Raw genomic sequence first — 57,671 nt, forward strand, 5'->3', positions numbered from 1 at the left:
GTATTATGAATACTGACTAGTTCTTCCCAAGTTTTAGGCGGTGTTGGTAACAGATCTTTATTGTAAATAAGAGAAGGGGCCTCAATAGCAAGAGGATAGCCAACCAATTTTCCATTAACGGTAACGGCATCCCAACTGAAATCGACCAACTTTTCTTTAAATTGCTTACTTGGTTTGATTTCGTGAAGCAAGCCTGCTTCTGCATAGCCACCGAATCTATCGTGTGCCCAAAAAATAATATCAGGACCACTGCCAGTTGCAGCGTGCTGTTGGAATTTCGCTTCAAGCGATTCTGGATGCTGAACAATGATTTTAATTCCAGTATCTTGTTCAAATTGTTGGCCTATTTGCGCTAAGCCATCATAACTTTTATCACCGTTAATCCAAATGGTGATTTCACCTTCTTGCATCGCCATCAGTGGTGCCGCCATTAAAGTGGCCAGTGTACAGATAGACAGATTCTTAATTGAATTTTTCATCACTATTTCCTGTTTTACCTAGGCCCGAAGCGAATATGGTACGCATGAGTCCTTGAGTGTAAGTTCTGTTGAAAATATAACGGCTTTTGCTTGCAATAAGAAATAGATGAAAGTGAGTTTGATATAGATTCTATCAATATCATTGCTCTAATATTGATAGAATGTAACTACGGTAGATAACACGGTGAGTTTTTCTACTTTCAAAAGTGTGAACCAAAACAAAAACTATTGTTGTAATGCCCGCTTTGTGTGCCGGAAGCCTATGTTATCAAGGCTTTAGTCCACACTGATCTTCAATAATTTGTTTAGTAGGGTGTTAGCCTTCATAAGGAAGAGGTATACTTCGTTAGTATTTCAATAAAACTGGTAATTTTTGGGTCAGCTATGCCTTGTTTAATATAAATTCCTACATTACCTTTTTTCTTTTTGTTGATGGTTAATGTTGCAATATTTCTTCTGGCCATCCAATGGCACATTTTATCGCTATATGGCATTACAGCGTTAGCCATCTCTAATATATCTATGCTAGCAAATAAAGAATCGACATCATAGATGGCTCTTTTACTCTCTCTTTGTTCCGTATATTGTTTAGCCAGTGATGCATGTTCAGCCAACATTGTACGATGTCGAGAATGATCCGGCGTGACGCGGATGAGAGGGTATTGGGCTTGTTCAATCAGAAGTTCATCATCACTTTTTTTTGTATTCAATATCGGATGGCTTGAACATACAAAAAATGCTTCTTGGTCTCGGAACAAAGGTTGGAAATGGACTTTACACCTTTCGTGTAGATCTTGAATTTCATGGCCAATAAAGAGGTCAATATCTCCCTGCACCAAGTGATGGATCAAAGAAAGGTTATTGCCAAATTCCAAATGTATTGAACAATTAGGGGTGTTTTTTTGATATAGGCATACCGTATCGCGAACAAATAATTCCCACCACGCTTCCCCAGTGCCAAGCTTTAATTTTCCTTGATGTCTCTGTTGCATATCGGTGAACTGATGTAACAGTTGTTGCTGCTTTTCTTGTTGCTCCTGCACATACTCCCTAAATAGTTTGCCATAAGCGCTGAGCTCTACACCTTTTGAGCGGCGAATAAATAGCTCAACTCCAAGTTCATGTTCAAGCTTTTTAATTGCTGTGGTGAGAGATGGTTGACTGATATGCAGTTTCTCTGCGGCTTGCTTAATATTATTTTCAATCGCAACCATCAAAAAATATCGAAGGGATTTATCCATGCTGTTTTATCTTGTCTTCTGCTTATTGCTATCATGTTTGGCATAAATCACATTTTAGGTGATGTTTTTTTAATCTCTTTGCATGCAGAGAGGCCTAACTATAGTGATTTTTCTTATGATATAGGTATTGGCTATATCATATGGGGAATGTTCTATTGTTACTTTGCGTCAGCTCTCATTATGATGAGCAATAAATTAATTTACAAAAAGGCAATATCATGGAACCCAAATGGTGGCATAGCGCTGTGGTATACCAAATATACCCGCGCAGTTTTTACGATTCTAATCACGATGGTATCGGCGATTTAAATGGCATTATTAGTAAGCTTGATTACCTTGCAGAGTTAGGCATTAACGTTATTTGGCTATCTCCTGTTTATCAATCTCCAATGGATGATAACGGTTATGATATTTCTGACTACCAAGCAATAGCTCAAGAGTTTGGTTCCATGGAAGATATGCAGCGTTTACTGAGCGAAGCACAAAAACGCAATATTAAGATAGTGATGGATCTTGTCGTTAATCACACATCGGATGAACACCAATGGTTTTTACAAGCTAAGCAATCACGAGACAATCCGTATCGAGATTACTACATTTGGCGGGATGCAAAACCGGATGGCAGTGTACCGGATGATACAGGGTCAATTTTTGGTGGCAGTGCTTGGCACTGGGATGAGCAAACGCAGCAATATTACTTCCACCTTTTTTCTAAACGTCAGCCAGATCTGAATTGGGAAAACCCTAAAGTGCAGCAAGAAGTGCACAGCATGATGAACTGGTGGATTGAACAGGGCATTGGTGGTTTTCGATTAGATGTTATTGATTTAATTGGCAAAGAAATTGATAAGGGCATTACTGGTAATGGCCCGCGCTTGCATCCGTTATTACAGCAAATGAATGCCGCCACCTTTGGTAATCAAGATCTGCTGACCGTGGGAGAAACTTGGGGAGCCACACCAGACATTGCAAAACTGTACAGTGCGCCGAGTCGTCGTGAGTTATCGATGGTTTTCCAATTTGAACACATCACTTTGACGTGGGAGCAGGGTGACAAATGGAGCCCTATTCCGTTAGATCTTAAGCAGTTTAAACAGGTATTAACCAAGTGGCAGATTGAGCTTGCCGATCAGGGTTGGAATTCATTATTTTGGAATAATCATGACCTACCACGCGCTGTATCTAAGTATGGTGATGACAAACGCTACCGAGTTGAATCTGCGAAAATGTTGGCAACGAGCTTACACTTTCTGAAAGGCACGCCTTATATTTATCAAGGCGAAGAGATTGGTATGACGAATGTGGCCTTCGATTCGCTCGCTCAATACCGAGATATCGAGACGTTAAATTTTTATCGTGTGAAGACAGAATCGGGCGTTTCTCATCAGCATATGCTGGATGCTATTCATCAAAACAGCCGCGATAATGCTCGAACGCCAATGCAATGGTCAGCGGATAAACACGGCGGATTTACTCAAGGTTCTCCATGGATAGAGGCGAATCCTAACTACCTAAAAGTCAATGTTGAACAAGCGCTCGCTGATAAACAATCGATTTACCATCACTATAAAAAGTTAATTGCACTGCGTAAAAAACACCTGTCCATCGTCTATGGATCGTTCACGCCTTTATTTGAAGAACATGACCAAGTGTTTGGCTATGTGCGTGAGTACCAAGGTGAGCAAATTGTCGTGGTCAGTAATTTTTCATCGGCCACGGTTTGTTTAACAATACCCGAAAAGTTTCAATTGAGAGCGGTGGAGTGTTTGAGCTCTAATTATCAAGAGATTGAAAAATTAGAAGAAAACCTAGTACTCGAGCCTTATCAATCCATCGCGGTTTTGATGAGAGAGTAAAGTGAGTGGCTCATTTTTGATCTGGAATGAACGCAGCGATTTGGCTGCGTTTTTTCATTCATTGACCCAAATCGGAATCTATTCCTCAATTAGTGTGATTGTGCGTAACACTCTTGAAAAGAGTACGGTACTATCTTAGTGCTAAGGCTATGTGGCTTAATTAATCCACGAGCATTAGATATCACGAGCATTAGATATAGAGTGGCCTCTCTGTTTTGGATGAACGAATTTGACTGTTTCGTATGCTTTAAATGGTTCGAGACAGAATGAATGTGGTCAGACTTTTTCAAAGATTGAGAAAAATGGTCGATAATGAAGTTAATCAGCTAAATAAGATTTGAATCAATGAGCACTATTGGGATTGCCATAGGCGCAACCGGGTTATCACTTATCCTCATCTTCGTGTGGATGTTTTCGCTCTCTTTGCGCAAAAAACGCTTAGAGGAAGAGAGAAAAGAGAGAGAAATCGCTTATCGCAAAGCGATAGAAAAATCACGAGAACAAGAAAGACAAGATCGCTTGTTTAAGGCTGAAACAGGCCATGTGCCGACGATTTTGTATTTAGCGAAAGAAGCCGAACGAACCAACCTCAAAGAGGCGATGTACTGGTATGACAAAGCGGCAAATTATGACAATGTTACGGGAATGTATGGTGTTGTTCGGATTTGCCAAAAGTTTCGAGATGATCTGATTTTGCGGGAAAAAGAGAAGTTTTGGCAGACTTGTATTGCAGGAATTGAAGGTAACTTAACCGCAAAGTATGAAACTGGCATGGCCTATATTCATGGCCGTGGCGTGGAAGCGAATACTGCGAAAGGAGTCTCGTTAGTACAAGAGGCTGCGGAAGCGAATTTGCTCGACGCTGTGATTTTCATGGGGGATTGGTGTGTTTCACACGACAATATCGCGCCATCACCAGCGGATTCAACATTTTGGTATTCCAAAGCCGCGAAGCTAAATAGCCCGATAGGACAGATGAAACTAGGCTTGAATTACCTTAAGGGTGTTGGTGTCGCAATGGACCACAGTAAAGCTTGTTATTGGTTAGAGCGAGCTTCTGAAAAAGGTCATGTAGAGGCGATGTATCACGCAGGAGAAGCTTGGATAGATAAAGGTTCAAATGGCAATGCTATTGCTTATATTTGGTTATTTTTATCGGCTCATTTTGGTTTTGAACCGGCAAAGGTGCTAAGAGATCAAGTGGGCTCACGTATCGGTGTCGATTCTGTTGTGGGGTTGCAATCGTTGGCCAAACCACTCATGAAGAAAATCGGCGCGGGTACTGTAAGTAAACACTCAATTATTAAGGCGCTGAACAAGCTCTACAAACGTGGGATCCCTATCCCAGAGAAAGGGGAGTTACCTGATGAAGACGATCTCTCATTGAGCGTAGTGGCGGATGCCTCCGAAGAGCGTTTGTCATCCAGTCCATCTGATGATCATGAGGTTCTAACGCGATTAGATTTCTCCAATACTTCAATGGACAGGTAATGCTGATAGATAAAGTGGCTAAGCACTGTAAATAAAAAATCTCTGAAATAAAAATCCCCAGCGAATCGGCTGGGGATTTTTGTTGGTATCGGTTTTAGTGTATCGATTGATTATGCTGATTTATTGTGCTCAGCTTGGCAAACCGCAGCGGTGAAGACAACATCTGTGGAGCTGTTGAGCGCGGTTTCGGCTGAATCTTGAATCACGCCTATGATAAAGCCAACGGCAACAACCTGCATTGCTACGTCATTTGAAATGCCAAATAGCCCACATGCGAGCGGGATCAGCAGCAGTGAACCACCGGCCACACCGGATGCGCCACATGCAGAAACAGCAGCAACGATGCTCAGTAGCAAAGCTGTCATCAGGTCAATTTCAATACCTACTGTGTTTACTGCCGCTAGGGTGAGAACCGTGATAGTAATGGCGGCACCAGCCATATTAATGGTCGCGCCGAGTGGGATCGAGACTGAATAAGTATCTTCATCCAGTTTTAGTTTCTCACACAATGCCATGTTTACTGGGATATTGGCGGCGCTTGAACGTGTGAAAAATGCGGTGACACCACTTTCACGCAAGCACTGGAACACCAATGGATACGGGTTTTGGCGAGTTTTCGCGTACACAATGATTGGGTTGACAACTAATGCGATGATCAACATGGCACTGAGCAATACGAATAAAAGATTGGCATAACCAGCCAAAGATTCAAAGCCAGTCGTGGCAAACGTGGATGCAACCAAGCCGAAAATACCAAACGGTGCTAGGCGAATAATAAAACGCACAATTTGTGAAACGCCGTGGCTTAAATCTTCAAATACGGCTTTAGTTGTTGCTGAGGCATGGTGTAAAGCTAAGCCCAACCCAACAGCCCATGCCAGAATGCCAATATAGTTTGCACTCATTAGAGCATTGACTGGGTTATCAACCAGCTTAAACAACAGGGTATTAAGCACTTCAGCGATGCCTTGAGGAGGCGTTGCACCTTCTGCCCCCGCAACCAATGTTAAGGTTGTAGGGAAGATAAAGCTCAATACAACGGCAGTAAGAGCGGCGGTGAAGGTTCCAAAAAGGTAAAGCACCACGATTGGGCGCATATAAGTGTGTTGGTTTTTCTTTTGGTTTGCGATGGACGCGGCGACCAAAATAAACACGAGGATCGGCGCTACGGCTTTAAGTGCGCCAACGAAAAGGTCGCCAAGTAGGCCGACGCTTTTCGCATCATCGGGTGAAAGGGTTGCTAATATCCCACCGAGAACGATACCGGCGAGTATTTGCAGAACCAAATTGCCACGCGCAAAACGGGCGAAAATATTGTTGCTTTGCATAGTTATCCCTGCAATAAATCGAATTACATCCTGCATGACCTAAATACTACGAAGCCATAGCATCGGTTATGGTAGACAAATAGAGTTATAGTGACATCAGTGAACTCCACTGAAGGGGGTAATGATATCTACGCGGGATATTGTGTCTAGAATTAATTGATAATCAGCACAAATAATTAATCAATGTGTGGAAATGCAATCGATTTTGAGTGAAATGTAAATAATATGTAGCATTTGTGGTGGTGGAATGATAAGCCTCTCGTCGGGATGTCTCGCTCTCGCCATTAGACTGGTCAATGAGCGTTTAGTGCGATGATAAAAGAGGGTAAGCCAACATCGCTCACCCTCTTCTTTTTAATGGTGTGCCATACCACTCATCACTTTTTTTACTGGTGCAGTAATGGTTTGCTGCTCACCATTGGCAAAGGTCAGTTGTACGTCAATCTTTTCACCTTCAACCAATGGTTTCTTCAAATCAAAAAGCATGATGTGCAAGCCGCCCGGTTTGAGTTCGACGTGCCCTTTGGCCGGAATTTTAAATTCAGTGACTTGACGCATTTTCATCACATCTCCTTCGGTGATTACATCATGCAACTCAACTTTCCCTGCCACATCGGTGTTGGCCGATACAATGAAACGGTCCGTTTCACCTTTATTCATGATTTGAGAAAATACTGCGCTGGTGGTGGCGGTTGGTGCGGTAGCACGTGCGTAAGGGTGATGTACCATTATATCTGTGTTCGCAAAAGCTAGTGGGCTAAGGGCAAGGCTTGCTAAAAAAAGAGCATTGAGCTTCATGTTATTTTCCTTGTGATGACGTCATTATTGTTTTGATGGCTTCAACAATGGGAGCCGGTGAAAGCGTGTGTGGGACTTTAGTGATTAATGTTCCATCTGGTTGTAAAAAGTAGAAGTAGGAGCTGTGATCTAATGTGTATTTCAGTTCAGATCCCTTTAATTCGGTTTTGCGGAAAATGACGCCATACTGATGCGCTAGTGGTGTTGTAATGTCTAAAGGAGCAGAAAGTCCCTCGATCATAGGGTGGAAATATTGGGCGTATTGATGAGAAGCATCAGCAGCGTCACGCTCTGGATCGAGAGAGATAAATAAAGGGCGCAGCTTTGCTTTGGTTACATCATCCAGTTGATTGAGTGCACCTGCTAACATAGCCAGAGATGTTGGGCAGACATCTGGGCAGCGTGTAAAGCCGAAGTAAACAACACGTATGCGTTCATCTTTAGTATCGAAAATAGAGATGGGTTGATTTGCTTTGCCAAATAAAATTACTTCAGAAGATGAGCTATTACCGCTCTCTAAATCCATACTTTGCTGCGTATCAAAATAGGTTTTTATACCAAAGCCTAATACAAACGCAACCACCAATGCCAGAGACCAATTTTTACTCATCTTTCCATCCTTATTGCCGGAAATACTTGGGTACGACCATCAGAGAGTTCGCCAATCCATGTCATTTTTTCAGTCGTGCAAACTGGGAGTACAATCTGTGCTGTGTAGAGCCCGTCTTCCTGCGGCGTCAGTACATATTTAGCGGTGCCCATCTCCATCTCTAGCCCATTGAGTGTGAGTGTGAGTTTACTTGCATTGGCTTGTGGCCATTCAACGGTCAGAGTGTTAGCCACCAAAGGTTGAGATTTATCGTGTGCCAATGTCATGACAACATCTCCTTGTCGACAAGGGGCACTCGACAACTGGCAATATCGATTAATATCTGGAGAAGAGTGTGCTGAAGAGAGCCAATTGAAAATATCGCTGCTAAAGTAACCCGCTAGCAGGGCTAGAACAAAGACGCCGATTTTGATTGCGTTGTGCATGGGGACAATCCAAGCGGTTATAAAACGCGAATGTTATCACAGCTATCTTTTTTCAGTGGTGACGAATGGATAAAATGTGCAACAAATCAATATAGTAAAGGTGAGTTTCCCCACCTTTTCTCATTCATGCTATGCGGTGTGATTTACACATCGTGATGTTTTGCATATTGCTCCAAGCCAAGCACGAGGGCAACAGCGCAAAGCATCAATAAAATGGCTACCAGCAGTTGCGAAGGCTGTGAAGTGATGGACTCAAATTCCAATGGAGAAAGGTTTCGCTGTAGTAAAGGAACGAGCTCGCCGTGAGAATTGGTTCGCCAAGTGAGCGTTTCTTTCCAAGGCCAGATTTTGGGTAAGGTGCCGATCATTAATCCCGTAAGAAAAATTAAGGTCAAATCTCTAAATTGTTTGAGTAACCAAGACAATACGTGAGAAAAACTCAGTAAACCACCGATACATCCGAGTAAAAAGAGTGCCAAAATATCGGCTTGCATCTCTTTCACCGCGCCCAGTACCGGTGCGTACATACCAATCAGCAACAGGATAAAACTTCCAGAAATTCCCGGTAGAATCATGGCGCAGATGGCAATAGCACCGGCTAGAACTGTGTTCAGCGCTGTTGGTTCCATCTGCATTGGGTTAAGTACCGTAATACTGTAAGCAAACGCAATTCCCAGCAAAGCGAAGAGCAACCGAGAAAGTTTGAACTGCTCAATTTGTTTCACAATATGGAACACCGAAACCAGAATTAAACCGAAGAAGAATGACCAAATGGGAATAGGATGCGTGGCTAACAGCCAAGAAATGAGTTTAGCCAAAGAGAGGATACTGGTGAATATTCCCCCAAACAGTGCGAGCAAGAAGAAGCCATTAATATGTTGAAATGCAGCGGCTAACCCATCTCGTTTGACTATGCGCAATAAACTCGGGTTAATCCTACGAATGCTTTCAAGCAAAGTGTCATAGATACCAGTGATGAATGCAATGGTTCCACCCGAAACACCCGGCACAACATCGGCGGCGCCCATGGCCATCCCTTTTAAAAACGTACTGAAATAGTTCATTGAATCTGCATGATTAAGTGTATGTGCCGGAAGTATATAATGAAATAACTAAGAAATGCTTGTACAAAAGATGAGTGAGTGGTGCTGGCTTAAGGTGAAAAAGCGCAGAAAGTTAGTTTGTTTTATAGCAACTGGGTGAGTATTGTTTTGCATTCGTTTCGCATAATGCAATTTGCGTAATGCGAAAAAGTACTACATTTTGATGAATTAATGCGATGCATAGCTAAAAAGCAGACCTTTTTTAGTTGGCACACTTCATGCATAATACTATTCGACCCTTCTTAAAGCCGAGGGTCACCTAGCCAACTGACGTTGTTAGTGAATGAATTTGTTCACACTATATATAAGCCAATCGCATCATTGCGGTTGGCTCTTTTTTTGTCTGTTAGGTATGATACGCCTCCTCGCTCGTCTAATGAGAGTTTGCAAATGACAATCAAAAGCCGTGAGCGAAGATGTTTTTCGAGCAAAACCAGTTAGGCCATACGTTCGTAAAACCCATCAAATAAACATCGTATATCATTGAAAATAAACAATATCCATAAGGATGATCCGTATCGATCAATCGTATTTTTTTCGAGTTTATCAAGCATTTCTTTGATGATCTCCAAACTCATTAAGGAAGATGAGTGAAGCAGTAATAAGAGGTTATATGCACCATTTAATTTCAATTGGGCCCCTTGAGTCTTTCTTAATCGCTATTAGCGTGCTTTTTTTAGGTCACTTTATTAACGCAAAACTGCCTATCTTGGAAAAATTCAACATTCCTGAGCCTATCGTCGGTGGCTTAATTGTCGCTTTCGCGATCACTCTTCTACATTTTTACGGCTTAGATTTAGAGTTCTCATTGCCGTTGCAGAATATTTTTATGCTGATGTTTTTCAGCACCGTAGGCCTTGCGGCCAATTACACTCAACTGGTTAAGGGTGGAGCAAAAGTCTTTCTTTTCCTCGCTGTTGCCTCGTTTTATATCATCATCCAAAATGGCGTCGGTGTATCGTTAGCGACGGCTCTTGGTCTTGACCCACTGATGGGGTTGATCGCCGGTTCTATTACCCTCTCGGGTGGACACGGTACGGGAGCGGCGTGGGCTCAAACATTCAACGACAATTATGGGCTTAGCAATACGCTAGAAATTGCCATGGCCTCAGCGACCTTTGGTTTGATCATTGGTGGGATTATCGGTAGCCCAGTTGCCCAAAAACTCATTAATAAAAACGGGTTTGAATCTGAGTATGGACGAGGAACCAAAACGCACGATAAGTTCCCAGAGCTGGTTACGTACAATGAATATGAAGAAGATAAAGTCACCGCTAAGAAAGTGATCGAGGGTTTGTTCATCCTTCTTATTTGTGTCACTGGTGCTAAATATTTAGAACAGTGGGTAAGTGCATTTGAAATCAAATGGTTGATGATCCCCGATTTTGTCTATGCGCTTTTCATCGGTGTGTTCATTACCAATATACTGGAATTGACGAAAGTTCATAAAATTGATGCTGAAACCGTTGACATCTTAGGCACCGTTTCTCTATCGCTATTTCTTGCAATGGCACTCATGAGTTTAAAGTTATGGAATATTTTTGACTTGGCTGTCCCATTTCTGGTGATTTTAGCGGTGCAATCGGTCGTGTTGGGTATTTTTGCTTATTTTGTGACATTTAAAGTCATGGGATCAAATTATGACGCTGCTGTGATCGCTGGTGGGCACTGCGGTTTTGGTCTTGGAGCAACCCCAACCGCTGTGATGAATATGGGCTCATTGGTGACACGATATGGGCCATCACCACAAGCGTTTATGGTAGTGCCTATCGTAGGTGCATTCTTTGTGGATATCGTGAATTTGGTTATCTTGCAGGGATATATTTCTTTTCTAGGTTAAAAACAATGCAGTTAAAAGCAATGTAAAAAGTAAAAACGCCCTGACTTAACTTGTTTAACAGGGCGTTTTTATTACTTCAACGTCAATTTGGTGCCATCAAACTTCAGTTGACCTAATAAACTTTTCGCATTTTTGACACCTTCTTCATCAAACTGCACTCCGTAACGAGCATAGTGCAGTGAGCGTTGCAAGTTACAAACTTTACCCATCAAAGGCGCAAAGAATTGGCTGCTGCGAGGATCAGTAAATAATTCGAGACTAATCTTATCACCCACTTGGAAAGTGCGCCCAAGAGGAGGTGTGACAAAACGACAGCCACTTTTGGAGAGATCTCTTACCTCACAATCCGACTTATGCGTTCCTACCGTTGCTTTTCCTGCTAGATTCACATCGTAACGAGCTTCTTTGCGCAGTTGGGTCACTTGCATGCTGTTGGGAATAGATAACATGGCGAGCGGTATAGGCTCTTGCAATACATGTAACAATTGGCTACGAAAATGGATTAAAGCTCCTTCGCCACGTGGTGAAATAGCTCTGATATTCATCCAAAAACCTTCTTGGAAGAAAAAAGAGAGATCATCTGCGGAAATTTTAGGAATTTCTACAAGGAGATGGGAATGAGAGTAGGTACCGATAAATGACGTTTTACACTGGAATTTCGTACCAACGGGAGTGGTTATACTTAAGGTTAGTTCGCTACTGTGTTCAACCATAGATAACGCATCAGTACTATTAAGTGTCGATAGGGTTTTATTACGTTCGGTTGAACGGTTTGGGTTCTGTTCATCTTTCAGCACTGCCGACTGCGATTCCATCTTAATTTTCTCCGTGATGCAGTAGCTGCATTTTATTCTAATTTTTGTAATAGTTTAAATTCTAGGGGTAGATGTTGGAAGATTCAATTCTGAGAATATCAATTTATTTGATTTATATATCAATTAGGACGTTACCATGATTCATGAAGTGCAACATGATATACAAAATTGTCAATATAAAGTACATCTTGAGGGAAATCTATTCGCAACTGTGACATACCAACAACAGGATGAAGTGTTGTTTATTACTTCGACTCGCGTACCGGATGAACTTCAGGGTAAAGGATACGGGAAAATAATGATGGAGAGTGTATTACCGCAAATTGAAGCGCAAGGTTACACCATCAAACCTGTCTGTAGTTATGTTGTGCATTATTTAAATCGACACAGTGAATGGCAGCATTTATTGCATCGAGAGTCGTAGCATACAAACCCATTAGCTCGGTGCTGTGTTTACTTTTAATGTGACCGCGACCAGTGCATGGTCAGTACTAAAGTTATCGAGCTCATAGCTCGGGTTGATCAGATGTTGATCAAGCACAGTATAGTGGCTGATATAGCTTTTCATTGGCTGGGTAAAAGGCGCGAAGTCTGCGGAAAGGAGAATATAGTCGAGTACAGATCCCGTGGCTCTGGCGTAATGAGTGGCTTTACGAGGCTGCTCAACACTCTTGGTATGCAGATCCCAAGCATCGTAAAGCGCATAGCCAGCCAGCGGTTGCTGTGTATCTGGTCTGCGGTATAAGGCCTGTGATAGTAGTCCTTGAAACTCCTCGTGATGTAACGGTTTATTAAAATCGCCCATTAGCACACAAGGCCGCCCAGTTTGTTTTTGAGTATTGACGATATATTGGTGAGTCAGGTTTGCTTCAAAGCCTCGCTGAACAGTAGAGAGCCAGCGTCCTAGCGTTTCTTGTTGCCATTCATCGATCAGATGATGAGGTGCCGCAGGCGATTCTGCCGGACGTTGAGATTTAAAATGCACAATATAGACATCGATATCCCCGAGCATTGGCAGGCAAACCGTAGCGTGTAACGGTGTACGATTAAAGCAAAAAGGGGCAGCTTGGTTTGGTAGCGTGCCATGTACGGCGCTCACTTGGCGCAGAGAATAGCGAGAGGCAATCACCACAACCGGATGGCTGTAGATGTATCCATCTTTGACGATAGGTTCATCTACACAGGCCACATACGGGTAGCCTAAATCCATCATCTGGTTGCGCAGTTCATCAAAACTGAAAACTTCTTGAAAGCCAATGATATCGGCATCCAGCTGTTTGATCTTCTGGCTAAACCATTGCTTTTTTTTCTGCCACTCTGCTTGCGTGTAAATATTGTCGAACTGATAATATGCGTTCGGCGGAGCTAAATAATTGAATAAATTAATCGTTGCGAACGTAATCGTCATGTTAAATCCCAATATTTGTGTCTCGGTCGATCTTATACCCGAACGGTGTAATTTAGCAGTGCTAATCCCTAACCTTGTTTCCTGTTGTGATGAGCTCTCGCCTTTTAAGGCGACTTGAGTATATGATGCGCTGAAACATAGATAAGGATCTCTCATGTACCCTAAAGCCTCTCAAGGTTGGCGCACGCCACAAAATTTCCTATTGATTATCTCCATTATTGTGCCGATTGCATTTTCTAGTTGGATGGCACTGTTGAATAATTTCGTGATTGAAAAAGCGAATTTCGATGGTTCAGACATTGGCTTATTACAAAGTGTACGAGAAATCCCCGGATTTTTAGCCTTCACCGCCGTATTCGTTTTACTGTTCATTCGAGAGCAGCGATTTATCCTGATCTCATTAGGTATGTTGACGTTAGGAACCGCGATGACGGGTTTTTTCCCTTCTTTAACCGGGTTACTGCTCACGACATTATTGATGTCGACTGGGTTTCACTACTTTGAAACGCTTAAACAATCCTTGTCTTTGCAGTGGTTAAATAAAGATGAAGCGCCAGAAATGCTTGGCAAACTCATTTCGGTTGGAGCACTTGCATCACTGATCACCTACGGTGCTTTGTGGGTAATGTTAGAAGTGTTTCAGCTCGATTTTAAATGGGTCTATGTCATTTCTGGCGGTGCTGGTTTTGTGCTGGTGTTGATCATTGCCTTTGCCTTTCCTGAATTTAAAGCGGAAGTGCCACAAAATAAAAAGCTCGTGCTACGCAAACGTTATTGGCTGTATTACGCCTTGACCTTCATGAGTGGTGCGCGTAGGCAAATTTTCACTGTTTTCGCTGGTTTCCTTATGGTAGAGAAATTTGGCTATTCAGCGGCCGATATTACCTTACTGTTTTTGATCAACTATTTGTTCAACTTTTTGTTTGCTAAACGTATTGGTAAGTTCATTGGTGTAGTCGGCGAGCGTAAAGCGCTACTGTTTGAATACACGGGGTTGATTGTTGTTTTTGTTGGGTACGGTCTTGTGCAAAACGCACATTGGGCGGCGGCACTTTATGTGGTTGACCACCTCTTTTTTGCCTTGGCCTTGGCGATTAAAACTTATTTTCAGAAAATTGCAGATCCTGCGGACATGGCGTCTACAGCGGGAGTTTCTTTTACCATTAACCATATTGCGGCCGTGTTCATCCCCGCCACGTTTGGTTTAATTTGGCTTATCTCTCCGGCGAGCGTCTTTTACATTGGAGCGGTAATGGCACTTGTTTCGCTGCTTTTATCACTCAATATTCCAATTAAACCCGAAGCGGGTAATGAAGTTAGAATTCTGCGTTGGAGCGACAGGTAGCAAAAGGGTCGTTTACGACCCTTCGGAAAGTTACTCAGTGCACACTTGGTTGCGGCCATTCGCTTTCGCGCGATATAAGGCTTTGTCGGCGCGGTAGAATGTGCGTTGTGTATTTTCACCATCTCGATGCAAGGTTATACCGATACTGACGGTTAAGCCGCGCTCACCTAGAATATCGTGCCAACCAAATTGGAATATGCGTTCTCGATAGTTTTCGGCATGCATTTCAGCTTGGTCGAGCGAGCAATCTTCTAAAATCACCAGAAACTCTTCTCCACCAAAACGGACACAGGAGGAGCCTCGGAATTTAAAGTAGTTTTTCAACTCACGTGAAACATTGACTATCGCTTTGTCACCAACCAAGTGACTAAGTTCATCATTAATCGATTTAAAATGGTCAATATCAATGACTAGAAATGCAAATAGCTTCTCATGAAGCAGTAGGTCTTTCAGCTTTACATCTAACCAGCGGCGGTTGTGTAAGGTGGTGAGTGGGTCAGTGAAGACATCCTGTTGAAGTTGGGCCACGGCATTCTTTTGATGTTCGGTGGTTTCTTTGAGCTCGCGATTTTCAATCTCAGATAAGATCAATTTCAATTGCAATTCAAAGCGCGATAAGCGACGCAGTTGATTAGCCCCCAGCTCACTAATCGGGATGTTTTTCATCAGATCAGTTTCAATTCGAAAGCCCTTTTTTTCATAAATCAGGGCGGCTTGATAAAGGCCTTGGCGCTCGCACACGGCACTGAATGCTCGATACAGCTGCTTGGCCATCGTGGGTGACGTGTATCGTTGCAGGCGTTTGTCTGTACTGGCCAGCATCATATTGGCAATATGACTTTTGCCTATTTTAGCAAGGCAGTTGGCCGTTTCAATTCGAATCATATTCGATAGCCAGGTGGAATTCATATTCCCAGCACTGTACTGAACACTAGAGAGCGTAATGAGCGCTTTATCGACTTGATCCTGATGAAGATAAAGTTGAGCTTGATAGAGTGAAATTTGCCCGGTAAGAATTTTATCGCTGACCAAAATACTCAGCTCTTCACACTCTTTAATTAGGTCGGTGGCGGCGGAGATTCGGTGCAGTTGAATGTAACACGATAGCATGTAAAGTTTATAACGCAGGCGTAATGAGCGGCTGGTGATTGCGTGATCAATACTATCAATTTTTTGATAGTAACGAAGGGCTCGGCTGTGCTCGCCATAAGCATCACACAGGTTACCCATGCCAATGACGGCTAGTACATATTCGTCAATGTAACCTGTGTCGACGGCAATATTAGAAGCGGACACATATTCGTTGAGCGCCGCGGCAAATTCACCGCTTTCCATTAGGCGATCGCTTAAACTGTTTTTCACAGACAAAATAATTTCGGCGTCCTTAGGCAATTCAAGTAATGCTAAGGCGTGACGAAGCTCCTCTATGCTAGCGGACGACTGATGCAGTTCTGAACGATACTCTGCACTGATGATGTAGCTAAGTGCTTTTTCTTTTGATGTTGAGGCTATATGTTGTCGGACGTGATTCCAGAAAATGATGGCCTCTTCTCCGGAAACGGAGGTGGCATCCAAACCCGTATCTTTAATCTTACTGAGCAGTACTTCCATGCGACCATTCCTGAGGTTGACTGTCTTCCAGTTGTTCTAATGTGAATGGGAAACTCAAAATGTCTTGGAACATCACTTGAGGTAGCGACCCCGTTAATCCTTTTCTTTCCCAGGGGTATATTTCAATCATCTTAGCCAATACATGGAAGACGTGCAGCGCTGCATCGCCTTTATCGGCAAGAAGCAGCGCTAAGCGTTCGCTACTTAAACGAGAAACGAGATCTTTTTGGTTACAGAGCGAGTGGGCAATCTCGGTACATACATCGAGGTACTTTGAGTCGTTATGTTGGATGACAATGACGGCGTGATTAGAATGCTTCAACTCGGTCTTGAACAGCATGAGTTGTTCCCACCAATAAGTCTCTGAAACCACATTGGAGAGATGTTTCTCTGGGTCGTATTCGTGTTGACCACGAATACGGTTAATGAGTTTACGTGCTCGTTGCTCAAGTTGTCGCTTAGAGGCTCTTGCTTTATCAAGGCCAATGCGCGCCGTTTGTTCTCGAAGCATCTCAACCGTAAATTGGCGATATTTCTTAAATGAGGCTAAAGAAGCTTTAAAATCACCACGCTGCTCTGCGACTAGGGATTGTTGGTAGCAAATTTGTGAAAGTAGCTCACCTTTATCAAATGAAGCAGCAGAGGCTTCAGCAAGAAGCAACAGCTCAGTTGCTTTCTTGGAGTCTTTTCTCAGCAGTTCCAAACGAGCTCGACTAATGAATGAGTGGGCCTTCATCCACACAAGATTATGCTCCACGGCAAGTTCGAGTGCTTTGGTGGTTGCCGCTTCCGCATCTTCGATTCGTTCAAGCCCGAGCAGTGCTAAGCCGCGAAAATCCCAAACCTCGGCTTGCCAAGTTTTATCGGGATGATCCTGTAGCGCTTCTTCTGCACCATCGAGCACCGTGAGCATATCGATGTATTGGTTAAGTAGATAGAGATCCCATGCCCACAGAATACGGGCTTTGCCTTCTAACCAATGGATACGGGCATTATTAGCGACTTTAACGGCTAGCTCGTGTGTTGAACATGAAAGTTGATATTCGTTAGTAATACGCCAAACATTACCCAGACCAATGAGGCACTCTATCTGGATATCAACTTCATCAACCAGAGCTGATTGTTCTAAGGCATTTATCCAATATTGTTGGGCGGTATAATATTTTGCCTGACCCCAAAGTTGCAGCGCGTGAATATGCAGAATTTCGGGAAGGCAGTCATCAGTATCGAGGGTATTTTGAGTGGATAAGGCTTCTTTAATGTATTTTAAACCCACGCGGTAGTCCATTAGACACCAAGCGCAGCGAGATAAAATGATCAAACATTGAATCGCCCCTTCTGGGAAAAAGATCTGCTGTGCTCTCAATAAACACTGCTCCGCGACGATCGACACCTTCTCCGGCTCAGTTTCAATACGGGCTCTAAGCTGTTCTATTTCAATTTCAAGAAGGTATTGGCTTTTATCCAAACGGGCTGTTCCTCAAAAGTAAGAAGCCTAAGTCACCGATTCATTATATGAAGCCAACGTTAAAGCGCACTATTTACTTTCCCAAAAGTGGGTGCATTGGTTATTCATTACCACAATAATCTGCGCTACTTCACAATCCACAGTCTAAATATAACCTAAAAATCTAAGAGAGTAGTTCTTTCAATGTCAGTGGATGTTTAGTTAATTCCAAATTTTGGGCGGCGGTGAATCCATGTTTATCTTGGTAGCACAGATTGTGCCAAGCACGAAAAATATCCAGCATTGGTTGTAGGCCGCCAGGGCGAAGTTTACGCCTCGGTTCGTTGATAAAGCTTGCGAACAACAGTTGGAAGCGTTTTTGATAGAACTCTGTTTGCTTAATCGATGCTTTATCGAGCCAAGCTTCGGGTGTTGGATTGTCTCCTGCCAAATAGCAAACACCTTTGGCAGCCTGCGCCTGATTGGCAATAGCCCAGCGATCTCGCCACCATCCCATGTGAACAATGTCCGTTTTATTCACGGAATGTCCATTTTGCCATTGCGGATCTTCCTCAACGTACATCAAGTCAACATTCTTACGCTTGATTCGCGGCAAGCAGACGCTCAATGCGGCAGAACGTAAAACCGGATCTTGAGGCAGATAGATAGAAACTCGCTTATCTTCAAGGCACAAATCCAGCACGTGGAGGAAGTGAGCATAAGAGGTGTAAGGAGGGCGAATCAAGGCGCCTTTAGAAGGGTAATGAAAAGTGGTGAGGTTACCCATGGGGTCTTCAACATTACCGCGGGCTAAAATCGTTTGGTATTTCTGATCAATACGCTCGCGCAATAGCGGAGATGCGTCAGGAGTGGGTAGATTCGCTTCGGATGAATGTTCACGAGAAACAAAACGCGCGGGCGAGTGATAGGGGTTGTGATCAAGCTCGCCTGCAGGCTCTTCATTGGCGGAATAGTTTACGTGCTGACAGAGTATATAACCTGTTTTGGCTTCACCTGTTGCAAACCACAATACGCCGTTGTCGCTATGGGGCTGGAGCGGGATGTAATTGCAAGCCAGTTCATATTGGTTTGCATGATTCACCCAACGCGCATCAATCATGGCCAGTTTTCGCCGACAGCGACTGGCAATGTGCTCGACATGATCATAAAACGTTTTTGGGTTGATGGATAATTTACGGCAAATCTCTCGCACCGAATAACTCATGAAGAGTAGGCCGAGTAAGGTTTCTTGAAAAGCGAGTTTTTTGTTGGCTCCTGACCACTTATCAACAAAGGTACTCTGGCAAGCTTTGCAACGGTATCGCTGGCGATCGCCGCTGTAGCCAAAAGCGTGATAGAGGTGTTTGTGTGTATGAACAGATAAACCGAAATTTTGGCAATCATCACTGCGACAAGCGGGCAACCCGTCGCTGTGAAGCTGTCTTAAACGGTGTAATTCGTTTAACACTTCTCGGTTGTTAAGTAAGGGGGGGAAAGCTCCACATTCACGACAAACCATCGTTGGACGCTTCGGGTTTACGCGCTGCAGAACGTACCGTTCGGCTTCACTCAGTCCAAAGTTGTCACACGCCAATGTTTTACAAAAGTTGAGTTGTAAACCATCTGCGTCCTTGGGTAGTTGGTCGTTGGACACAATCGCCCCCTCGGGGTAATTTAAGGCTGCCAATTTGGGTGAGCAGCTGAGGTTTAAAAATTAGATACTAATCGCTGTTTCAAGCGCGACTTTCATCATGTCGTTAAAAGAGGTTTGGCGATCTTCAGAGCTTAATTTCTCACCGCGAATGATGTGGTCTGACACCGTAAGAATCGTCAATGCTTTTGCGCCTAGATCCGCTGCAACGCCATAAATACCGGCCGCTTCCATATCCACACCTAAGATGCCAAGCTTATTCATTTTTTCGAATAAATCACCTTCAGGTGTGTAGAACAGATCAGCGGAAAACACGTTGCCTACTTTCACGGGCACGTTTTGTGCGCGTGCTTGATTGACGGCCGTTTCAAGCAATCCGTAATCCGCAATCGCGGCAAAATCGTGGTTGTTAAAACGGATGCGGTTAACTTTGGAATCGGTTGAAGCACCCATACCAATAACGATATCCATTAGATTGACATCGTCACGAACTGCGCCACAGCTACCAATACGGATGATATTTTTTACACCGTATTCTGAAATCAACTCGTGAACATAAATCGAGCATGATGGAATGCCCATACCGTGGCCCATAACGGATACTTTTTTACCTTTATAAGTACCGGTATAACCGAACATACTGCGAACATCACAAACCTGTTTAGCATCATCTAAAAAAGTTTCAGCAATGTATTTTGCACGTAATGGATCGCCTGGCATTAGAACGGTTTCAGCGAAATCACCAACTTGCGCATTAATGTGTGGGGTTGCCATCGTTGTTACTCCAAAGTTTTCGAGTCAGCGATTTATCCGCAATAAGTGGATTAAATTACTAATTCTGTTGAATCTGATGTGTTTTGTTGAGGCAATACTAGCTAGACCTGACACTGTTCCTTGAGAGATTTGTCACAGAATGGAGGTTAATACCCTTTTCGTGGCTCATTGATAACTAAAAATGTTGAAAGTGGTAAGGCAATCGATTTGGGTAAACGTTTACCTTTTATGTGTACATAAATATATTTTGTATAAGGTGGTTGGAGTGTGCTATACATTATACAACAAATATTTTTGTATATGAGGCGGCGATGAGTAATCCAGAAATTCGTATCGGGATCAGTGCATGTGTGCTGGGAGAGCAAGTCCGTTTTGATTCTGGCCACAAAGCGAGTGACTTTGTGACCAAAGAGTTAACGAATTATTTCTCTTTCATACCCGTTTGCCCAGAGGTTGCGATTGGCTTAACCGTGCCAAGGCCTACCATTCGCCTGATCTCTCACGAAGAGCGTTTAGCGCTGGTTGAAACTAAAGATGAAACCAAAGATTACACGCAAGCCATGTTCGATTTCTCAGAACGAAAAGTTGATGAGCTCGAATTGATGAAATTGTGTGGTTATATCGTTTGTGCGAAATCCCCGACATGTGGCATGGAAAGAGTCAAAGTCTATAAGCATCAACGAGCAGACAAAGAGGGTGTTGGGCTTTATACCGCCACTTTGATGCGTAAAATGCCGTGGTTGCCTGTAGAGGAAGATGGCCGTTTGCATGATCCTGTGCTTCGCGAAAACTTCATTACGCGTGTCTACTGTTTACATGACTTTTATCAATCGATAGGTGACAACCCGACACCGGGCAAAGTAGTGGCCTTTCATTCACGTTACAAATTGACGCTAATGGCGCATCACCCGCAAGCGTATCGAGAACTCGGCCGTTTGGTGGCTGAAGTCAAGCAGCATCCGCCACAGTATTTTATTGAGCACTATCGCCAAGGGCTAATGGATGCGCTTAAACACAGAGCGAGCCGTAAAAATAACACCAATGTTTTGATGCACATTCAGGGTTATTTCAAACGAGCCTTAAACAAAGAGCAGAAAGTGGAGTTAGCGCAATTGATTGATGACTATCGAACTGGCGAGCTTCCTTTACTTGCGCCTATTACGTTGCTCAAACATTACATAAAAATGTATCCCGATGCTTATCTGCAGCAACAGCACTATTTATCGCCTTATCCACAAACGCTAAGGTTACGTTATGGACTATGAGAACCCACTGACTGAAAACATGATGACTGAAAAATTATACGCTATTCGAGACGTTGCCGAGATGACTGGAGTAAAGCCCGTTACCTTGCGTGCATGGCAGCGCCGCTATCACCTCGTTCAGCCACAGCGCACGGAAAAAGGGCATCGCCTTTATTCACAAGAGGATATTGCGACGATTCGCACTATTCAAGGTTGGCTGGCGAAAGGGGTTTCGATTGGCAAAGTGAGTGCATTGCTCAGTGGCAGTGAAAGCATCATTGATACTTTGGCAAATCATGGTTCAGAGCTTTTAGAGCAAGAACAATTGCTGCAAGCTTTAGTGGATCTCAATAAAGGCAAAGCGGAATCAACCATTGCTACAGTATTGAAAGAGTATCCGTTAGAGATTGTTGAGCAGCAGTTTGTCTTTCCTGTCATCGACACGTTAGAGCGGGTTAAAGGACCGTTGCGCAGTTTGCAAAAAGGGCTTTTTCAGGCACTGATGATAAGCAAGTTGAGCTCGATCATTGAAGCGGAAAACAAAGCGGCAACTAAAGGAAAATGTCTTTGCGTTAATCTTGATCCAACATCGAGCATACTGGCTTGGCTATGGTTCGTGGGAAAGGTGGAAGCTGGTTATAACCTCACTATCTTAGATGGTGTCGAAGATCTTACCGCTCTTGTTGATCATGATGCTTTAGCAAACTACCAACAGGTTGCGCTGTTTGCCAACCGAGCACTAACCGAGCAGCAAGTTCAAGCGTTACGGAAATTGCGTATCTCACTGGGAGATAAGCTTTCGTTGTCAGATGTGGTTGCTCGTCTGCACCATTCGTTAGATTAATCAGTAAGGATGTACAGTGAAATTACTCTGGCTGCGCCGAGATTTACGATCCGTTGATAATACGGCATTACATGCCGCCATTGATGGTGAAGAACCTGTTGTTGCCGTATTCATTGCAACGCCAGCACAGTGGCAAAAACACCATCTTGCTCCGATGCAGGCGGATCTTATTTATCGGCGTTTATTTGAGCTGCAACGTGAACTGCAAGCACTCAATATTGCTCTGCTGTATGAGGAAGTCGATGATTACGCTGATGCTGCGCAGCAGATTGCCACCATGGCTAAGCAGCTTAATGCCAGCGCAGTGTTGGTTAATCGCGAGTATGAAATCAATGAGTTGCAGCGTGATGAGATGGCGAGCCAGTTTTGCCTAGAGCGCCAGATCGAGTGGCGAGCATACGACGATAAGTGCATTATTGCCCCCGGTTTGGTCAAAAACAAGCAAGGTGATTATTTCAAAGTCTTTACGCCTTTTAAACGAGCGTGGTTATCACAAGCGGCTATTCCTCAAATTTTACCAACGCCTATTTCTGCACATTATAAACGCATAAAGGATCTTGAGCCGTTGCTGTGGAGCGAACACCGCTCGTTCAGCTATCCACGCATCAGCAGTGATCATTGGGTGGTCGAGTTCGATGCAATTCGCGCTAAATTACGTCAGTTTTGCCGTGATAAGGTACAGAATTACCACCAGCAGCGTGATTTTCCCGCGTTGGATTCGACCAGCGCACTGTCACCTTATCTCGCAATAGGGGCGCTTTCTGCGCGTCAATGTATGGCGCGTCTATACGCTGAATCGCAACATATTGGGTTGTCTGAAGGGGCGCAAACTTGGCTGAGCGAAATTATTTGGCGTGAATTCTATCAGCATCTGATCGGGTTCCGTCCTGATCTCTGTAAAGGAAAAGATTTTGCACCTTGGGGGAAACATGTCTCTTGGTGGGAGAACTCAACGGCCTTTGAACGTTGGCAGCAGGGTCAAACCGGGTTCCCTATTGTCGATGCGGCGATGCGCCAACTGAACAAAACGGGGTGGATGCATAACCGATTAAGGATGGTTGTGGCCAGTTTTCTAACCAAAGATCTGCATATCGATTGGCGACTCGGCGAACAATATTTTATGCAAACATTAGTGGATGGCGATTATGCATCGAACAATGGCGGTTGGCAGTGGTGCGCCTCAACAGGGTGTGATGGGCAACCTTATTTTCGAATTTTTAATCCTACCAGCCAAGGGGAACGTTTTGATCCGAAAGGTGATTTTATTCGTCAGTGGGTACCTGAATTGGCTTCGTTGCCAGATAAGTACATCCACATGCCTTGGAAATTCCCTGCCGTCAATTCCTTGTCATATCCCGCGCCAATGGTTGATCATAAAGTAGAAAGAGAGATAACCTTACAGCTCTATAAAGACGCCAAGGATACTTGATCACCATGCTACGCAAGCTACTCTCTTTGTGTTGTTGCTGGGGTGCGCTCAGTGTGAACGCGTTTGCCGCGACTTATGATTTTCCTGCCGAAGGCAGTAGCATGGTTGGCCGAACTCAATATCACGTGATTGAGCAGGGCGAAACCTTAGCGCAAATTGCAAAACAGTACGATGTTGGGTTTTTATCTTTGATGGCGGCTAACAAAGGAATTGACCCATTTTTGCCGCAGCAAGAGTTTGTGCTAACCATTCCGTCACAAATTATTTTACCGCGCGTGGCTTACGAAGGCATCGTCATCAACTTAGCGGAACTGCGGCTCTATTATTTTGAGCCTGAAAAACGCAAAGTGCATATTTTCCCCGTCGGTATTGGCCGTATTGGTCGTGACACGCCCGAAATGGAAACCACTATCAGCCAAAAACGGCCGAACCCAACTTGGACACCTCCTCAATCGATCCGCACTGAATATAAAGCGAAAGGTATTGAACTGCCTGCGGTGGTGCCCGCTGGGCCAGATAACCCGCTTGGTGAATACGCGCTTCGTCTCGCTTATGGTGCGGGTGATTATTTGATCCACGGTACCAACAAAGATTTTGGTATTGGTATGAGAGTCAGCTCTGGTTGTATTCGTATGGATCCCAAGGATATTGAATGGCTGTTTAAGCAGGTCCAGCGTGGCGAGAAAGTGAAAGTGATTGATGAGCCGATAAAATTAGCCTTAGAGCCAGATCGAAGCGTATTTCTTGAAGCTCATGAACCTTTGACGCGCAGTAACGGCAGTAAAAAAGAGTTACAGGTACCGCAAGAACTTCGCTGGTGGTTGGATGAATTTAACAAATCAGATGCGAAAGCGAGAGCGGTGATCTTGGCGCAAAATGGTGTGCCTGTCGAAGTTGTGGCTGCAGATTTTTCAACCTCATTGGAGTAATTAAAGAAGTTGATGAGTTCATTAATGGTGAACCATGTAATAGCAGCAATAAAAAAGGCTTGAATTAACAAGCCTTTTAAGCAATTTCAGCTATGGAATATAACGAAATTATTTCGTGTATGACTGAGCAATATTATCGATACGCTCGTTTGCACGAGCCGCTTCTTCTTGCGCAGCGGCAGCGGCATCAGCCGCTTGGCTTACTTTAGACGAAAGTGTCGATTGCTCGCTCTTAAGTGCAGAAATTTGATCACTGAGTTGGCTAACTTGGTTGCTTAGCTGATCCATTTTCGTCATTGCTGCGTCATCAGGGCCTGATGCGCAACCAGCAAGTAGAAGTACAGAAGAGGCTGCAGCTGCAATTAACATCTTATTCATTATTGAACTCCTTGTTTGTAAGATTATTATCAATGACGCCCTATTATACTTTTCCTACTTGAAGCTACAGCGGTGCTGTTTACCTGCAACGTCAAGTTGTTTGGGTATACGCTTGTTTGGAAATCATCATATAGTGACGAACTCAATTGTAGACACTATTCTAGCGTTCACCCAGTAGCCGAACGTCAAAATAATCCAAGAATTTCAATTTATGCTCATTTACTCCGCTATGTCTCATCGTTAAGAGACGTATTTTCTATCTTCTTATGCCTTGAAAAAGTGTGCGTGCTGATTATTTTTATGTGATCTCTATCTATCTAAGCGCCTTTCGGGCTATCATATTGCGTTTTCATTTTGACCTCTTGCCCTATTTATTGTGGCAACTTTACAAATTTTTGGAGAATCCTTTGCAGTTTAAAGATTTAGGCTTAGACAATCGCTTATTGAAGACCCTCAAACACTATGACTTCAAACAAGCGACAGAGATCCAACAACAAGCGGTTCCCGTGGCGATTGCAGGTAAAGATTTGTTGGCATCCTCTAAGACTGGTTCGGGTAAAACATTAGCGTTTGTTTTGCCAATGCTGCATAAGTCTCTCAAAACTAAAGCGTTATCAGCAAAAGACCCTAGAGCTCTGATTCTCGCTCCGACACGTGAGCTGGCCAAACAAGTGTACGGTGAGCTGCGTACTATGCTCAGTGGGTTGAGCTACGAAGCAACGCTGATTGTGGGCGGTGAAAACTTTAACGACCAAGTAAAAGCACTGCGCCGTTTCCCCCGTTTTATTGTAGCGACTCCCGGTCGTTTAGCGGATCACTTAGAGCACCGCTCGTTGCGTCTTGATGGTTTAGATACGCTGATCCTTGATGAAGCTGACCGCATGCTGGACCTAGGTTTTGCTCCGGAACTACGCCGTATTCATCATGCAGCGAACCACCGTCGTCGCCAAACACTGATGTTTTCCGCAACGCTTGATCACGGCCAAGTGAATGACTTTGGTACCGAGTTGCTTAAAGATCCAAAACGCATTTCGATTGGTGTTGTCAACGAAGAGCATAAAGACATCACCCAAAAATTCTACCTCTGCGATCATCTCGATCACAAAGAAGCCTTACTCGAACGCGTGCTGCAAGAAGCCGAATATCGACAAGTGATCATTTTTACCGCGACCCGTTCTGATACTGAGCGTTTAACGCTTAAACTCAACGAGCAGAAACTGAAAGCCGTTGCGTTGAGTGGTAATTTAAATCAAAACCAACGCAACACCATCATGAGCCAGTTTGAGCGCGCTGTATTTAAAATTTTGGTCACGACGGATGTGGCTTCACGCGGCCTTGATATCGCGAACGTGACGCACGTGATTAACTTTGATATGCCCAAACATACGGAAGAGTATGTGCACCGTGTTGGTCGTACAGGCCGTGCGGGTAATAAAGGTGATGCAATCTCGCTGGTTGGCCCAAAAGATTGGGACAGCTTCAAGCGCGTGGAAGCCTTTTTGCAGCAAGATATCGAGTTCTCTCAATTTGATGATCTGAAAGGTAAATTTACCGGACTAAAACCACGCGTTCCGGCCTTTAAGAAAAACGCAGCCGCTAAGACTAAAAGTACTAAGCCCAAGGCGCACACCGCCAATAAAAAGCCCGTTAAACGCGATAAAACCTTTTATCAGAATGTGGCAGTGGGTGATGCGGTATTTGTGCCGAAAAAGAGAGTTGCACCTAAAGTTGACGATGAGTAACAGCGAGCGTCTTGTCAGCGTGACCTTTCGGTCAATCGAATCTGCTGACGGACTCAATGCCAGTATTTGCTGAGACAACCTCACCCTAATTATAAAAACACCGCCAAATTGGCGGTGTTTTTATATACACGCAAACGTTCACCCATATAAATTTCATAATTTCTCTATTTTATATAAAAATGATAATTGATCTCATTATCGTTTAATGGCAAGCTGCGCCTCATTATAATAATTGGCTATGTTTTCACTGATCATAATGAAATTACTCAATATCATTGCTTTTATTGTTGGTTTGTCTTGTTTTCATTCATCTTATGGTGAGTCACTGCAGTGGCTGGAAGATGGCTCGCGTAGCCAGCCTAAGGTTCGAGCACACCTTGAAGATCACAATAAAAAAACACAACAGTGGCTCAATCAAGCCACACCACTTTCTAATGCACTAGTCAAAACATGGTCAGAGAATAAGAGCGTAAAAGCACCGATACCTTGGCTCATCCAGTACCAAAATTACTATCATGATCAAGTAATTAAGGGTGAACGTTTTGTTGTTAAAAAGACCGCAGAAGACAGCCCAATTGAGCGATTGGTCAATATCAGTGTAAGACAGCAGCAATCAGATTATTACCAGTTAGCCAATTGGGCGGTGGCAAAAGGGGACCGCTTTATTGCATTAAGCGAAGATTTGACTGGGGAAGAGCACTACACGCTGACGCTGCTGGATCGTGTATCGAAGCAGGAAATCGTGCTTAGCCAATCTGCAACGACTCAAGCGATTTGGTCTGAAAATGGCCAATACCTCTATTTTTTGGCGGCAGAAGAAAGCCGTTCTTCTAGCTTATTGCAGCGCTATGATGTGCTGAGCAAGCAGACAAAAACCCTATGGGAGTGGGCTGATCCGCAGTGGATCGTGTCTCTCTATTTGGCGGCGGATCCGCATTTTGCCCTCGTGCAAGTCAACAACGAAAACAGCAGTGAACAACGTATTTTAGAGACTAACAGCTCTCACTTAAGCCTTCCGCTTCGTGCCGCACAGCCGGGTATTGAATACTACGCAGACGTTGCTAATGGTTGGCTCTACATCAATAGTAACCTCAACGGCAAGTTTGCACTCTACCGTCGATTACTGAGCATGAATGAAAACCCTTGGCAGCTTTTTTATGCTCCAGATGATCATTCCACGCTGGATAATTTTTATTTATATCAAGCTGGCGTTGTGGTTAAAACCAACCAAGCACAGCATTCTCAACTGGCCATTATGGATCAGCATGGAAAGTTGAGAGCATCACAGCCTTTGGCAACAGAAAGTGAGGTCGCTTGGGTCTCTCGTAACGGTGATTGGCAAAGCAATAAACTGCGGGTGCGTTCAATGTCGATGGTTTCTGCAGGAGTTTGGCGTGAGTTTGATGTGGCAAGCTTACAATGGAAGCGACTGGGTCAAGACCACTATCCTGCTTATTTACCGGAACAGTATGAGTCACAACAGATTGTGGTGGATGTTGATGGCGTGGCTATTCCTGTCACTTTGGCGTACCGAAAAGACACCTTGAGCGCACAGTCCAGCGTCTTTCTTTATGGCTACGGCGCGTATGGCGTCGCGATGCGTCCGTACTTTATGCCACAAGTGATCAGTTTATTGGATCAAGGCGTAATTTATGCGATTGCTCATGTGCGCGGTGGTGGCTATCACGGAGAATCATGGCACCGCGCTGGGTCTGGCATTCTGAAAAAAATAGGCATCTCGGATTTCCTGAACGTCGCCTCTTCATTGCAGCATTTTAATAACGGCCAACGCGCTATTTATGCGATTGGCGGCAGCGCTGGTGGAACCTTAGTTGCGGCCGCGGTTAATCAAAACCCAGCACTTTTTGCTGGAGTGGTGCTGCAAGTGCCTTTTGTGGATGTGCTTAGAAGCATGTCCACAGAAGACTCCTCTTCACTCTCGGTGCAGCAGCGAGAAGAGTGGGGAGATCCTAGCCAGCCATTGCAACGCTCAGCAATTGAAGCTTATGACCCACTACTCAATATTCAAGCCAAACCTTATCCGCCAACCCTCGTCCGTGTCGGGTGGTTTGATAACCGTGTCCCTTATTGGGAAGGCGCGAAATACATAGAAAAAATGTCGCTGATGAGCACGGGTAGCGGGCCTTACTTGTTATGGACGGACTTCAATAGCGGGCACAGTAGCGATTCACGTAAGGCACTACAGCAACAGGCCGTGGAATACGCCTTTCTTCTTACCATAGATAAAAACAAAAAAGCGGAGCAGTAAATGAAGCTTTCTCCAATCACCGCAGCGGTGCTTAGCGTGCTTGCGGTAGGGTCAGTGCATGCCGAATTCAGCCTAACCAAGCTTGAAGAAGTGGTGGTGAGTGCCAATAAAGTAGAACAGCCGCTGTCAAAAGTCGCCGGCTCAATATCAGCGATTGACGGTGAAACCATTGAAAAACAAGGCGCGACAGAACTGTATGATGTATTGAGTCATGAACCCGGAATCAGTGTTACGGGTGGCGCTGGTCGGCCACAAAACATCACGATTCGAGGGATGACGGGCAACCGCATTGCGATCATTCAAGATGGCGTCGCCGCATCGGACGGCTATGGTGCCAATGACATTAACGATAAGGTAGGCCGCAATACTTTCGCCTTAGACAACATAAAAAGCATTGAGGTTGTGAAAGGGGCAGGGTCTACCATTCATGGTTCGGGCGCGATCGGCGGCGTTGTGGTTGTCACCACAAAATCGCCGGCGGATTATTTGCAAGGACGTGATTTCTATATTGATGCCTCTGGCTCCTACACAGGGATCAGCAATCAATATAAGAGCAGTAGCACGCTAGCGGTGCGCAATGGAAATGGTGAAAGCTTGGTGACCATTTCATATTGGCAAGGTGAAGAGACACGCAACTTTAACCAAGATCTCTATAACCGAGATATTGAAGGATTCAGTGCATCGTTAGCTCACGATCACATGGTCAATGATTCGCTGTTACTCAGTGCAAAATTTAACGCCTATAAAGATGAAAACATCCGCAAAGAAGGCATTGCTTCCATTCAACGCGATGACAAATGGGAAAGCAAAGAATTTTTTGAACAGGAACAGCACCAAACCTTATCGGCATCATTGGGGGTGCAATTAGATACCCTTTCTTTCTGGGCAGACCATGTGGACGCCAAGCTTTACTGGCGTGATAGTCAAAGTGATACTCAAACCAATCGCTTATTGACCAAAGAACATGCCTTTTTCGACACCCTTGAATTTCGTCGTGAGAGACGCGATGAAAGTTTTTCTGATCAGTTGATAGGGCTATCGGTTGATTTAGAAAAAGCAGCACGAGTCCACAACATCGAACACCAATTTATTTACGGTGCAGTGCTTAATACCAATCGTTATGAACGCCCTCGTCACGTGGATACCAAGGATTCCAATGGGGAAACCTACGAAAATATTATTCCGTTTGCACCGGCGAAGGCCTATGGTTTGGGCGTCTATTTGCAAGATAGATTCAGCCTTAACCAGTGGACATTTAGCGCTGGTTTACGTTTTGATTTGAATAACCTTACTCCTCAGTCAGAGCAACCTATTGCTGGTTTTGCTGTTAGTGAAATTCAAACCAGTGAATGGTCACCGAGCGCATCCGTAGCTTACCAGTGGACGCCATCATTCAACAGTTACCTCAGTTACAACCACGGCTACCGCGCTCCGACCTATGACAAAGCCTACGGTGCGGCAGACCACAGCTTTGTTCCACTGACGCCGTTTTTTATCGCGCCGAACATGAATTTACAGGCTGAAACCAGTGATAGTTTTGAGTTGGGTTCAAAATACGATAATGGCCAATCTCAAGCTTATGTCGCGGTTTTTTACTCTCTCTTTGACAATTTCATGGACACTAAAGACGTGGGATTTGATAGCGATAGAGGCGCTTGGATCAAGCAGTACCAAAATATTAATGGCGTCGAAACGTATGGCGTGGAGTTCACCTTCGCTCATCAACTGAATCAACAATGGTCAACCACGTTCAAAGCGGGTTATGTGGATGGCAAAGATGATCAAGATGAATACGTTCGTACCATCACGCCGTGGGAAGGAAATGGACAACTAAATTACCAGCAGCAAGATTGGGATGCCTACGCACGTTGGAACTGGGCGAGTTCGATGGACCGAGCACCAGCATGCTCTGATGATATAGGCCGTAAAGCGCAATGCGCGCAAACGTCGGCATGGTCTACGGTCGATCTTGGCGTGAGTTATCAAGTGATGCGTGACCTTGATGTGAGTCTCAACATCATGAACCTATTCGACCGTGAATACGTTCGTTATCAAGACGTCGCGGGTGTAAGTCAAAGTCAAACTCTCTATTCCACTGAGCCCGGGCGTTACTTTACCGCTACGGCTAAATACGTGTTTTAGGAGCTAGAGATGAAAAAAATTATCGTTCTGAGCACCTTGCTATGCTTGAGCCATTCCGCCTTTGCGGGGGAGTGGGACTATCCACTGGCGAAAACGACCATTGCAACGAAAGAGTCGGCTGAGCTGTATTTGAGCTCGCTTTATCCTGATGTTGGGACACTGAAGTTTCGTTATCAAACCGAGAGTTTACTGGGAAATCATTACAACTTTGATGTATGGCAGAACGGCCAATACCAACCGCAAAAAGCGTTAGTGCTCTCGACCGATCAGTCTGGCGTAGTGACGCGCGTGTTCAAAAGTTTGCACAATACAGTCGAGCGAGATGGCGTTGCATTGGTAGCGGCAGAGCTCGAATCGCCCCGCCGATTGATGGCGAATGAACCGCCTTCGCTCTCATCAGGAGATGTGCAGAGCATCAATGTGCAACTTTTTGACCCCGATTTAAGAACCATGGATCAACTGCCTGCACCAGATTCGGCGTGGAATGACCTTGCTGATTACCCAAACCAGCCGCACTACCAAAGTGTGAATGTCGAGATGTTGCAAAGTGCAGGTAAATATTACTTAGCCAATGAACGAGTACGACAAGTTGATGCCACCGCCATACAGCAACAAGATGATGCCAAGCAGTGGGTTGATAGCGGTGTTGGCTTACTTAGCGCTGAAGACGTGGCGCAATGGAATTCAGATGCTGAAATTATCTCCATGGAGATGCTTGATGATCGCTTTGTACAGCTGATGGCTTTTTACCATCTTGATCAATCGATTGATTATACCAAACAGCTCGGTTTTTCCCTGTTTAGTGAACCCGTGAGGTTTGATGCGAGAGGTTTATCTAGCAACAACTCTTCTTATTATGTTGGCCCGAAAGCGGTGTTGTTTGGTGTTGGGGGCTCGCCCGATGCATTAGATGCCGACGTGGTTACCCATGAACTTGGGCATGGAATTCATTATCAAATCGTTCCCGATTGGGCTTATGGACATTCGGGCGCGATTGGTGAAGGCTTTGGTGACTATTGGGCGGGTTCGCACAGTTTTCGCCGCCAATATGCACAAGGAAAAGCGTTCGAAATTGACACCGTGTTTAATTGGGATGGCTATTTTGGTGCTCGTATTTCGACACGCAGTTTGTGGAATCAGCGGGCAAAATATTTTGCATCCGCAGAGTATCGAGCGCATGAAAGTGTAGCAGGTGAGTTGGGTGATGAATTGTGGTCTACCCCTTTATTTCAAGCGCTGAAACAGGCCGTGAATGAGTACGGTCAAGAAGCGTTTGCTGAATTTGACCGTATTGTTCTTGAATCAATGTACGGCTTAGGTCGTGGTCTAAAAATGCATGATTTGAGTGAAAGCATGCTGTATACCGCCAAACAGCTGTACCCGCATCGCGCTTATGATGCGATGCTATTACAGCAATTTAAGCAACATAACTTAGTCCAAGAACCCTTCAAATTCCTGTTGGAACGTCGATTTGTGGTGCCAACGGATCCGCTGAACGTGCACATTCAGGCCACGGATCGCCAAGCAAGTTTACAAACGGTAGCCACTTTGCAAGGTGAAACCGTTACTTTCGCTAGCGAAAAATTCCAGCAGCAGCAATGGAGCATCGCGCTGCCAACCACGTACACCTGCGGCGTCAAACAGACTCTACTATTTGAATCGAGTTATCAATATCAACCGTACCTTGCGATGCAATCTGACAAGCAAACTTTATCGTTTATCGTGGGTAAGCCACAGCTTGCAACGCCGCCAGTAGCGATAAATTCAGTATTGAAAGGCGCCAGTATTGACAGTACAGACACGGTTACGTCCGGATTTAAGAGCTATGGATTGACGCTCGATGCTGGCAATGTATTGATTGATGAAGATTTTGTGGTTCGCCTGCAGTTATCCCACCCAGAACTACAAGAGCTGCGCGTTACCTTAATTTCACCCGCAGGGACACGCGTCGAATTACTCAACCAAGCACCATCGGCCATCAATGGTTTTGATGACTATTGGGTGCTGGCACATGATGCCATATTGGGCTCTTTACAAGGCGAAGCCCTAAGCGGCTACTGGCGTTTGGAAGTAGTTGACTACAACCCGGGAAATTCCGGCACCTTGATTGAATGGGGGGTAGGTCGCCTAGCGGGCTATCAATGCCCTCAACCTGTGACCAACGCACTTTCACCTGAAACAGGTGGCGGTTCGACTTCACTGCTCTTATTACTTCCTCTCGCGGCATTCGCTATAAGACGACGTAATTTGTTGGCTATTTTTTCACTTAAACTGAAGAACACATAACTATGCACTTAAGACTTTCAACACTTTCGCTGGCACTTTTACTGGCTGGTTGTGGTGGCGGTGGAAGTGGAGATGTAGCTAATACATCTTTACCCAGCCATAAAATTAGCGGGCAAATTCAAGCGCAAAACGTCGCACTTGATGCCACTGTCTGCATTGATTCTAACCAAAACTTTGCCTGTGATGTGGGCGAAATCAGCACGCAAGCCGATAGCCAAGGGCGCTACACCCTCACGAGTGACAGCACTCAAATCTACCGTTTTCCTATTGTGGCTGACGTTTCTACTGGCATTAGTGTCATGACGAGAAGTCGCCAAACCAGCCAATCATCGATCCTGATTGCGCCGGCGCTGGGCAAAAGCAGTGGCAACATCCTCAACGGTGTGAGTTCTATTTTTGCCGGCATTATGCTGGATGGAAATACGGAGAAAGAAGCGAATCGCTTGCTTGCCGAGCAGCTTTTGCAATTAGGTGTTGAAGTGAATGGTGATATTTCACAAAACTTTAGCCACACAGCATTGGCAATATTGGATGCTAATGCTGTCGTGTTGCTCCAAAAAGCGAAAGCAAGTGAACGAATTGATTTGCTGGCAACGCTTGGGCAAACCATGGCAAAAAACACACCACTGATTGCCTCTGAGATCGTTTCTGGCGAAAAGATGACCGAATATGCTAATACATTGATGGCGCAAGTATCGGAAGAGCGACCTCTGCAAGACACGGGCATTATTCAGTTCTATTCCGATCAAGGCGCACAAGCGCAGGCTGATGCTGATTATCCCGGTCAAGATGCTGAATATGGCCTAGATATTACCGCCAAAAATGGCGTGACGGGTAAGAGCTTTGCGTTCATCAAATTAGATGCGGCTGGCAATGAACTTGAGGCTGAAGCGAGCGATTGGTCATGCGTTAAAGATGTTTACAGTGGACTTATTTGGGAAGTGAAGTCAGAAGATGCGGCGTCTTTGAACTATAAAGAACGGTTGTTTGCATTAGAAATTGCCGATAAGTTTATCCCTTTTGCAAAAGATGTGACGGCTGCTTCCTGTCAGGCGGCAGGTGATACTATTTGCACTACGCAAGATTACATCAATCGTATCAATCAAGATAAATTGTGTGGGTTACAAACGTGGCGTTTACCGACCAACAGCGAGCAATACATGATGCTCGATTTAGGCGAATTGGGTGACGATGCGGTTGGTTTCAACCGGGACTATTTCCCGCATCAGCCGCAGAACACCGAATTTTTTGATGGGCATACGTGGACTTCTGGCATTGCTTATCTCAATACCTCTCAATTTCAAAGTGATGGTTCGATGCAATATCTTTACACGGCGCTGTCTGGTGCAACCAAAGGGGAACGTAGCCCAATTGAACTCTACTCCAGCAGTACGGCGGCGGACAATGACCCGTCTTATGTCTCGCCGATTCGAGTTGTTGCAACCAAGGAGAACAACCAATGAAATCTCATTTAATCGCGGCTTCTTGCTTGATCTTTTCTGCTGTCGGCGTCGCTCAAGAGTGTTCTCCTGATATGACGAAAAGCGCACCCAACACGCGCTATGTCTACAGCGAGCAGGGGACGATCAAAGATAAGCTCACTGGCTTAACGTGGATGCGTTGCCAAGTTGGTAAAACATGGAACGCCGCTACGGAGCAGTGTGATGGCGAAGCGACCGGGTTTCGTTGGCAAAGTGCTTTGCAAGAAGTGGCGGCTATCAACCATCCTCAAAGCCGACATGCATTGCACCAATTTGCCAGCCAAGCCGAATGGCGATTGCCGAATATTAAAGAGTTAGTGTCATTGACTGAAATGGCGTGTTTTGGTCCAGCGATGAATAGCAGAGCATTTGCCCAAGGCTTTAAGTATGAGACAGGCAATATCTTGTCGTATTTATGGAGCCAATCACCCCATTTAGCGAGTGGTCAGGTGTGGTCCTTTGATTCCGTCAATGGCGAAATTTACCACTACGCACCGAATTTTGAATTTGGTGTTTTGCTGGTGGCTGAAGAATAAGTGTTATGAAATGACGCTACTTACGCTGTAAGGAAAAGGATCAGTCATGTCATGTCGGCATGACTGATTTCCCAGACAGAGTGTTGAAACATGAGCTGATTTGACAATAAGTGATTAAACTTATTGGCATTGATAGATGTCATGAGTGATCAAAACCCAAGAAGTACCATTGTCATCATTGATGACATTTCTGCTGGTCATTGAGCAACGAAGTGATTGGTGTTCCATGATCGGGTAGTTGCGCGCCGAAGAAAGCACAGACCGTCGCACCGACATCAGACAGTGTTGTGCGCAGCCCAATAGATATAGCTTGTTTACCCTTTTGATAACACAGTAGTGGTACTTGTTCACGGGTATGTTTAGTGTGACCGATGAATGGGTCGTTACCGTGATCGGCCATGACGATTAATACATCCTTTTCATTCATGTTCGTAATAACGTCTTTTAAGCCTTCGTCGGCTTTCTCCAAAACGGTCCAGTATTGTTTAGGATCTTGTTGGTGACCTGCAAGATCGGTTTCTTGAATGTTGGCGCAGAAAAACCCCTCCTTTTCGATACACAAATCACGAATAAGAAAACGAAATATTTGGTTTGTATCAACGAGCGAGGTGTACGAACAACCATGCGGATTTTGTACGATATCGGCCACTTTACCATAAAGCCAAGTTTGGATATTACGCTGATGTAAGTACCAAGGAACTTGGGTTTTTGCATCCACGCCATAGCCTAAGTGCGCCACCTGAAATCCCTCACTGTATACCCCGCTACTGGGTGCATTAATGCCGATATACTTTTGCCCATTAGTCGGGTTTTGTTTCACTTCAACAGCACTTAAGATTTGATCCATAGTGATACCGCACCCAGAGCCGCCAAATGCAATATTGCGACTCACGGAGTTGGCTCTACGCACCACGGCGGCTATTGCCAGCAAGGATTCAAATGTCACTCGGTTAAAGTTACAAGTTAAGTTATAAACTTGCCCCAAATCCGCTTCAAGATTGTCACCAATCACCACCCCTTCATTGACGATCAACAGTGATACTTGTTGTATTGTGTGGCGATTGACGCGATAGCCTTGTGCGAGCAAAGCCGATTCAATATCGGGCAATGCTACTTGAAATGGTTGGATAAGAGGGGCAGTTGGACGAGTGCCCATAATTTCTTGGTGCCCCATAAAGGTGTCGCCCCCCTCGTGGGCTAAGTTTGCACGCCCGGTATTTGCCTGCGGGTTTATCTCCATGACGGATTGTGGGCTGGCAATAATATTTTGCAATCCCAATCTTTCTAAGGTAGGCAAGCGTTTCAACGCAAAATGAGCAAGTAACTTACCCGCGGTATTCGCACCACAGTCTTGTGGCCTAACCAGCGGTACATCCGCCATTTCACCGACACCAAAGCCATCAAGTACAACAACGATAAATTTTGCCATATTAAACCTCATTACCTAAAGCATCATATAGGCCGATTAACTTGGGATTAGGCGTGGAAACGCCCTGCACTAATGCCACATCACTACGGGTTACAAAAACTTGTGTTCGATACGCCATCACAACCGGAGAACCGATAGGATGAAGACCGGGGATGCGTAAGTGGTAGTCGATGCTGTCCGTATCATCATTGAATACAGAGACCCGTTCACAGCTGTCACCGCTATAAACTCGAGCGTTTTCCAACTGCCCGCGCCGATAGTACCCTCCGCCGAAGCAATAACTGTCGTTAGCGAACTGGTGGGAGATCTCGCTTAAATAAAGTAATGCGATTGATTCTGCTTGGGGCTGCGTAGCATTAGCGGGTGTGGTGCCAGTGAATGCATGACCGGGTTCTCCATGGGTGCAGCCATATTGAGCCAGCAATGGTAGGGTCTCTATACTGGTGGAAGAGGGCGCATTGACTTGCTCACATTCGATGCCTAAATTGGCTAAAGCTTGCTTAGCATCAATAAGCGTTGTGAGGTTCGGTGTTGGCTCTGTTTTCCCTAATGTTTCATCGTATAAAAAACAAGGAAAATGTGTCACACCTGCGATGTAAACTCCGGGCATGTTTTGAATCGCGCGCACGACGTCGGCAGCTTGCTCCAACGGAAATCCCGCTTCTTGATTGACGTACAGCTTGTCGCGACTGTGGAAAAACTTTAATAACAAACCTTGTTGCCGCTTTGAGGCTATGGCCGCATCCGATATTTGTTGCGCTTTTTCAAGGCTATAAATGGTCATTACTTGTGGTTTGATCTGAGCAACCAAAGACCGAATCATATTGCTAGGTGGTTGAACTAAGTGCCCAACGTTAGCAATGGGTAAACCGTGTGCCGCCATCATTCTGGCCTCTTTATAATCGACACACACAATCCCTTCATAGCCACATTGCTCTATTAACAAGCGGGCGATTAATGGGTTGCGGCCAAACTGTTTAGTCATGGCGTAAAGGCATATGCCCAACCTGTCAGCGACCTCCTTCATGCGTTGAGCATTATTGAGCAATTGGTCGACATCGATAACGGTGGTGTCTGGTTGTAACTTACCTTGCTTAAAGAGTGTCAGTGCCGCCGTGATTAAATCTGGATTTTGTTTTTCTAAAGCGTCTAAAAACATATTCTCCCCTTTTTAGGCATGAGCTGATCCTGCACATTATTTGGTAATGCGCATGCTTAATAACAAAATAAACGTAAAGAGTAAGTGTGCTATATAACGCTGAAGAACAGCCCGCCTAAATACAGTATCAAAATAAATTAAGGTTAGTTAAGCGTCTCATTACAAAGCAAATAACCCAATAACGTAAAGAATATTTAAAATAACCCCAGTGAGAATAGCGGCAACCGCTGGCGCTGCAATTTTAAGGACTGGCCGTCCCATGACTTCGTTTAAGAAAAATAACATCGCGAAAATAGTAAAACCTGTAGTTGAGCCCATTTTCATCACCGCCAATACGCCACCAATTAATAATGCAAACTCCATTAATGTATTCATTGAATTACGTATATTGTCTGATGCATTTCGAATCGATGGGAATTGTTCCAAGAAACGACCAATGCCACGAAGTAAGAAAATTTCGATACAAATGGTTATGGCTCCAAGGACGGCCGCGACGGGCATATTAGGAGCTAAATAACCGACGACGAATACAAATGTCATCCCAACCACGCCGTAAACGCCAGTCGCCAGTGCCGTAGTGGCAATCAGCGGAATAAAGCCGAGGCCACGCATGAATTCCGATAATGCCACTTGTTTCATTGCGGTATCGTGAGCCGCTGGGTCGGTGATTTTATAAGCTTCAGCGAGTGAATAAATAGAAACTTCAGATCCCGCGAAAATACCACCATTTGAAACCACAGCAATTAATGCCCCTGTGACTGCAAGAAATGGCAGGTTTTTTACGATACGTTTAGTCCGCTCTTCAAATAGGCCATGTAAACCAGACATATCTGGTGCTTCAATGCCTTTTTTACGATCGGATATATCTTTTTGAATTGCGAAAAATACCAGCATTAACATGCCGATAAAAATCTGGATTGATTCTGGATAAATCCCCGTAAACTTCATCACCATTAATCGAGAAAATAGGATGACGACTGCCGTAATTGCCCCAGCTTTCCAGCCGAATTGATAAAATATCGCAAGCAATGGGAACAGGGCAAAAGCCGACATGACGGGAGTACCCAGCTCACCGAGTGCGCCCAATGCATCGACGGGAAGGCCTGTTAAGACGGCATTAACACCAGCAAGCGAAGTGACAACCAACACACCCCATAAACCACCCGCCGCGGCAGCCAGCCAACGGCTACCAATCATTACGCCTAAAATGTCTGTTGGTAAGAAAAGCAGCCAAGGGTTGAGTAGGCCCGTTGATAAAGTGAATGAAATCCCCACTGATGCCACAAAGCCAATCGATAGGCCAAAAGCGACGGATCCCGCTTCTCGGCGAGTCATATTGCCTTCAACCAATTGGGGCAGAATAGGCCGGATCCCATCATGAAAAACCGCCGCGCTCATGTTGGCGATTAAAGCTGTCATTGCACATAAGGTTGCAACGAGTCCAATATGCATAATATCCATAGGTTGCCTTTACTTTTTAGCGAGTAAGTTTGCGAGCATGGGTATAGCATGCTCAATGTGTTCAATGGAGAGCCCAAATGCAACGCATCCACGTTCAATAAACTGGGTCACTTCAGTTTCCTTGGCCTTAATCGCAGGTTTAGCGATAGTGCAGCTTTGACCAAAACCGATAATAGCAATGGCCATGGCTAATGCGCCTCCGGCGCCGGTATTACAGCAACCAATGAAATAGTCCATTTCCCCCGCTTTCACTTTCAGTGCGGCTTCCATGTCGCTCAGAATATGGCATTCAAATATGCCCGGTTCAGAGAGTTCAATCTGTGCTCGGATTTGCTCTCGTTGCAAACCCGCGATGGCGATTTTTTTCATGTTTTGTCCTTTTTATTTTAATGAGCACAAGTGCTCTTTATCCAAATAAGCGTGCAGGGTTAGTTTGTAACATTGTGCTTATTTGCAGATCACTGATCCCATGCTGCTTGAGCAAAGGAACAAATTCATCGATTAGATAGCTAAACCCAAGGCCACCATTTGCCTTTAGATGGGAGCGACGTGTAATGTCCATCGACAACATGATTTGGCCAACATAACCCCGTTCGCATAAGGTTTTTAGTGATTGAGCACGACGCGTATCGGGGTAATAGCTGTTTTTACCAATGGTATCGAATTGGATATAGCAACCTTGATCGAGCATCCACTGGATATCGTCCAAGTTATCGCGCAGATCGCAGTGGCCGACAGTGAGGTTTTCCATTTCAACACCGCAACTTTTCAGCAGATCAATCTGCACTTTGCCCATCGTACTCATCGACTGATGAGTTGAAATCGGTCGACCTGTTTCTAAATGAGCAATCGCCGCCGCTCTAAAGACTTTCTGCTCGGTATCACTAAAGCCATTTTCACTGCTACCGATCTCGCCAATCACACTCGCCTTGAGGGATGAATCCTCGATACCCACTTCAATTTCCTTAATCATCTGTTTTGCCATTTGCTGGGTATCCATGGTGTAGAGAAAATCGGGGAAGAAACCTTCGATATAAAATCCAGTGGCCAGCAACACATTCATTCCAGTGTCGTCGATTAAATTTTCAATAAAATGAGGATTTCTACCCATAAAAGCATTAGTGACTTCGATGATATTTCTCACCCCACGAATTTGCAGCTCTTTCATCTCATCACACAACAACTCATATTGATCCAGACGGCAATCAAGGTTGCCTTTTTGTGGGGATAAATCGATATGTAAATGTTCATGGCAGTAGGTGTAACCAGTGTTGTCAATCATCGTTCACTCCTGAGTTTCATCGTGTTGCGCCGCGAGATAAAGAGCATAAATATTTGCGATGAGAAAACTTTCCTCGGTGGTAGGGACGGTACTTAAACTCATCGCATTGAGTGTTTTTTGATGAATATCGATGACCGATTGAATCCCCGGATCGTCATAGATTTCATCGAGTAGTTCGCTATCAAGCCCTTCAGCTACGGCTTCACCTTGCCAAATTCGATCCGCAGCACGCGATAAATGGGTGAGGGCCATTTGGTATTGCTCATTGTCATGAGACAAACCCAGTTGACGGTCCATCATGGCGAGAACTTGTAAACATCCATCATAAGCACGCTGGCTAATCACATTAGCATGCAGTAAAAGTGCAAGGCGCTGTTCCATATCTGTCCTTTTGCGATTATTTGTAATAAGCATTATGTGTGGTTAAACAGGGTCAATAGCTGGGAGTAATTTCCCCATTGACGACGGCTCGTTGATGCTTAATTAGTTGATCCATCCGGATCAGTTTTCTGAGCAAGGTCGTTATGTGAGTAGAAGCTCCATTCGCCAAGATCACCGCTTCGGATGCATCCCGACAAGCAGGAAGATCACTGAGTGATTTCTCATCTAAACCATATTTCTCCATCTCAATCGCTTCAGGTAACCAAACCACGGCATCAATATCGCCATTCGTTAAGTGGATGAGACTTTCGCCATAATGGATTTCTACAATTTCAATGTTTTTATCCTTAAACGATTGGTGAGTAAGAATTTTTTGGTCAGGAGAGTCTGGGTCAACACCAACTCGGCGTATCTGGTCATAGCCTCCTTTTTTAAAAATGAGACGGTGTTCATGCGAGTAAGAGTGGACCCCTAAAGTCATGGCCGTTACTAGCCCATTGGCTAGCTCTTTTGCTGCCAATTTCGACATAATGGCAATATCATAAGTACCATTTCTGAGGCATTCTGCGCGTACGCTTGCCCCGCGCATATGTGCAAAGTAGAGCGGCAAATCTCCAATTTGAGCTTTCAACCCACTTGCTAACCCTTCGTAATGACGGGTATAAGGCAGCGGCATCGCACATACGACATTGTTTATCCCAGCACAAGCCACTAGTTCACGGTAATTCAATTGAGTAATAAAGGTGCCGTTGCGCCCTTGTTTTGAAAGTATCACTGCATTGCGATGCTCTATGGTTGTTAAGGCTTTCTGAATAAATCCTACTGATACGCAAAATTCCTCAGAGAGTGAATCAATCGTTCTAAGACGGTCACCTTCTGTCGTTGTCATCAAGTATTGGGCGATGTTCATGATCGCCGTACCTTCTTTATTGATGTATTGAGTTGGCATAATTTTTATCTTCAATATTTTGAAGATAAACTATCAGCCGAGGAGTAAAACAAAAAGGAGTGGGTGGGAGAAATGTGAATTACCTCGAATAACTTTTTCTTATTTATGTCAGCTTATAGACGGTTTTGATCTTTTTATCTGGGATATTTCCAGATTTCAGGCTGATCTTGGCTGTTTTTACACATCCATTCCATTCGAAATAAATTACCACTGTGGATAGGTGAATAATTTGATGCAGTCAGTAGATGGAGAATTCAAACAGCTTCCAAATAAGGAAGCTGTTTGAATAAGTAAACAGCCTGTTTACTCGGTTAGTTCAAGAAAATAGCCAGTTGTGATAGCGCTCCAGCGCGAAGCACACCATCGGCCGTATCTTGTGGTGCGAGAAAGGTTGTGTGTGTACCACTGTCCATTTTTACGAAGACTTTAGACGTATTAGTGATTACATCAGAGGGTACTGCGTTGGCTAATCCCAATAGTGTTGCTAGGGGTTCGGTGCCTGCACGTGTATTTGTGACATTGTTAGGCACACTCTCGTCTCCCGCCACTTGCAATAAATAAGTAGGGATTGTCGCGGTTCCACCACTGATTAGGTAACTTGCGTTTGTGTATGGATCCATAGTATCGAGCAAGGTTTGAGTCGCGTAGGTAAATTGATCCAACTGACTTTTCAGTGCCGCTTTGTCTGAGGCAGAGGCTGTGTTTTCAAACGTGGTGTAGCAAACTTTCTCTGTTAACCCTGGACAGTATTGGTCGGCGAATGCTTTGTATTTGGGGCTCGCACTTAAGGCGAGATTATGTTTAATGAGTGGGCCATAGTTTGCTGAACCCATTAACAAGTTACCGATTTGACCACCTGAGTTTGCAATGGCCATTCCAGAGAATTTATACAGCGCATCACCACTAGCATCACCGATAGTGCGGTTCGCGTTCGCGACAGCGCTTAAGCCGACGATTCCTCCCAATGAGTGGCCAAGGAATTTTGGTGGTGTCGTCGCGGTATTGTCTGCGTTTGCTAATTGGGAACCAACAAACAACCCTGCACTTTGTGAGTAAGTAATGGCCGCACGCAGCCCCATGATATCTAAGATACTCTGACGCGTGTTGTCACGAGCGACGGCCAAGTTGTTCAAATTGAGGTACGCTAGAATATCGGCATTAGCTGAGCGCTGTGCATCTAAACTGCGAGCACCATGCAGTGGTTGATCAATGGCAATCACGGCGATACCAGCATTGGCTAAATGTGCTGCTGTGAAGTACGCATCTTCTTTAACAGAAGTTATACCGTGTTGGTAAATCACGATCGGCCAGTTTGTTCCCGCGTTAGGAGTAAACAGTAAGAAATCAACGTCTTCTAACGATTTCACCTTAGGTACAGGGCTATAGCGTGTAATGATGCGCTGAGGATCGAGTGGGCTGCCATCAGACTTTGTGAGGGTCAATCCCACTAGCTTAAGCTGTTCACTTGGGCTGGTTGCTAGTTGAGTCACGTCGATATTGTTAGCAATGAGCTGATTGGCGATGGTGGCTTTTTCATTGTCATCTGCCAAAGCATTTTTAATCAAGGCCAAACTTGGCATTGCTGATTCAAACGGCTGTGAGTTCCAGTTGCTTCCTTTCTCTAAATAATAAGGGAGCTTAACCGTTCCAGTCGTGACATTAACGTGGTAACTGCTGGTTGTGTATTCATTTTCAATAAACGCTTTAGCGGTTGTTTTTTCTGCGCCAATGTAAGTTTGAAAATTTGCATCGTTATTAAGTGCGGTTACAAAATCGGTTGTAGCACCAAAGCTCATGGTGTAAGCGGCGCTCAAATTAAGGTTGTTTGGGTTCGCACCTTGCTTCCAAATGTTGCCAATATCTGTCGTTGCAAGGCCTGCGGCGGTGGCGCCTTTCACACTGTAAAGTGTTTGACCAACAGATTGAGTACTAAACCACGTTGAATAAATAATCTTGGTTTGATCCACCCCCGCCAAAGCGAAAATGCTTTCCACGCCTTGGGTCACTTTTTGTAGTGCCCCTAGCTTATCATCGGTATAGATTTTCACTTTGGACTTCAACGCGGCGTAGCTGCTGGATGTGCCTGCAATATTGCCATTCACATCGGTAATCTCATCTGTCACGGCTAAAATATATTCACTGGCAGGGTTGAGCGCTTTGTTTGGCACGATCGCAATTTTATCGCTGCTGGCACTGGCGATGGCAGCAAAGTCGGTGTTCAATGTCAGCACATTTTTAACCGCTGGGCTGCCAATCATACTGTCGGTCAGCTCAATTAAATAAATACCGTTAGAGATAAGACCGTCAGCCAATCCTACGCCTTCAAAGTCTAGAAACAGTGGCATTGATGTCGACCAACCATCCATGGTGCCCATAGCGGCGACTGGATTGGTTAAGGCGTCATCACCCTTGGTTGGAATTTTTAACGTGCCGTCTTTGGCATTCATGAGTGCAAAAGAGGGCAGTGGTACGTTTGCGTTTGCGCCACTGAGTGTGAATTTTATGCTGGTGTTGCGTTTTAACGCGTCTTGAATGTAGGCTTCGTAAGTGGGTGTTGTGTTTGCTCCCGAACTGCTCGTTTCATCACCACAACCGACTAACCATAACGCAGAGCAGAGCAGCGATATTTTGAATGTTGTTTTAAGCATGACTTATCCCTGAGTTTAGTTGAATGTGTAGTTAAGTTGAATAGCGCTAAGGTAAGCAGTCCCTTGCGATTCAAACGTCAATGTTTCATTGAGTTTGTTGGTTTCGGTAAACGTGCCGCTTTTACTTTTCACCAGTGCAAAACCCGCATCAATGGATAGCGAGTCGCTGATCACGTAGCTCACGCCCGCTGAATACCAATAACGGTCGCTATCTGGAATACTCAATGTGGCTTCGCCAGCTTGTTCATCAAAAGCAAAACCGGCGCGTAATGTCCAAGTCGAGTTTAATTGATAAGTTGAACCCAATGACCAACGGCCACTGTCTTCATACTTTTCAGACTTATAAAAACACTCTCCGTTGGTACATTGTGATGATGTTGCCTTTAACTCTTTGAATGAACTCCAGTCGGTACGTTGGTACCCGTAATGCAACGCCACGCTATCAGTGAGTTGGTGAAATGCGGAAACTTCCCACATCGCAGGTAGCGTGATTTTTAAACGTCCTTCAACAACAGCGTTTGTTGCAACACCTGAGCTATAGCTTGAAAACTCACCATCATCAAAATCCAGATCAACAGCAGAGCGGTAAGCAAAACTGACACGGTGGTTTTGGTTGAACTCATATAAGCTACCTATGTTCCAGCCCAAAGCCACGGTTTCTCCAGTCATTCCGACTAGGTTGTCAGAGGCAGAGCCGCCAGTAAATACGGCTAAAGCACCTTTATGTCGTGTCAGTTTTGCTTCGGCATAGACGAGGTTAATACCCGCAGCGAGACTAAGCTGTTCGTTAACACGGTAGGCAATATTCGGGTTTAAATTGACAGAAAGAAGAGAAGTATCGCCTGCAAGATCGCCTGCATAAATATCATTCGGGTAGTCTGTAGCTACGCCGTAAGTAGTGAATATTCCCATCCCCCAAGCCCATTTTTCATTGATTGGACTGACGTAGTAAGCCGCGGGAACTACTTGCAGTGGCGCAACATCGTTCATTTTCTGTTGGTTTTTCACATCATATACATCAACCTCTGGGTCAACGATGGACAGTGCACCAGAAAACTGCGTCGTATCAAACCGTGTCATGGCTGCGGGGTTGTGAGCAATCACACTCGCGTTATCGGCCACCGCTCCTTCACCAGAGAAAGCACGTCCTAGCCCTGAGGCTGAATGCTCTGCCACTTGGAAGCCTGCAGAGTGAACATTAAACGCTGTCAATATTGATAGCGCGAGTAGCGTGCGGGGTTTGATGATCATTCTCGACCTCCTAAGGCCTTGTTATGGTAATGGCATTGCAATGCGAGATGTTAATTTTGTGTTGTTGATATGTCAAAGAAAATGATGTCTTTATTTCAATTAGCGGCGAATGATAGTGTGTAAGTATTTGTAAATCAAATGAAAAGTTGACAGTTTTGGTATGACCAGTAGAGTTGTGCTTATTTGGCAGGGTAATTGGTTTAGCTTGTGCTAAAGTTAATTTTTATGCTTCAACACGTTCATAATATTGATGTTTTGGTGGGTGAGTTTAAATTATTTGACCAAAAAAATGGTGAAGAAACAGAGGCAGTCACTATGGTGTGTGCAACTACCTCTGTGGTGGGTTTAACGGCCAACAAAAGCAATAACGACACGGTCATTATTTAACGTTCTAGAGAACAGATAGGCATTTTGCTGTTCAATCTCATGATGAATACCTGCGCCAATGGCAGGGTGCGATTGACGAAATTGGCCTAGCGTTTGCCAATGCTTCAGTAGCGCTTGTCGCTCTTCATCCAGTGACCACACCATGTCAGAACGCGTGCCTTGGTGAAAATCATCGGCGTAAGGGCCAACTTGACGTGCGACTTCATCACCGTAGTAAATTTGCACCGCACCCGGTGCGAGAAGCAATGCATTGGCGGCATTACGCTGCATTTCAAAGGAGTTAAAACGGCTAAAAAACAGCTCGGTATCGTGAGAAGAGAGGTAGCTCACGGGGGTAAAATCTGGGTATTTCGCTAGCGTTTGCGCGTAGTCGCGGTACACCATCGCCATTTGGCTTAAGCAGGCTGCGCCTTTATCGACTCTTTTTTGCATATCAAAGTTGATCAGTGCATCAAAGCCATCATCAAAATAGGGGCTGCGGTAAGCTGAATGGCCCCATACTTCGCCCATCATCCAAAAGGGTTGCCCTTGCTGCCCGTTTTGCTCGCGCCAAGCTTCTAAACTGCGTGATGCCTCGCTTTTTAAGCGTCGCCATACCTCGCCTTCCACATGTTTTACGGTGTCGACGCGGTAACCATCAATACCAAAGCGTTTTACCCAATCGGTTTGCCACTCAATTAAGTAATCGGCAACGCTATACTGTTCGCGCGCTACCACGCGAGTGCCGGGGTTATTAAGTAGCCACTGCGGCGGCGTCACCGCTTGTGTTGATTCAGTGCGAAAATCCGGTAAGCCGGCCAGCGTCATCGTGATATCGCTAGATCCGGGTTTCTGGTAGCCGGGCAACCCAGCGCGAACCCAATCCTTGCCCCACCACTGCGACCAGTTGGCGCTTTGATAATCAATGGATTGATTGTAGCTGTGCCAGTTTTCTTCAGCTTTCGGCATCCAATCAACCCATTTTTGCGGTAAATTTTGGGGATTAACCACCTCAATCTGATCAAATTGCAGGTCAGCCAAGGTGGCGTAGCCGGAATGGTTGAGCACCGCATCGAGCAAGATTTTTATGCCTCGTTTATGCGCTTCAGTGACCAGCGTTTTGAGATCCTCCTCATCACCAAAATTTTGATCGATCTTGGTAAAATCACGCGTCCAGTAACCGTGATAGGCATAAAAAGGGAACGAGCCACTGTCACCACCGCCGACAAAACCGTGCACCTGTTCCACAATCGGCGAAAGCCAAATCGCGTCGGTGCCTAAGCTTTTGATGTAATCGAGTTTGGCAATCACACCTTTTAGGTCGCCACCGTGGAAAGTGCCCACTTCTTCTTTGCCATCTTTTTTACGGCCATAGCTATTGTCGTTACTTGGGTCACCATTGTTGAATCTGTCCACCATCACAAAGTAAATAGTGGCATTGCGGTAGGTAAAGGGTTCGCTGGCGGCATCCGTTGCGGGGGCAAGCAGCACCAATCCACCACTGGTTGGTGACGGCATTAAGGTGACTTGGCTATTTTTCACGCTGAGGATTTGGCCGGTAAATGTCTCTTTTAGTCGTGTGCCATCGGGGAACGTATTGCCCAGTTGTAAGGTCACTTCGCCGCCTTGGTACTGCTCGCACGAAACACTCGGTATCGGCCGTTTAAATTTGCTAGTAGTGGATTTTTTGGCTTGGCGGACAAAGGTTAAGGTCTGCTGCTCGTCATCATAAGCGAAGGCGTAATCGCCAGTGAAACGTATCGTCAGCGGCAGTTCGGTTTCTTGCCCACAATTGAGAGCAATGGGCGCGTTGAATTTGATGCTCTGCTGAGCTGGTGCGCTGCACTGGCCCTCAATCCCTGACACTTTTATTGTGTAGCTTTCTTTGGTCAAGGGAATGACTAAAGGCGTTTTCGCATCCAGCGGAAAGTCGCGGCTAGTCGTGGTGGTCGAAATGGTCAGATTGGGCGCAGCAAACACAACAGGCGCGGCGGCGCAAAGTGCGAGTGTTAACGTGGAGAATTTCATGCTCTATCCTTGGCCTTCATGGGTTAGGGTGATTCGTTTTTGCGTTATCGTCAGTCGCTGTAGGGCGAGGAGCTTCATCGCTAACAATAAAAGCAGAGAGAGAAGTTGACATCATTCTTGTGCCTAAGCCTTAAGAATTTGGCGTTGATCACAAAGCATGGCTTGGGGGCGTAGAAGCGATGAATTTTCCAGCGATATAAATTGTCAACGTGTAGTGAATCTCACAACTTCGGCGCGTAATCTTAACTTATTCGGTAGATTCATTGAGCCGTCATCGAAACCTGCTTAGGATGACGGCAATTAAGTCAAAGGAGACAACCAATGGTTGCTAAAGTAACAATCGCGCCGCAAGGGCCAGATTTTTCAGAGCTAGTACAAGGTTACTGGCGTTTGGCAGATTGGGGCATGACGCCACAACAGCGTTTAACGTTTTTAAAACAGCACATTGAATTGGGCATTAGCACGGTTGACCATGCGGATATTTACGGTAACTACCAGTGCGAGAAACTGTTTGGTGAAGCCTTAGCGCTGGAGCCCGCGCTGCGCGAGCAGATCCAAATCGTCACTAAGTGCGACATCAATTTGTGTGGCGCAAAAACGCCGCAGCGTAAGATAAACCACTACGATACCAGTTCTGCGCATATCTATCAGTCGGTCAATAATTCACTGGAACGACTCGGTGTGAGCGAAATCGATCTGCTGCTGATCCACCGCCCAGATGCCTTGATGGATGCCGATGAAGTCGCCGAAGCGTTTTCTGAACTGCGCAAAGTGGGCAAAGTGAAGCACTTTGGTGTATCTAACTTCAGCCCGCGCCAGTTTGAACTGCTGCAATCTCGCCTAGGTAAACCGTTAGTGACCAACCAAGTGGAGATGAACCCGCTCAACTTCGATGTGGTGCACGATGGCACTTTGGATCATTTGCAAACGCAGCGCATTCGCCCAATGGCTTGGTCTTGTTTAGCTGGTGGCGAGATTTTTAACGGCCAGACTGAACAAGCCCAACGCGTGCGCAGTGAGCTAGAAGCGATCGCCCAAGAAATCGGCGCAGACAGTATTGATCAGGTTATTTACGCTTGGGTACTGCGTCTGCCTTCTAAGCCGCTGCCGATTATTGGCTCTGGTAAGATTGACCGCGTCAAAGCGGCAATTGCTGCGCTTGATTTAGAACTGACCCGCGAGCAGTGGTATCGGGTTTGGGTCGCCGCCAAAGGGCATGGCGTGCCATAGAGCGGATGTTTTTTGGAACAGGTGCTTTTGAAAACAGATGTTTTTGCCCCGCGATACGCTTTTCGTATTGCTATTATTTCAGTATTACGATTAGGTTTTAATCTCACTATCCCAACCAGCCCTCAGTGGCTGGTTTTTTTGTCTACTTCCCATTCACGTCATCCAGCCTGCCATTAACGCTGCATAATCCCCCTTTATCGCAAAGTGGCGCATCTGGCCTATTTGCTGCGTAATCTGTCGTCATCAAGCAAATTTCATCACCAACGAATGAAAGGGACCATCATGATGACGACATTTTCTTATTCACGCTCACTTCGCAAACTGCTACTCAGTGTCGGGTTGCTGCTAAGCATCACGGCTGTTCAAGCTAATCCAAGCGACGCTTTAATTATGCAGTACAACCAAGCGGCCGAAGGCGACAGTGACAAAGTGGAGCTTGTGCTTCACCAACTAGAGCAGTTGATTAAACAGCAAGGGGCCAAACCGCTCAGCTTAGCTTATCTGGGCAGTGCACAAACCCTGCAAGGGCGTGATGCATTCATGCCTTGGAATAAGATGAGATACGTCGAAGAAGGCTTGGCCACCATAGACAAAGGCCTGACTTTACTCAGCAATCACCCGCAGCCGCTTGCTGAACAAGATCGCGTCATGGGGCTGCCGGATAGCTATTTAACGCGCGCGGTTTCGGCCGCGACTTACACCTCACTGCCCGATATGTTCAACCATTTTGAGCGTGGTTATGATTTGTATCTCGACCTTCTTGTTGACCCCGAATTAACTGCACAACCTTTTGCCGCCACTGCTTGGGTTTATCGATACGCCATTCAAGCCGCCCTTCGTGCCAACGACATTCCTCAAGCAGAGCAATGGCTTGCCCAGATGCAAACTCATCAGAAGCAAGGTAAGCAAGTTGACAACCAGCCAGCAGAGCATCCGCAAATCATCCAAGCCAAGGCTTTGATTACAAATGCGTTGATTGAAAACGGATTGACTGAAAAAACGCATGAATTGAAAAGCGAATGAGGGAGGGCAACAAAATGCTACGATTTGAACAGATCAGTAAAACCTATCAATTAGGTATGCAGCCGCTGCTGGCGTTGAGCGCGGTGAATGGCGAAGTCAAACAAGGTGAAATGCTAGCGCTGTGCGGCCCGTCAGGTTCGGGAAAAAGCACTTTGCTCAATATCTTGGGGCTGCTTGATCAAGATTACCAAGGTGACATTGAACTGGCGGGTTACCCTTACCCAACCGATCCAAGAGAGGCGGCGGCGCTGCGGCGCAAAAAATTAGGCTTCGTTTTCCAAAAATTCAACTTAGTTCCGGTGATGACAGCGGCGGAAAATATTGCTTACCCGTTGATGCTAAATGGCTACAGCCTGCGCGATCAGCGTACTTTAACGCGCACTATGCTAGTCAAAGTGGGGTTAGAAACGCTGGCTCACCACCGGCCGGATCACCTTTCAGGCGGTCAGCAACAGCGCGTAGCCATTGCGCGCGCGCTGATCCATAACCCAGAAATGGTGATTGCCGACGAACCTACCGCCAGTTTAGACAGCCATACCGCCAATGTGGTGATCGACATCATGAAAAGCCTTGGACACGAAATGGGCACCACTTTTATTGTGGCTACGCACGACGCGCGCATGGCCAACCGCTGCGACCGAACCTTGCAGCTTGTGGATGGCAAAGTGATTCAGGAGGCGATGAAATGGGCAAGCTGATTTCTATGGAATGGCGTATGGCGGCGCTGAATTTACTGCGTAATCGCCGCCGCAGCCTGCTTTCGGTATTGATCATTGCCATTGCGGTTTTCGCATTGACTAGCGCCGGAGGATTTGGCCTTTATACTTACCAAGCACTGCGCGAATCCACTGCGCGCGACACCGGGCATTTAACGCTCAGCCAACCGGGCTTTTTTGAGCAAGATGAAGAGTCGCCACTGGCTAATGGGATTGCCGACAGTGCGTTGATTGTTGAGCGATTAATCGACGATAAGCGGATACGAGGCATTCAGCCACGCATTGAGTTTAGCGGGTTGGTCTCTAACGGTAGCAAATCGACCATTTTTGTCGGTTCCGGCGTTAACCATAAAGAGTTTGATATGAAAGGGCCATTTTTGGACGTTCGCCAAGGCAAAACCTTGTCCAATATCGACTCCCCTCGATTTGATGCGAGTGAGCCAGAAGTGATGCTGGCGGTGGATCTCGCCAAAAACTTAAACGTGTCGATTGGCGACTGGGTTACTTTACTGACCAGTACCGCTGATGGCGCGCTCAACGCGGTTGATTTCAAAGTGCACGGCATCTATTCCACGGGAGTGCCTGAATTGGATAAACGCCAATTGTATCTGCACATTCAATCGGCCTCTGAGCTGTTAGCTTCGAATAAAGTGAGCACCTTATCGCTGTTTTTGTTTAGCACCGAACAGACAGAAAGTATGCGGCATTGGGTTGAAAACAAACTGTCATTAATGAGCCTTCGCCAAGCGATTCAAGTGACGCCTTGGCAGCAGCGCGCGTTTTTTTATCAAAAAGTAAAAGATCTTTACGATCGCATCTTCGGCATCATGGGGTTGGTGATGGGGTTGGTGGTCTTCGTCGCGCTATTTAACACCTTAACCATGTCGGTCACGGAGAGAACCCGAGAAATCGGAACGCTGTCGGCGCTTGGCACTTACCCAAATGAAATCGTCGCCAGTTTCATACGCGAAGCCGTACTGCTAGCCATTTTAGGTACGCTGGTGGGTGCGGCGCTCAATGCACTAACAAGCGTGTTATTGATGGTAGTCGATGTGCAAATGCCACCGCCACCGGGACGCACGGAAGGGTATCCTTTGCATATTTATTTTTCATGGGAATTGGTTCTGCTGAGTGCGTTTGGCGTACTGAGCATTTGTATTGCAGCGGCTTGGTTGTCGGCACGCAAAGGGGTCAACAAGCCAATCACGGAGGCACTGGCTTATGTATAAATGGATAATGTTATTACTGATCACGCTTAGCGGTGGCTACTCGGCCGCTGGCTGGGCGGCGCTGGATGCTGGGCAAATGACCAAAAACGCCGACCAATATCGCCTTGGTTACAGCGCGGCTAAAGTCGTCTCTTTGGTGTCGCTTTATGAACGTGGTGAGCTCGATAAAACGCGTCAATATCACGTGTATACCAAAGCCAATCGCGACTCGTTAGTGGTGTTCAAATCCTCCGTTGAAGCGGGGCAAAAAATGCTGATGCTCGATGAAAACTACTGGTTGTTGATGCCAAAAAGCCGCCGCCCTATTCGTATTACGCCAATGCAAAAACTGCTTGGTGAGGCTTCGGTGGGCGATATTTCAACACTGACGTGGAGCGAGGATTACCAAAGTCAATTGATGGGTGAAGAGCAGATAGAAACACCCAATGGTCAACCTTACCTGACGCATAAGTTGTCATTACTGGCTGTCACAGAAGGGGCGAACTACCAGCAAATTATCTTATGGTTGGATAAAGAGAACGATTTCCCAATCAAAGCTTCTTTGTATTTACGCTCTGGAAAACTGGCCAAGCAGGCTTGGTTTCGCGCTGGTGAAAAAGAGGGACGAATGCGCGTAACCAGTATGACGCTGCTTGATCAAATTCAACCGACCAAAAAAACGGTGGTTGAGTATCAACACATCGAGCCCATGGAGCTAGATGAAAAATATTACAACCCCGCCTATCTGACTCGTAACAGTCTATCGGAGTTATGAGATGAAGCGTGTTGCGTTCGCTTTTTTAACTAGCGTGTTGAGCTTAGCTGCGCAGGCAGAAGCCCCCAGTTTTGATTGGGATTGGGTAATGAGCGCATCCACCACGGCGCATCGCGACAGCCTTTTTTTTCCTAGTAATCAAGCGCGCGATACGCAGCAGATTGAGGCGTTATTGGATGTAGAAATGAGGTGGCATGGCTGGTTGGGTCTAGTGGCTATCAAGCAAAACGCCTTGTGGAGTAGCGATGCACAGCAGCACACCGACAGCGAGTTCATTCTACAAGAACTGTTTTGGCAAGGCAGCCTAGTGCTGGCTGATGTGCCGTTTGAGCTGACACTAGGAAAAGTGCGCTTGGATTGGGGAGTGGGCTACGGTTATCGTCCGCTTGATCTCTTTCAGCCTTATCGCCGCAATCCGGTCGGTATTCAGGTAGAAGAGGGGGCCGGAACGCTCTCTGCTTCTTATTATGATCAGCAAGGTGAATGGACGATTTTTTATACAGATTCCTCTTGGACAGAGCAGCAAGGCAGCGAGTTACAACAAATGACCGAACAACAAGGGGCGGGCGTAAGGCGTTATCAGTTGATGGGCAATGCCGAATGGCAGGCGATTGCTTATTATGATGACGTTCGACGCGGCGTGCTAGGTAGCTCCTTTGTTACTGTGCTCACTGACGCATGGGAAGTGCATGCGTCAGCGCTCTATCAGCGTCATTATTTGGCGTACCAACAGCCCAGCGCGTTGGCTCAAGCAGTTTACTCTCAACAACAAGAGATTGAATCGCGCATGGCTCTTGAATCACGAACTCAAGGCTATCAGGCACTGGTGGGTTTCAACTGGTCGGGAAGTGATGGGCAAAGCGTCATTGCAGAATATTGGTTCGACAGTCGCAGTTGGGGAAAAGAGCAGTGGCAACAAGCGCAGACCAACGCGGATTCGGTTCGTTATCAGCATAATCAAGCGTTAGGTTGGTCTTACGCACAAGGCTATAACCACGTGAATCTCGTGCAGCATAATGTGATGTTGCATGCTTCGTTAGATAGCCAAGCTTGGCGTCATTGGCCGTGGAGCCAGAGTATTGAATGGTTGCAAGGTTTAGTGCCGACACTTGATGTGCTGATTGCACCGCAAGATGGCGGCGTGATCGCTACCCAATGGCTCAATTACTCAGTGTACGATTCGGGTACAGCCTCTATCGAAATCGAACTGGCCGCACGTTTTATGACTGGGCCTGCTGACTCTACATATGCAAACTTACCAGATAAGCATATGATTCTATTAAATATGAAAGGGAAATTCTAATGTGCGAGAAAGTTGAGATTCGAAATCTTGCCAAAAGCTTGTTATTTACTTCGCTGTTTTGTGTGGTGATCGCCTTTACCACTCAGGCTATTTGGCCCAGTGACATCACGTTGCACTTAGCAATAAGCTTTGGCTACGGTTACAGCGCTGTGGCTATTGCTCACTTATTGAGTCGCTTCGCACCGCAGTTGTCCGCTCGCTTAGTGAACGTTTTTTCGCTCACGGGGTCGATGATTTTCGGTACGTTACACGCTTATTTATGGCTTAGTAAATACGCGCACTTTAGTCATTTTTCAGCAATGAAACCGGTGATTTTTCTCGGTTTCGTTTTTACTGGCGTTTGCTTTTTCTACTTCTACGCGCATGAACAAAAGCTGATTGCTGAAAAAGCGCTAGAAGCCTCCAAACGGCGTCAATCTGAACAAGAGAAAGCCTTGATTTTGAGCCAGTTGCAGCAGTTACAAAGTCAAATTGAACCCCATTTCTTATTTAATACGCTTGCCAATATCAGCGTGTTGATTGGCTCTGAGCCTTATAAAGCGCAAATGATGCTCGAAAAACTAACCGACTTATTGCGTGGGTCGCTGCGTAGTAACCGCAATCGCACCACAACGCTACGTGAAGAGTTACATTTAGTCGATGCGTATTTGGGTATTCAAAAAATTCGTTTAGGTGATCGGCTGGATTATGAGATTGCAATGCCTGGCGCAGCGGATGACATTCCTTTGCCGCCGATGCTGTTACAACCTTTGGTTGAGAATGCTGTTAGCCATGGTATTGAGCCTAAAGCCGCGGGGGGAAAAGTGACCATCAAAAGTGAAATTTATGACGAGTGGTTTGAAGTCAGTGTCTGTGACAGTGGCATTGGATTACAGCCGAGTGCTCTTTCAGCAGGACATGGTATTGCGTTGGATAATATTCGCCAGCGCTTAAGCGGCCTATTCGCTGATGATGCGTGTCTCACTATCGCCCAAAATCATGATGCTGGCGTGACGGCAACGATTAGAATAAAGCGGCTATTGTTGGACCAACTACAAGGAAGTGCCACATGAGTACTGTCTCTGCGACCGCTATTATTGCTGATGATGAACCGTTATTGCGGCATCATTTAAACCGTGCATTAGGAGAAGTGTGGCCAGAGCTCGATATTGTCGCGCAAGCCGAAAATGGACGTGTGGCATTGTCCATGATTGAGCAGCATCAGCCTGAGGTGGCCTTTATTGATATTCGAATGCCAGAAATGGATGGTATGTCGCTCGCTAGGCAATTGGCTGGTTTGGCAAAGCCACCACTGATTGTATTTATCACCGCCTATGATGAGTATGCCATTCAAGCTTTTGAAGCCAATGCGGTGGATTATTTATTGAAACCGCTTTCTGAAGCGCGTTTAGTGCAGTGCTGTACTAAGTTGCAGCTAAGATTAGCCGAGCATTCTTCTGAGCGACAATTACCTGATTTGCAAACCCTTTTACAGCAGATACAGCATATAAGCCAACAGGCATCGCCGTCGTTTTTAAGCTGGTTAAAAGTTCAAAAAGGTGAAGATATTCACCTGATTTCGGTGGCGGATATGTTGTACGCTAAAGCCGAAGACAAATATTTATCCATATACGTAAAGAGTGATTCTGGAGTGCTGGAGTTCTTACTGCGCAGTTCATTGAAAGAGTTGCTGCAACAGCTTGACCCGAATCAGTTTTGGCAAATCCACCGTTCAACGGCAGTGAATGTTGCCAAGATAGATAAAGTGAAAAAAGAGTTCACGGGTAAAATGTACGTCTTGATTGGTCATGATAAGTTACCCGTCAGCCGTGCGCTGCAAGCTCAATTTAAGTCGTAACTGAATTTAAACCGCCGTTCGATTGATCGCGTGATTAGCGGTGTGCGATCTGCTTGGCGGACAGGGTGAATCGGAAGAAAGCATCCACAGACATAGGTTCAGAATAATAAAAACCTTGGATGTAACGTACACCCAACAGCTCTAATTCTCTCACCTGATCTTGGTTCTCAACGCCCTCAGCAATCAGCCGCATGTTCAATTGCTTTGCTAGTTTAATCATCGACACTAACACCGAAGTAATGGCTGAATTTTGATGCAAGCTTTTAATAAACACTTGATCAATTTTGAGAGTATGGAAGTCATGTTGGTGGATAAAATTTAAGCCTGAGTAGCCGGTACCAAAATCGTCAATGGCGATTTTAAAGCCTAGCTGTTTCAGTCGCTGTAAGTTTTCCATGGCTAACTTCAACTCGTCCACGTTGAAATGGTTGTCCTCGGTGATCTCCAACAGAAGTCGTGGAACAATGGCTGGGTGTTTTGCCGCGTAGCGTTTCATGTAATCCATAAAGTAATTATCAATGATCAATAACCGGCTGACGTTGATGCTGATGTATTGATCGTGCAACGCATGTTTGTGCTGCTCCACACATTCTGTCACCAATTTCAACACACGGTAGGTGATTTGGTGAATCACGCCAATACGCTCTGACAACGGGATAAAAATGGTGGGTGAAATATAGCCTTGAGAGGGTTCATTCCAGCGCAGTAGCGCTTCGCTACCAACAATTCTATTCTCGGTAATGTCGACGATCGGTTGTAAATAGAGTTCCAACTGATGGTTTGATATTGCCTCTCTCAAAGAGACTTCTAAGGTATTTCGGCTGAGGTGATAGTTGTAATAAGCAAGATAAATCAAAGAGATAATACTTGCTGTAAGCAAGGCAAGCCATAAGTTATCGAGAAAATGGTAAGCATAAGATCCGTTATTTAAGTAGATCTGAATTGAGAGTGGGTAATGCTCGGATTTAAAGAGAAAGCTAGTATGAGCAGAATCGATCTCTTCCTGATCACTGCGAATACTTTGGCTTAACACATTGACCTGATAGCCGTAGTGCCATTTGGCAAGTTTAGGAGCGACTAGGTTCATAAACTGTTCTGGAGGCATCAGTGCATTGAGGCCGCT

The 57,671-nt window shown here is 45.4% G+C and carries 48 protein-coding genes (1 of these 48 running past the window's edge); 23 read left to right on the forward strand and 25 right to left on the reverse strand.

Features of this window, described 5'->3' with window-relative positions; translation table 11 throughout:
* Positions 1 to 479, reverse strand: a 479-nt coding sequence (locus AACQ17_RS10910; protein WP_141201454.1) for an extracellular solute-binding protein, incomplete at its 3' end; no start/stop codon positions are given.
* 323 nt (positions 480 to 802) lie between these two features.
* Positions 803 to 1,720 carry a LysR family transcriptional regulator gene (locus AACQ17_RS10915; RefSeq protein WP_094126682.1) on the reverse strand — a complete coding sequence of 306 codons (918 nt, stop codon included), beginning with the start codon at positions 1,718 to 1,720 and terminating at the stop codon, positions 803 to 805.
* Between the two features lie 218 nt (positions 1,721 to 1,938).
* Here AACQ17_RS10915 and AACQ17_RS10920 point away from each other — a divergent pair, with 218 nt between their 5' ends.
* Positions 1,939 to 3,576 carry a glycoside hydrolase family 13 protein gene (locus AACQ17_RS10920; protein ID WP_094147694.1) on the forward strand — a complete coding sequence of 546 codons (1,638 nt, stop codon included), beginning with the start codon at positions 1,939 to 1,941 and terminating at the stop codon, positions 3,574 to 3,576.
* 345 nt (positions 3,577 to 3,921) lie between these two features.
* Positions 3,922 to 5,067 (forward strand): tetratricopeptide repeat protein, encoded by a 1,146-nt coding sequence (locus AACQ17_RS10925; RefSeq protein ID WP_017045034.1) that lies wholly within the window; start codon positions 3,922 to 3,924, stop codon positions 5,065 to 5,067.
* 110 nt (positions 5,068 to 5,177) lie between these two features.
* Here AACQ17_RS10925 and sstT read toward each other — a convergent pair whose 3' ends face one another.
* From sstT to AACQ17_RS10950, 5 genes are all read right to left on the reverse strand, one after another.
* The gene (sstT, locus tag AACQ17_RS10930) at positions 5,178 to 6,395 is read right to left on the reverse strand and encodes a serine/threonine transporter SstT (protein WP_026028166.1); all 1,218 of its coding nucleotides are present in this window, start codon (positions 6,393 to 6,395) and stop codon (positions 5,178 to 5,180) included.
* A 354-nt stretch (positions 6,396 to 6,749) separates the two neighbouring features.
* Positions 6,750 to 7,193, reverse strand: a complete 444-nt coding sequence (locus AACQ17_RS10935) for a copper chaperone PCu(A)C (RefSeq protein ID WP_013868354.1) — start codon at positions 7,191 to 7,193, stop codon at positions 6,750 to 6,752.
* A 1-nt stretch (position 7,194) separates the two neighbouring features.
* Positions 7,195 to 7,803, reverse strand: a complete 609-nt coding sequence (locus AACQ17_RS10940; RefSeq protein WP_013868355.1) for an SCO family protein — start codon at positions 7,801 to 7,803, stop codon at positions 7,195 to 7,197.
* Positions 7,800 to 8,228: a hypothetical protein gene (locus tag AACQ17_RS10945; RefSeq protein ID WP_017048144.1), complete on the reverse strand. Its 429-nt coding sequence runs from the start codon at positions 8,226 to 8,228 to the stop codon at positions 7,800 to 7,802. The genes AACQ17_RS10940 and AACQ17_RS10945 overlap by 4 nt, the downstream gene beginning before the upstream one ends.
* A 143-nt stretch (positions 8,229 to 8,371) precedes the next feature.
* Entirely contained in the window at positions 8,372 to 9,292 is a 921-nt protein-coding gene (locus AACQ17_RS10950) for a DUF368 domain-containing protein (RefSeq protein WP_013868357.1), read from the reverse strand.
* Positions 9,293 to 9,944: 652 nt separating this feature from the next.
* Here AACQ17_RS10950 and gltS point away from each other — a divergent pair.
* Positions 9,945 to 11,171 (forward strand): sodium/glutamate symporter, encoded by a 1,227-nt coding sequence (gltS, locus tag AACQ17_RS10955; RefSeq protein ID WP_026028168.1) that lies wholly within the window; start codon positions 9,945 to 9,947, stop codon positions 11,169 to 11,171.
* A gap of 71 nt (positions 11,172 to 11,242) precedes the next feature.
* Here the strand turns inward: gltS and AACQ17_RS10960 are convergent, their stop codons facing one another.
* The gene (locus tag AACQ17_RS10960) at positions 11,243 to 11,986 is read right to left on the reverse strand and encodes a flagellar brake protein (protein ID WP_013868359.1); all 744 of its coding nucleotides are present in this window, start codon (positions 11,984 to 11,986) and stop codon (positions 11,243 to 11,245) included.
* A 136-nt stretch (positions 11,987 to 12,122) separates the two neighbouring features.
* Between AACQ17_RS10960 and AACQ17_RS10965 the strand changes: the two genes are divergently transcribed.
* Entirely contained in the window at positions 12,123 to 12,410 is a 288-nt protein-coding gene (locus tag AACQ17_RS10965; RefSeq protein ID WP_013868360.1) for a GNAT family N-acetyltransferase, read from the forward strand.
* Positions 12,411 to 12,422: 12 nt separating this feature from the next.
* Here the strand turns inward: AACQ17_RS10965 and AACQ17_RS10970 are convergent, their stop codons facing one another.
* Positions 12,423 to 13,550: an endonuclease/exonuclease/phosphatase family protein gene (locus AACQ17_RS10970; protein ID WP_094147926.1), complete on the reverse strand. Its 1,128-nt coding sequence runs from the start codon at positions 13,548 to 13,550 to the stop codon at positions 12,423 to 12,425.
* Between AACQ17_RS10970 and AACQ17_RS10975 the strand changes: the two genes are divergently transcribed.
* Positions 13,549 to 14,739 carry an MFS transporter gene (locus tag AACQ17_RS10975; protein ID WP_094123956.1) on the forward strand — a complete coding sequence of 397 codons (1,191 nt, stop codon included), beginning with the start codon at positions 13,549 to 13,551 and terminating at the stop codon, positions 14,737 to 14,739. The genes AACQ17_RS10970 and AACQ17_RS10975 overlap by 2 nt on opposite strands.
* A 30-nt stretch (positions 14,740 to 14,769) precedes the next feature.
* On the opposite strand, the gene AACQ17_RS10980 is transcribed toward AACQ17_RS10975, so the two are convergent.
* The 4 genes from AACQ17_RS10980 to deoD form a co-directional block, all read right to left on the reverse strand.
* Positions 14,770 to 16,350, reverse strand: coding sequence for a diguanylate cyclase domain-containing protein (locus tag AACQ17_RS10980; protein WP_013868365.1), 1,581 nt, complete (start codon positions 16,348 to 16,350; stop codon positions 14,770 to 14,772).
* The gene (locus AACQ17_RS10985) at positions 16,331 to 17,818 is read right to left on the reverse strand and encodes a hypothetical protein (protein ID WP_013868366.1); all 1,488 of its coding nucleotides are present in this window, start codon (positions 17,816 to 17,818) and stop codon (positions 16,331 to 16,333) included. Before AACQ17_RS10985 ends, AACQ17_RS10980 begins: the two co-directional genes overlap by 20 nt.
* 163 nt (positions 17,819 to 17,981) lie before the next feature.
* On the reverse strand, positions 17,982 to 19,451 hold the full coding sequence (locus tag AACQ17_RS10990; protein WP_094147927.1) for a lactate dehydrogenase: 1,470 nt from the start codon (positions 19,449 to 19,451) through the stop codon (positions 17,982 to 17,984).
* A 60-nt stretch (positions 19,452 to 19,511) separates the two neighbouring features.
* Positions 19,512 to 20,222 carry a purine-nucleoside phosphorylase gene (gene deoD / locus AACQ17_RS10995; RefSeq protein WP_013868368.1) on the reverse strand — a complete coding sequence of 237 codons (711 nt, stop codon included), beginning with the start codon at positions 20,220 to 20,222 and terminating at the stop codon, positions 19,512 to 19,514.
* A gap of 311 nt (positions 20,223 to 20,533) precedes the next feature.
* Between deoD and AACQ17_RS11000 the strand changes: the two genes are divergently transcribed.
* From AACQ17_RS11000 to AACQ17_RS11015, 4 genes are read left to right on the forward strand one after another with little or no spacing between them, the layout of a single operon-like run.
* Positions 20,534 to 21,487 carry a YbgA family protein gene (locus AACQ17_RS11000; RefSeq protein ID WP_026027151.1) on the forward strand — a complete coding sequence of 318 codons (954 nt, stop codon included), beginning with the start codon at positions 20,534 to 20,536 and terminating at the stop codon, positions 21,485 to 21,487.
* Positions 21,477 to 22,310: a MerR family transcriptional regulator gene (locus AACQ17_RS11005; RefSeq protein ID WP_013868370.1), complete on the forward strand. Its 834-nt coding sequence runs from the start codon at positions 21,477 to 21,479 to the stop codon at positions 22,308 to 22,310. The genes AACQ17_RS11000 and AACQ17_RS11005 overlap by 11 nt, the downstream gene beginning before the upstream one ends.
* Positions 22,311 to 22,326: 16 nt before the next feature.
* Positions 22,327 to 23,739: a deoxyribodipyrimidine photo-lyase gene (phrB, locus tag AACQ17_RS11010; protein WP_094147928.1), complete on the forward strand. Its 1,413-nt coding sequence runs from the start codon at positions 22,327 to 22,329 to the stop codon at positions 23,737 to 23,739.
* Positions 23,740 to 23,744: 5 nt separating this feature from the next.
* Positions 23,745 to 24,668: a L,D-transpeptidase family protein gene (locus tag AACQ17_RS11015; protein ID WP_013868372.1), complete on the forward strand. Its 924-nt coding sequence runs from the start codon at positions 23,745 to 23,747 to the stop codon at positions 24,666 to 24,668.
* A 108-nt stretch (positions 24,669 to 24,776) separates the two neighbouring features.
* Here the strand turns inward: AACQ17_RS11015 and AACQ17_RS11020 are convergent, their stop codons facing one another.
* Positions 24,777 to 25,046 carry an Lpp/OprI family alanine-zipper lipoprotein gene (locus AACQ17_RS11020; protein WP_026027153.1) on the reverse strand — a complete coding sequence of 90 codons (270 nt, stop codon included), beginning with the start codon at positions 25,044 to 25,046 and terminating at the stop codon, positions 24,777 to 24,779.
* Between the two features lie 395 nt (positions 25,047 to 25,441).
* Here AACQ17_RS11020 and AACQ17_RS11025 point away from each other — a divergent pair, with 395 nt between their 5' ends.
* The 6 genes from AACQ17_RS11025 (at position 25,442) to AACQ17_RS11050 (ending at position 35,502) form a co-directional block, all read left to right on the forward strand.
* Positions 25,442 to 26,788, forward strand: coding sequence for a DEAD/DEAH box helicase (locus AACQ17_RS11025; protein ID WP_026027154.1), 1,347 nt, complete (start codon positions 25,442 to 25,444; stop codon positions 26,786 to 26,788).
* 256 nt (positions 26,789 to 27,044) lie between these two features.
* The gene (locus AACQ17_RS11030; RefSeq protein ID WP_094147929.1) at positions 27,045 to 29,057 is read left to right on the forward strand and encodes a prolyl oligopeptidase family serine peptidase; all 2,013 of its coding nucleotides are present in this window, start codon (positions 27,045 to 27,047) and stop codon (positions 29,055 to 29,057) included.
* A complete protein-coding gene (locus tag AACQ17_RS11035; RefSeq protein WP_017045047.1) occupies positions 29,058 to 31,199 on the forward strand; it encodes a TonB-dependent hemoglobin/transferrin/lactoferrin family receptor in 2,142 nt (713 codons plus the stop codon). It begins immediately after the preceding gene.
* A gap of 9 nt (positions 31,200 to 31,208) precedes the next feature.
* A complete protein-coding gene (locus AACQ17_RS11040) occupies positions 31,209 to 33,485 on the forward strand; it encodes a proprotein convertase P-domain-containing protein (RefSeq protein WP_094147930.1) in 2,277 nt (758 codons plus the stop codon).
* Positions 33,486 to 33,487: 2 nt separating this feature from the next.
* Positions 33,488 to 34,948 (forward strand): Lcl domain-containing protein, encoded by a 1,461-nt coding sequence (locus AACQ17_RS11045; protein ID WP_094147931.1) that lies wholly within the window; start codon positions 33,488 to 33,490, stop codon positions 34,946 to 34,948.
* Positions 34,945 to 35,502, forward strand: a complete 558-nt coding sequence (locus AACQ17_RS11050; RefSeq protein ID WP_017042172.1) for an Lcl C-terminal domain-containing protein — start codon at positions 34,945 to 34,947, stop codon at positions 35,500 to 35,502. The genes AACQ17_RS11045 and AACQ17_RS11050 overlap by 4 nt, the downstream gene beginning before the upstream one ends.
* A 175-nt stretch (positions 35,503 to 35,677) precedes the next feature.
* On the opposite strand, the gene AACQ17_RS11055 is transcribed toward AACQ17_RS11050, so the two are convergent.
* The 10 genes from AACQ17_RS11055 to AACQ17_RS11100 form a co-directional block, all read right to left on the reverse strand.
* Positions 35,678 to 36,931: a phosphopentomutase gene (locus tag AACQ17_RS11055; protein ID WP_166538116.1), complete on the reverse strand. Its 1,254-nt coding sequence runs from the start codon at positions 36,929 to 36,931 to the stop codon at positions 35,678 to 35,680.
* Position 36,932: 1 nt separating this feature from the next.
* Complete coding sequence (locus AACQ17_RS11060) at positions 36,933 to 38,090, reverse strand: YhfX family PLP-dependent enzyme (protein WP_094126710.1); 1,158 nt, start codon at positions 38,088 to 38,090, stop codon at positions 36,933 to 36,935.
* Between the two features lie 159 nt (positions 38,091 to 38,249).
* Entirely contained in the window at positions 38,250 to 39,551 is a 1,302-nt protein-coding gene (locus AACQ17_RS11065; RefSeq protein ID WP_094147609.1) for a YhfT family protein, read from the reverse strand.
* A gap of 9 nt (positions 39,552 to 39,560) precedes the next feature.
* On the reverse strand, positions 39,561 to 39,920 hold the full coding sequence (locus tag AACQ17_RS11070) for a DUF2620 domain-containing protein (protein WP_094126712.1): 360 nt from the start codon (positions 39,918 to 39,920) through the stop codon (positions 39,561 to 39,563).
* 37 nt (positions 39,921 to 39,957) lie between these two features.
* Positions 39,958 to 40,833: a phosphotriesterase-related protein gene (locus tag AACQ17_RS11075; protein WP_094147610.1), complete on the reverse strand. Its 876-nt coding sequence runs from the start codon at positions 40,831 to 40,833 to the stop codon at positions 39,958 to 39,960.
* 3 nt (positions 40,834 to 40,836) lie between these two features.
* Positions 40,837 to 41,214 carry a hypothetical protein gene (locus AACQ17_RS11080; RefSeq protein WP_240507681.1) on the reverse strand — a complete coding sequence of 126 codons (378 nt, stop codon included), beginning with the start codon at positions 41,212 to 41,214 and terminating at the stop codon, positions 40,837 to 40,839.
* Positions 41,215 to 41,266: 52 nt separating this feature from the next.
* Positions 41,267 to 42,163, reverse strand: a complete 897-nt coding sequence (gene yhfZ, locus AACQ17_RS11085; protein ID WP_026028897.1) for a GntR family transcriptional regulator YhfZ — start codon at positions 42,161 to 42,163, stop codon at positions 41,267 to 41,269.
* Positions 42,164 to 42,474: 311 nt separating this feature from the next.
* The gene (locus tag AACQ17_RS11090; protein WP_094147242.1) at positions 42,475 to 44,811 is read right to left on the reverse strand and encodes a VolA/Pla-1 family phospholipase; all 2,337 of its coding nucleotides are present in this window, start codon (positions 44,809 to 44,811) and stop codon (positions 42,475 to 42,477) included.
* A gap of 15 nt (positions 44,812 to 44,826) precedes the next feature.
* A complete protein-coding gene (locus tag AACQ17_RS11095; RefSeq protein WP_094147243.1) occupies positions 44,827 to 46,062 on the reverse strand; it encodes an outer membrane protein transport protein in 1,236 nt (411 codons plus the stop codon).
* Between the two features lie 345 nt (positions 46,063 to 46,407).
* Positions 46,408 to 48,456, reverse strand: a complete 2,049-nt coding sequence (locus AACQ17_RS11100; protein WP_047688735.1) for an alpha-amylase — start codon at positions 48,454 to 48,456, stop codon at positions 46,408 to 46,410.
* Between the two features lie 321 nt (positions 48,457 to 48,777).
* Here AACQ17_RS11100 and AACQ17_RS11105 point away from each other — a divergent pair, with 321 nt between their 5' ends.
* From AACQ17_RS11105 to AACQ17_RS11140, 8 genes are all read left to right on the forward strand, one after another.
* The gene (locus AACQ17_RS11105; RefSeq protein ID WP_017048162.1) at positions 48,778 to 49,686 is read left to right on the forward strand and encodes an aldo/keto reductase; all 909 of its coding nucleotides are present in this window, start codon (positions 48,778 to 48,780) and stop codon (positions 49,684 to 49,686) included.
* 204 nt (positions 49,687 to 49,890) lie between these two features.
* Positions 49,891 to 50,709: a hypothetical protein gene (locus AACQ17_RS11110; protein ID WP_094147244.1), complete on the forward strand. Its 819-nt coding sequence runs from the start codon at positions 49,891 to 49,893 to the stop codon at positions 50,707 to 50,709.
* 14 nt (positions 50,710 to 50,723) lie between these two features.
* Complete coding sequence (locus AACQ17_RS11115; protein WP_166538082.1) at positions 50,724 to 51,407, forward strand: ABC transporter ATP-binding protein; 684 nt, start codon at positions 50,724 to 50,726, stop codon at positions 51,405 to 51,407.
* The gene (locus tag AACQ17_RS11120) at positions 51,395 to 52,654 is read left to right on the forward strand and encodes an ABC transporter permease (protein ID WP_094147246.1); all 1,260 of its coding nucleotides are present in this window, start codon (positions 51,395 to 51,397) and stop codon (positions 52,652 to 52,654) included. Before AACQ17_RS11115 ends, AACQ17_RS11120 begins: the two co-directional genes overlap by 13 nt.
* Positions 52,647 to 53,408, forward strand: coding sequence for an outer membrane lipoprotein-sorting protein (locus tag AACQ17_RS11125; RefSeq protein WP_017048165.1), 762 nt, complete (start codon positions 52,647 to 52,649; stop codon positions 53,406 to 53,408). Before AACQ17_RS11120 ends, AACQ17_RS11125 begins: the two co-directional genes overlap by 8 nt.
* Before the next feature lies 1 nt (position 53,409).
* A complete protein-coding gene (locus AACQ17_RS11130; protein WP_094147247.1) occupies positions 53,410 to 54,711 on the forward strand; it encodes a hypothetical protein in 1,302 nt (433 codons plus the stop codon).
* Positions 54,711 to 55,763: a sensor histidine kinase gene (locus tag AACQ17_RS11135; RefSeq protein ID WP_017042182.1), complete on the forward strand. Its 1,053-nt coding sequence runs from the start codon at positions 54,711 to 54,713 to the stop codon at positions 55,761 to 55,763. Before AACQ17_RS11130 ends, AACQ17_RS11135 begins: the two co-directional genes overlap by 1 nt.
* Complete coding sequence (locus tag AACQ17_RS11140; protein WP_017045063.1) at positions 55,760 to 56,548, forward strand: LytR/AlgR family response regulator transcription factor; 789 nt, start codon at positions 55,760 to 55,762, stop codon at positions 56,546 to 56,548. The genes AACQ17_RS11135 and AACQ17_RS11140 overlap by 4 nt, the downstream gene beginning before the upstream one ends.
* Before the next feature lie 34 nt (positions 56,549 to 56,582).
* Here the strand turns inward: AACQ17_RS11140 and AACQ17_RS11145 are convergent, their stop codons facing one another.
* Positions 56,583 to 57,671 carry the 3' portion of an EAL domain-containing protein gene (locus AACQ17_RS11145; protein WP_240507682.1) on the reverse strand. It continues 393 nt past the right edge of the window, so 1,089 of the gene's 1,482 nt are visible here — the last part of the coding sequence; its start codon lies off the right edge, out of view; its stop codon occupies positions 56,583 to 56,585.

The organism is Vibrio sp. V10_P2A27P122, assembly GCF_963874335.1.
GTDB lineage: Bacteria > Pseudomonadota > Gammaproteobacteria > Enterobacterales > Vibrionaceae > Vibrio > Vibrio anguillarum.

What these genes read in the sequence shown, in the direction of transcription:
- AACQ17_RS10945 (WP_017048144.1), bottom strand. Translation starts at nt 8,228, where the DNA reads ATGCACAACGCAATCAAAATCGGCGTCTTTGTTCTAGCCCTGCTAGCG.
- AACQ17_RS11015 (WP_013868372.1), top strand. Translation starts at nt 23,745, where the DNA reads ATGCTACGCAAGCTACTCTCTTTGTGTTGTTGCTGGGGTGCGCTCAGT.
- AACQ17_RS11055 (WP_166538116.1), bottom strand. Translation starts at nt 36,931, where the DNA reads ATGGCAAAATTTATCGTTGTTGTACTTGATGGCTTTGGTGTCGGTGAA.
- AACQ17_RS11095 (WP_094147243.1), bottom strand. Translation starts at nt 46,062, where the DNA reads ATGATCATCAAACCCCGCACGCTACTCGCGCTATCAATATTGACAGCG.
- AACQ17_RS11035 (WP_017045047.1), top strand. Translation starts at nt 29,058, where the DNA reads ATGAAGCTTTCTCCAATCACCGCAGCGGTGCTTAGCGTGCTTGCGGTA.
- AACQ17_RS11030 (WP_094147929.1), top strand. Translation starts at nt 27,045, where the DNA reads ATGAAATTACTCAATATCATTGCTTTTATTGTTGGTTTGTCTTGTTTT.
- AACQ17_RS11065 (WP_094147609.1), bottom strand. Translation starts at nt 39,551, where the DNA reads ATGGATATTATGCATATTGGACTCGTTGCAACCTTATGTGCAATGACA.
- AACQ17_RS11050 (WP_017042172.1), top strand. Translation starts at nt 34,945, where the DNA reads ATGAAATCTCATTTAATCGCGGCTTCTTGCTTGATCTTTTCTGCTGTC.
- AACQ17_RS11020 (WP_026027153.1), bottom strand. Translation starts at nt 25,046, where the DNA reads ATGAATAAGATGTTAATTGCAGCTGCAGCCTCTTCTGTACTTCTACTT.
- AACQ17_RS11130 (WP_094147247.1), top strand. Translation starts at nt 53,410, where the DNA reads ATGAAGCGTGTTGCGTTCGCTTTTTTAACTAGCGTGTTGAGCTTAGCT.
- sstT (WP_026028166.1), bottom strand. Translation starts at nt 6,395, where the DNA reads ATGCAAAGCAACAATATTTTCGCCCGTTTTGCGCGTGGCAATTTGGTT.
- AACQ17_RS11100 (WP_047688735.1), bottom strand. Translation starts at nt 48,456, where the DNA reads ATGAAATTCTCCACGTTAACACTCGCACTTTGCGCCGCCGCGCCTGTT.
- AACQ17_RS10975 (WP_094123956.1), top strand. Translation starts at nt 13,549, where the DNA reads ATGTACCCTAAAGCCTCTCAAGGTTGGCGCACGCCACAAAATTTCCTA.
- AACQ17_RS11135 (WP_017042182.1), top strand. Translation starts at nt 54,711, where the DNA reads ATGTGCGAGAAAGTTGAGATTCGAAATCTTGCCAAAAGCTTGTTATTT.
- AACQ17_RS11115 (WP_166538082.1), top strand. Translation starts at nt 50,724, where the DNA reads ATGCTACGATTTGAACAGATCAGTAAAACCTATCAATTAGGTATGCAG.
- AACQ17_RS11040 (WP_094147930.1), top strand. Translation starts at nt 31,209, where the DNA reads ATGAAAAAAATTATCGTTCTGAGCACCTTGCTATGCTTGAGCCATTCC.
- yhfZ (WP_026028897.1), bottom strand. Translation starts at nt 42,163, where the DNA reads ATGCCAACTCAATACATCAATAAAGAAGGTACGGCGATCATGAACATC.
- AACQ17_RS11105 (WP_017048162.1), top strand. Translation starts at nt 48,778, where the DNA reads ATGGTTGCTAAAGTAACAATCGCGCCGCAAGGGCCAGATTTTTCAGAG.
- AACQ17_RS10970 (WP_094147926.1), bottom strand. Translation starts at nt 13,550, where the DNA reads ATGAGAGATCCTTATCTATGTTTCAGCGCATCATATACTCAAGTCGCC.
- AACQ17_RS10965 (WP_013868360.1), top strand. Translation starts at nt 12,123, where the DNA reads ATGATTCATGAAGTGCAACATGATATACAAAATTGTCAATATAAAGTA.
- deoD (WP_013868368.1), bottom strand. Translation starts at nt 20,222, where the DNA reads ATGGCAACCCCACACATTAATGCGCAAGTTGGTGATTTCGCTGAAACC.
- AACQ17_RS10915 (WP_094126682.1), bottom strand. Translation starts at nt 1,720, where the DNA reads ATGGATAAATCCCTTCGATATTTTTTGATGGTTGCGATTGAAAATAAT.
- AACQ17_RS11070 (WP_094126712.1), bottom strand. Translation starts at nt 39,920, where the DNA reads ATGAAAAAAATCGCCATCGCGGGTTTGCAACGAGAGCAAATCCGAGCA.
- AACQ17_RS10940 (WP_013868355.1), bottom strand. Translation starts at nt 7,803, where the DNA reads ATGAGTAAAAATTGGTCTCTGGCATTGGTGGTTGCGTTTGTATTAGGC.
- AACQ17_RS11140 (WP_017045063.1), top strand. Translation starts at nt 55,760, where the DNA reads ATGAGTACTGTCTCTGCGACCGCTATTATTGCTGATGATGAACCGTTA.
- AACQ17_RS11000 (WP_026027151.1), top strand. Translation starts at nt 20,534, where the DNA reads ATGAGTAATCCAGAAATTCGTATCGGGATCAGTGCATGTGTGCTGGGA.
- AACQ17_RS10980 (WP_013868365.1), bottom strand. Translation starts at nt 16,350, where the DNA reads ATGGAAGTACTGCTCAGTAAGATTAAAGATACGGGTTTGGATGCCACC.
- AACQ17_RS11005 (WP_013868370.1), top strand. Translation starts at nt 21,477, where the DNA reads ATGGACTATGAGAACCCACTGACTGAAAACATGATGACTGAAAAATTA.
- AACQ17_RS11060 (WP_094126710.1), bottom strand. Translation starts at nt 38,090, where the DNA reads ATGTTTTTAGACGCTTTAGAAAAACAAAATCCAGATTTAATCACGGCG.
- AACQ17_RS10950 (WP_013868357.1), bottom strand. Translation starts at nt 9,292, where the DNA reads ATGAACTATTTCAGTACGTTTTTAAAAGGGATGGCCATGGGCGCCGCC.
- AACQ17_RS11080 (WP_240507681.1), bottom strand. Translation starts at nt 41,214, where the DNA reads ATGGAACAGCGCCTTGCACTTTTACTGCATGCTAATGTGATTAGCCAG.
- AACQ17_RS11075 (WP_094147610.1), bottom strand. Translation starts at nt 40,833, where the DNA reads ATGATTGACAACACTGGTTACACCTACTGCCATGAACATTTACATATC.
- AACQ17_RS11125 (WP_017048165.1), top strand. Translation starts at nt 52,647, where the DNA reads ATGTATAAATGGATAATGTTATTACTGATCACGCTTAGCGGTGGCTAC.
- AACQ17_RS10920 (WP_094147694.1), top strand. Translation starts at nt 1,939, where the DNA reads ATGGAACCCAAATGGTGGCATAGCGCTGTGGTATACCAAATATACCCG.
- AACQ17_RS10960 (WP_013868359.1), bottom strand. Translation starts at nt 11,986, where the DNA reads ATGGAATCGCAGTCGGCAGTGCTGAAAGATGAACAGAACCCAAACCGT.
- AACQ17_RS11045 (WP_094147931.1), top strand. Translation starts at nt 33,488, where the DNA reads ATGCACTTAAGACTTTCAACACTTTCGCTGGCACTTTTACTGGCTGGT.
- AACQ17_RS11120 (WP_094147246.1), top strand. Translation starts at nt 51,395, where the DNA reads ATGGGCAAGCTGATTTCTATGGAATGGCGTATGGCGGCGCTGAATTTA.
- AACQ17_RS11090 (WP_094147242.1), bottom strand. Translation starts at nt 44,811, where the DNA reads ATGCTTAAAACAACATTCAAAATATCGCTGCTCTGCTCTGCGTTATGG.
- AACQ17_RS10935 (WP_013868354.1), bottom strand. Translation starts at nt 7,193, where the DNA reads ATGAAGCTCAATGCTCTTTTTTTAGCAAGCCTTGCCCTTAGCCCACTA.
- AACQ17_RS10925 (WP_017045034.1), top strand. Translation starts at nt 3,922, where the DNA reads ATGAGCACTATTGGGATTGCCATAGGCGCAACCGGGTTATCACTTATC.
- gltS (WP_026028168.1), top strand. Translation starts at nt 9,945, where the DNA reads ATGCACCATTTAATTTCAATTGGGCCCCTTGAGTCTTTCTTAATCGCT.